General features: G+C 72.4%; 49 protein-coding genes and 1 pseudogene (1 of these 50 cut by a window edge). 7 read left to right on the forward strand and 43 right to left on the reverse strand.

Going from position 1 to position 56,782, the window contains the following annotated elements:
• Positions 1–338: 338 nt before the first annotated feature.
• From ACIQ87_RS35955 to ACIQ87_RS35995, 9 genes are all read right to left on the reverse strand, one after another.
• Positions 339–1,862 (reverse strand): CoA-acylating methylmalonate-semialdehyde dehydrogenase, encoded by a 1,524-nt coding sequence (locus ACIQ87_RS35955; RefSeq protein WP_402415437.1) that lies wholly within the window; start codon positions 1,860–1,862, stop codon positions 339–341.
• A gap of 220 nt (positions 1,863–2,082) precedes the next feature.
• Positions 2,083–2,856, reverse strand: coding sequence for a nucleotidyl transferase AbiEii/AbiGii toxin family protein (locus ACIQ87_RS35960; RefSeq protein WP_402415440.1), 774 nt, complete (start codon positions 2,854–2,856; stop codon positions 2,083–2,085).
• A 134-nt stretch (positions 2,857–2,990) separates the two neighbouring features.
• Positions 2,991–3,422, reverse strand: coding sequence for a hypothetical protein (locus tag ACIQ87_RS35965; protein WP_402415442.1), 432 nt, complete (start codon positions 3,420–3,422; stop codon positions 2,991–2,993).
• A gap of 133 nt (positions 3,423–3,555) precedes the next feature.
• A complete protein-coding gene (locus ACIQ87_RS35970) occupies positions 3,556–4,950 on the reverse strand; it encodes an NAD(P)/FAD-dependent oxidoreductase (protein WP_402415445.1) in 1,395 nt (464 codons plus the stop codon).
• A gap of 63 nt (positions 4,951–5,013) precedes the next feature.
• Positions 5,014–5,817 carry an ABC transporter permease gene (locus tag ACIQ87_RS35975; protein WP_224280157.1) on the reverse strand — a complete coding sequence of 268 codons (804 nt, stop codon included), beginning with the start codon at positions 5,815–5,817 and terminating at the stop codon, positions 5,014–5,016.
• A complete protein-coding gene (locus ACIQ87_RS35980; protein WP_402415448.1) occupies positions 5,817–6,761 on the reverse strand; it encodes an ABC transporter permease in 945 nt (314 codons plus the stop codon). The genes ACIQ87_RS35975 and ACIQ87_RS35980 overlap by 1 nt, the downstream gene beginning before the upstream one ends.
• Entirely contained in the window at positions 6,758–7,900 is a 1,143-nt protein-coding gene (locus ACIQ87_RS35985) for an ABC transporter ATP-binding protein (protein WP_402415451.1), read from the reverse strand. Before ACIQ87_RS35985 ends, ACIQ87_RS35980 begins: the two co-directional genes overlap by 4 nt.
• Positions 7,901–7,941: 41 nt before the next feature.
• Positions 7,942–9,192, reverse strand: a complete 1,251-nt coding sequence (locus tag ACIQ87_RS35990) for a spermidine/putrescine ABC transporter substrate-binding protein (RefSeq protein ID WP_402415453.1) — start codon at positions 9,190–9,192, stop codon at positions 7,942–7,944.
• A 54-nt stretch (positions 9,193–9,246) separates the two neighbouring features.
• Positions 9,247–10,758, reverse strand: a complete 1,512-nt coding sequence (locus ACIQ87_RS35995; protein ID WP_402415456.1) for a gamma-aminobutyraldehyde dehydrogenase — start codon at positions 10,756–10,758, stop codon at positions 9,247–9,249.
• A 252-nt stretch (positions 10,759–11,010) separates the two neighbouring features.
• On the opposite strand from ACIQ87_RS35995, the gene ACIQ87_RS36000 reads away from it, so the two are divergent.
• The gene (locus ACIQ87_RS36000; protein ID WP_402415457.1) at positions 11,011–12,663 is read left to right on the forward strand and encodes a PucR family transcriptional regulator; all 1,653 of its coding nucleotides are present in this window, start codon (positions 11,011–11,013) and stop codon (positions 12,661–12,663) included.
• 6 nt (positions 12,664–12,669) lie between these two features.
• Here the strand turns inward: ACIQ87_RS36000 and ACIQ87_RS36005 are convergent, their stop codons facing one another.
• The 3 genes from ACIQ87_RS36005 to ACIQ87_RS36015 form a co-directional block, all read right to left on the reverse strand.
• The gene (locus tag ACIQ87_RS36005; RefSeq protein ID WP_402415459.1) at positions 12,670–13,872 is read right to left on the reverse strand and encodes a spermidine/putrescine ABC transporter substrate-binding protein; all 1,203 of its coding nucleotides are present in this window, start codon (positions 13,870–13,872) and stop codon (positions 12,670–12,672) included.
• Between the two features lie 77 nt (positions 13,873–13,949).
• Positions 13,950–15,308, reverse strand: coding sequence for an aspartate aminotransferase family protein (locus ACIQ87_RS36010; protein WP_402415462.1), 1,359 nt, complete (start codon positions 15,306–15,308; stop codon positions 13,950–13,952).
• 215 nt (positions 15,309–15,523) lie between these two features.
• Positions 15,524–16,969, reverse strand: a complete 1,446-nt coding sequence (locus tag ACIQ87_RS36015; RefSeq protein ID WP_402415467.1) for a gamma-aminobutyraldehyde dehydrogenase — start codon at positions 16,967–16,969, stop codon at positions 15,524–15,526.
• A gap of 297 nt (positions 16,970–17,266) precedes the next feature.
• Here ACIQ87_RS36015 and ACIQ87_RS36020 point away from each other — a divergent pair, with 297 nt between their 5' ends.
• From ACIQ87_RS36020 to ACIQ87_RS36035, 4 genes are all read left to right on the forward strand, one after another.
• Positions 17,267–17,740, forward strand: coding sequence for an Lrp/AsnC family transcriptional regulator (locus ACIQ87_RS36020; protein WP_030243538.1), 474 nt, complete (start codon positions 17,267–17,269; stop codon positions 17,738–17,740).
• Positions 17,737–19,131: an aspartate aminotransferase family protein gene (locus tag ACIQ87_RS36025; protein ID WP_196946910.1), complete on the forward strand. Its 1,395-nt coding sequence runs from the start codon at positions 17,737–17,739 to the stop codon at positions 19,129–19,131. The genes ACIQ87_RS36020 and ACIQ87_RS36025 overlap by 4 nt, the downstream gene beginning before the upstream one ends.
• Positions 19,132–19,356: 225 nt before the next feature.
• Entirely contained in the window at positions 19,357–20,112 is a 756-nt protein-coding gene (locus ACIQ87_RS36030) for an ABC transporter ATP-binding protein (RefSeq protein ID WP_402415470.1), read from the forward strand.
• 69 nt (positions 20,113–20,181) lie between these two features.
• On the forward strand, positions 20,182–21,333 hold the full coding sequence (locus tag ACIQ87_RS36035) for a hypothetical protein (protein ID WP_402415473.1): 1,152 nt from the start codon (positions 20,182–20,184) through the stop codon (positions 21,331–21,333).
• Between the two features lie 35 nt (positions 21,334–21,368).
• Here ACIQ87_RS36035 and rlmN read toward each other — a convergent pair whose 3' ends face one another.
• The 6 genes from rlmN to rpsB form a co-directional block, all read right to left on the reverse strand.
• The gene (rlmN, locus tag ACIQ87_RS36040; protein ID WP_402415475.1) at positions 21,369–22,469 is read right to left on the reverse strand and encodes a 23S rRNA (adenine(2503)-C(2))-methyltransferase RlmN; all 1,101 of its coding nucleotides are present in this window, start codon (positions 22,467–22,469) and stop codon (positions 21,369–21,371) included.
• Positions 22,470–22,559: 90 nt separating this feature from the next.
• Positions 22,560–23,795: a phosphatidate cytidylyltransferase gene (locus ACIQ87_RS36045; RefSeq protein WP_402415535.1), complete on the reverse strand. Its 1,236-nt coding sequence runs from the start codon at positions 23,793–23,795 to the stop codon at positions 22,560–22,562.
• 281 nt (positions 23,796–24,076) lie between these two features.
• Positions 24,077–24,634, reverse strand: a complete 558-nt coding sequence (gene frr, locus ACIQ87_RS36050; protein ID WP_360348875.1) for a ribosome recycling factor — start codon at positions 24,632–24,634, stop codon at positions 24,077–24,079.
• Positions 24,635–24,732: 98 nt separating this feature from the next.
• Positions 24,733–25,497 (reverse strand): UMP kinase, encoded by a 765-nt coding sequence (gene pyrH / locus ACIQ87_RS36055; RefSeq protein ID WP_329929692.1) that lies wholly within the window; start codon positions 25,495–25,497, stop codon positions 24,733–24,735.
• A 261-nt stretch (positions 25,498–25,758) separates the two neighbouring features.
• Positions 25,759–26,598, reverse strand: a complete 840-nt coding sequence (gene tsf, locus ACIQ87_RS36060; protein WP_402415479.1) for a translation elongation factor Ts — start codon at positions 26,596–26,598, stop codon at positions 25,759–25,761.
• 129 nt (positions 26,599–26,727) lie between these two features.
• Positions 26,728–27,612 (reverse strand): 30S ribosomal protein S2, encoded by an 885-nt coding sequence (gene rpsB, locus ACIQ87_RS36065; RefSeq protein ID WP_402415482.1) that lies wholly within the window; start codon positions 27,610–27,612, stop codon positions 26,728–26,730.
• 664 nt (positions 27,613–28,276) lie between these two features.
• Between rpsB and ACIQ87_RS36070 the strand changes: the two genes are divergently transcribed.
• Complete coding sequence (locus ACIQ87_RS36070; protein ID WP_402415485.1) at positions 28,277–28,924, forward strand: murein hydrolase activator EnvC family protein; 648 nt, start codon at positions 28,277–28,279, stop codon at positions 28,922–28,924.
• A 154-nt stretch (positions 28,925–29,078) separates the two neighbouring features.
• On the opposite strand, the gene ACIQ87_RS36075 is transcribed toward ACIQ87_RS36070, so the two are convergent.
• The 18 genes and pseudogenes from ACIQ87_RS36075 to proS form a co-directional block, all read right to left on the reverse strand.
• On the reverse strand, positions 29,079–29,663 hold the full coding sequence (locus ACIQ87_RS36075) for a TetR/AcrR family transcriptional regulator (protein WP_402415538.1): 585 nt from the start codon (positions 29,661–29,663) through the stop codon (positions 29,079–29,081).
• Positions 29,664–29,802: 139 nt separating this feature from the next.
• Positions 29,803–30,552 (reverse strand): annotated as a pseudogene (gene whiG / locus ACIQ87_RS36080) (RNA polymerase sigma factor WhiG); the annotation flags it as partial.
• A 640-nt stretch (positions 30,553–31,192) separates the two neighbouring features.
• Positions 31,193–32,401 (reverse strand): DNA-processing protein DprA, encoded by a 1,209-nt coding sequence (gene dprA / locus ACIQ87_RS36085; RefSeq protein WP_402415487.1) that lies wholly within the window; start codon positions 32,399–32,401, stop codon positions 31,193–31,195.
• Entirely contained in the window at positions 32,398–34,113 is a 1,716-nt protein-coding gene (locus ACIQ87_RS36090) for a YifB family Mg chelatase-like AAA ATPase (RefSeq protein WP_402415488.1), read from the reverse strand. Before ACIQ87_RS36090 ends, dprA begins: the two co-directional genes overlap by 4 nt.
• A 1-nt stretch (position 34,114) precedes the next feature.
• The gene (locus ACIQ87_RS36095) at positions 34,115–34,636 is read right to left on the reverse strand and encodes a YraN family protein (RefSeq protein ID WP_402415491.1); all 522 of its coding nucleotides are present in this window, start codon (positions 34,634–34,636) and stop codon (positions 34,115–34,117) included.
• A gap of 168 nt (positions 34,637–34,804) precedes the next feature.
• Entirely contained in the window at positions 34,805–35,131 is a 327-nt protein-coding gene (locus ACIQ87_RS36100; protein WP_030056781.1) for a DUF2469 domain-containing protein, read from the reverse strand.
• Between the two features lie 55 nt (positions 35,132–35,186).
• Positions 35,187–35,660: an NUDIX hydrolase gene (locus ACIQ87_RS36105; protein ID WP_402415494.1), complete on the reverse strand. Its 474-nt coding sequence runs from the start codon at positions 35,658–35,660 to the stop codon at positions 35,187–35,189.
• Between the two features lie 112 nt (positions 35,661–35,772).
• The gene (gene lepB, locus ACIQ87_RS36110) at positions 35,773–36,525 is read right to left on the reverse strand and encodes a signal peptidase I (protein ID WP_402415497.1); all 753 of its coding nucleotides are present in this window, start codon (positions 36,523–36,525) and stop codon (positions 35,773–35,775) included.
• Between the two features lie 160 nt (positions 36,526–36,685).
• Complete coding sequence (lepB, locus tag ACIQ87_RS36115) at positions 36,686–37,693, reverse strand: signal peptidase I (protein ID WP_402415501.1); 1,008 nt, start codon at positions 37,691–37,693, stop codon at positions 36,686–36,688.
• 243 nt (positions 37,694–37,936) lie between these two features.
• Positions 37,937–38,716, reverse strand: a complete 780-nt coding sequence (gene lepB, locus ACIQ87_RS36120) for a signal peptidase I (protein WP_402415504.1) — start codon at positions 38,714–38,716, stop codon at positions 37,937–37,939.
• 208 nt (positions 38,717–38,924) lie between these two features.
• Positions 38,925–39,872, reverse strand: coding sequence for a signal peptidase I (gene lepB / locus ACIQ87_RS36125; RefSeq protein ID WP_402415507.1), 948 nt, complete (start codon positions 39,870–39,872; stop codon positions 38,925–38,927).
• Between the two features lie 78 nt (positions 39,873–39,950).
• The gene (gene rplS / locus ACIQ87_RS36130) at positions 39,951–40,301 is read right to left on the reverse strand and encodes a 50S ribosomal protein L19 (protein WP_030306736.1); all 351 of its coding nucleotides are present in this window, start codon (positions 40,299–40,301) and stop codon (positions 39,951–39,953) included.
• A 153-nt stretch (positions 40,302–40,454) separates the two neighbouring features.
• Positions 40,455–41,273, reverse strand: a complete 819-nt coding sequence (trmD, locus tag ACIQ87_RS36135) for a tRNA (guanosine(37)-N1)-methyltransferase TrmD (RefSeq protein ID WP_402415540.1) — start codon at positions 41,271–41,273, stop codon at positions 40,455–40,457.
• Between the two features lie 131 nt (positions 41,274–41,404).
• The gene (gene rimM, locus ACIQ87_RS36140; RefSeq protein WP_402415510.1) at positions 41,405–42,013 is read right to left on the reverse strand and encodes a ribosome maturation factor RimM; all 609 of its coding nucleotides are present in this window, start codon (positions 42,011–42,013) and stop codon (positions 41,405–41,407) included.
• 182 nt (positions 42,014–42,195) lie between these two features.
• A complete protein-coding gene (locus ACIQ87_RS36145) occupies positions 42,196–42,435 on the reverse strand; it encodes an RNA-binding protein (RefSeq protein WP_030056773.1) in 240 nt (79 codons plus the stop codon).
• Positions 42,436–42,437: 2 nt separating this feature from the next.
• Positions 42,438–42,866, reverse strand: coding sequence for a 30S ribosomal protein S16 (rpsP, locus tag ACIQ87_RS36150; protein WP_045700219.1), 429 nt, complete (start codon positions 42,864–42,866; stop codon positions 42,438–42,440).
• Between the two features lie 354 nt (positions 42,867–43,220).
• Positions 43,221–43,799 carry a hypothetical protein gene (locus ACIQ87_RS36155; protein ID WP_359822362.1) on the reverse strand — a complete coding sequence of 193 codons (579 nt, stop codon included), beginning with the start codon at positions 43,797–43,799 and terminating at the stop codon, positions 43,221–43,223.
• 493 nt (positions 43,800–44,292) lie between these two features.
• On the reverse strand, positions 44,293–45,705 hold the full coding sequence (proS, locus tag ACIQ87_RS36160; RefSeq protein ID WP_402415513.1) for a proline--tRNA ligase: 1,413 nt from the start codon (positions 45,703–45,705) through the stop codon (positions 44,293–44,295).
• Between the two features lie 189 nt (positions 45,706–45,894).
• On the opposite strand from proS, the gene ACIQ87_RS36165 reads away from it, so the two are divergent.
• On the forward strand, positions 45,895–46,719 hold the full coding sequence (locus tag ACIQ87_RS36165) for a class I SAM-dependent methyltransferase (RefSeq protein ID WP_402415516.1): 825 nt from the start codon (positions 45,895–45,897) through the stop codon (positions 46,717–46,719).
• A gap of 169 nt (positions 46,720–46,888) precedes the next feature.
• Here the strand turns inward: ACIQ87_RS36165 and ftsH are convergent, their stop codons facing one another.
• The 7 genes from ftsH to ACIQ87_RS36200 all read right to left on the reverse strand — a co-directional run.
• Positions 46,889–48,940, reverse strand: a complete 2,052-nt coding sequence (gene ftsH / locus ACIQ87_RS36170; protein WP_402415519.1) for an ATP-dependent zinc metalloprotease FtsH — start codon at positions 48,938–48,940, stop codon at positions 46,889–46,891.
• 92 nt (positions 48,941–49,032) lie between these two features.
• A complete protein-coding gene (locus ACIQ87_RS36175) occupies positions 49,033–49,557 on the reverse strand; it encodes a GNAT family N-acetyltransferase (RefSeq protein WP_402415522.1) in 525 nt (174 codons plus the stop codon).
• Between the two features lie 76 nt (positions 49,558–49,633).
• Positions 49,634–51,199 (reverse strand): signal recognition particle protein, encoded by a 1,566-nt coding sequence (gene ffh, locus ACIQ87_RS36180; protein WP_402415543.1) that lies wholly within the window; start codon positions 51,197–51,199, stop codon positions 49,634–49,636.
• 203 nt (positions 51,200–51,402) lie between these two features.
• Complete coding sequence (locus ACIQ87_RS36185) at positions 51,403–53,868, reverse strand: [protein-PII] uridylyltransferase (RefSeq protein WP_402415524.1); 2,466 nt, start codon at positions 53,866–53,868, stop codon at positions 51,403–51,405.
• Between the two features lie 157 nt (positions 53,869–54,025).
• Positions 54,026–54,364: a P-II family nitrogen regulator gene (locus ACIQ87_RS36190; RefSeq protein ID WP_392883814.1), complete on the reverse strand. Its 339-nt coding sequence runs from the start codon at positions 54,362–54,364 to the stop codon at positions 54,026–54,028.
• Positions 54,361–55,749: an ammonium transporter gene (locus tag ACIQ87_RS36195; protein WP_402415527.1), complete on the reverse strand. Its 1,389-nt coding sequence runs from the start codon at positions 55,747–55,749 to the stop codon at positions 54,361–54,363. Before ACIQ87_RS36195 ends, ACIQ87_RS36190 begins: the two co-directional genes overlap by 4 nt.
• A 317-nt stretch (positions 55,750–56,066) precedes the next feature.
• Positions 56,067–56,782: the end of a hypothetical protein gene (locus tag ACIQ87_RS36200; RefSeq protein WP_402415530.1), read on the reverse strand. 739 nt of this gene lie beyond the right edge of the window; the window shows 716 of its 1,455 coding nt (coding positions 740–1,455); its start codon lies beyond the right edge, outside the window; the stop codon is at positions 56,067–56,069.

The raw sequence follows: 56,782 nt of genomic DNA on the forward strand, positions 1-56,782 counted from the left end.
TCCAACTCGCCGGTGTCTTCCGGGGCTTGACGCCCTGTCCGACGTTTCAAACTCTAGCCGATCCCCGCTCCGAAAAGCGAATCCGACCGCAACCCGATAAAACGAGCACACCGAATAAGCACCAAGCCGTCACGCGAAAAAGCGAAACGACCGGCACGAACCGGAAGTGGTGTTTCAGAGGATTGGCTGCCCCGGGACCGTCCGCGCGGTGCGTGTCCGGTGCTCCCTGCCAGGCAGCTCGAAGAACTGTACGCGCTTCCGCGCCCGGATGCAAACGTCGTGCAAAGACGGCCGGCCGGACCCCTGGGAGAGGGGTCCGGCCGGTGGAGCCGTGCGGATCAGCTGTTGGTGGGGAAGCCCAGGTTGATGCCGCCGTGCGACGGGTCCAGCCAGCGCTGGGTCACGGCCTTGCCCCGGGTGAAGAACTGGACGCCGTCCTGGCCGTACGCGTGGGCGTCGCCGAACAGGGAGGCCTTCCAGCCGCCGAAGGAGTAGTAGGCGACCGGGACCGGGATCGGCACGTTGATGCCGACCATGCCGACCTCCACCTCGAACTGGAAGCGCCGGGCCGCGCCGCCGTCGTTGGTGAAGAGGGCGGTGCCGTTGCCGTACGGGTTGGCGTTGATCAGCGCCAGGCCCTCCTCGTACGAGGCGACGCGCACGACCGAGAGGACCGGGCCGAAGATCTCGTCGTTGTAGACGGACATGCCGGGCTTCACGTGGTCGAACAGCGTGGGGCCGAGCCAGAAGCCGTCGGCCGTCGGGGAGCCGTTCTTGTCCTCGGCGGTGACCGGGTGCTTGCGGCCGTCCACCGCGAGCTCGGCGCCGTCGGCGACCCCGGACTCCACGTAGGAGGTGACCTTGTCCCGGTGCTGGCCGGTGACCAGCGGGCCCATCTCGGAGTCGCCGTTGCAGCCCGGGCCGACCTTCAGGGTGGCGATCCGCTGCTTGATCTTGTCGACCAGCTCGTCGCCGATCGGGTCGACCGCGACCAGCACGGACACCGCCATGCAGCGCTCGCCGGCCGCGCCGAAGCCGGCGTTGACGGCGGCGTCGGCGGCGAGGTCGAGGTCCGCGTCCGGCAGGACCAGCATGTGGTTCTTGGCGCCGCCCAGGGCCTGCACACGCTTGCCGTAGCGGGTGCCGGTCTCGTAGACGTAGCGGGCGATCGGGGTGGAGCCGACGAAGCTGACGGACTTGACGTCCGGGTGCTCCAGCAGGCGGTCGACGGCCACCTTGTCGCCGTGCACGACGTTGAAGACGCCGTCCGGCAGGCCGGCCTCCTTCCACAGCTCGGCGAGGAAGTTGGCGGCGGACGGGTCCTTCTCCGAGGGCTTCACCACGACGGTGTTACCGGCCGCGATGGCGATCGGGAAGAACCACATCGGCACCATGGCCGGGAAGTTGAACGGCGAGATGATCGCGACCGGGCCGAGCGGCTGGCGGATCGAGTAGACGTCGACGCCGGTCGAGGCCTGCTCGGTGAACCCGCCCTTGATCAGCTGCGGGATGCCGCAGGCGTACTCCACGACCTCCAGGCCGCGGGCGATCTCGCCCAGCGCGTCGGAGTGCACCTTGCCGTGCTCCGCCACGATGATCGAGGCCAGCTCGTCGCGGCGGGCGTTCAGCAGCTCGCGGAAGGCGAAGAGCACCGTCGTCCGCTTCGCGATCGAGGCGGTGCGCCACTCGGTGAAGGCCGCGGCGGCGGCGGCCACCGCCTGGTCGACCTCGGCGATCTCGGCGAAGTCGACCTGTCCGGCGACCTGGCCGGTGGCCGGGTCGAAGATCTCACCGCGACGGGGGGCCGCACCGGCGGTGGCGACCGGCTTGCCGCCGATCCAGTGAATGATGTGCTTGCTCAAGGTCCGTCTGCCTCCGAAGTCCCGGGCGGCGTCCTGCCACCGGTCCGGTCTGGCGCCGCCGCGGGTGGGCCGGGCGACGGAAATCACGGGGCTACCGCGCTCGTCTCCCAGTCTGGTGGCCGCTCCGGCTCGGCTCAACGAACAGGCTGACGGGGATCGTGGATTCAGCCTTACAGGTCGTCCGGTCGCTCGGCCGAACGAGTGGACTCACGCCGGGGCCTCAGGACTCCCCGTCCTCCGGCTCCTCCAGGTACGGGTCGTGCAGCCCGTCCGCCGCCTCCCGGGTCTCCAGCAGGTCCAGCCGCAGGTCCTGCGCCCAGGCCAGCGCCCACCGCTTGAGCTCGTCCACCTCCCCGGCCGGGACGCCCCGGGCGCGGAACCGCCCGTCCGCCGCCTCGGCGAGCGTCTCCAGCCGTTCGGCGAGCGCCGTGGGCTGGAAGTCCGGGTCCAACTCCACCGCCAGCGCGAGCAGTTCACCTTCCCGGTAGCAGCGGGTGAGGGCGTGCACGTCGATCAGGTCGCGCGGCATGCCCCGGTCCACGAGCAGCACGGTGGTCAGCGCGGCCGCGTCCTCCAGGGCGACGACCGGCAGCACCAGTGGCGGCTCGTCCGGACCGGGCGCACCGAAGTCGAGCCGGACCGGGCGATGGCCCAGCGGCTCCTTGCGCAGTTCCACCGAGTGCGACCGCCCGCCGAGCGCCAGCCGGACGGTGAGCTGCTCCAGCCGCGGCGTGCCCGGCCGCTCGACGGCCCCGCCGCCGACCGCCCGGTACGCCTCGCCCAGCGCGGCGGCAGCCTCCGGCAGGTCGGCGCCTCCGGTCGCCAGGGTCAGCCCGTCCTGCGGGCAGGCCGCGACGCCGTGGGCGCGCAGCGCGTGCCCACCGGCCAGAACGAGGCCGTACCGGTCGCAGACGGATGCGGCCGGCGCGGCCAGGCGCAGCTGGGCGGCTCCCGGGCGGAGAGGCGCGTCGACGGCGTGCGGGACGGTGGTCACGCCTCCAGTCTGACGCGGCCGCCCGCTCCGCGCGCCGCCACTGTCGGGCACCCGGGCACGCCCGGGCACCCCTCGGTCGCCCCGCGCGCGACCACCCGGCGCGCGCCCGGGAGTGCCCCCGGACGCCCCGCGACTCACCAGCCGCTGAGGCTCGCCGCCGCCTCGTGCAGGGCGAGCTCCAGCAGCACCGGGTCGTTGAGCCGCCCGGAGCCGTCGGGCGGGACCAGCCAGCGCACGCCCCGGCTGCTGCGCTCGGGGTGCGGCACGACGATCCAGGTGCCCTCCCCGGCGCCGCGCACGCCGGTGCCGATCCAGCGGGCCGCGGTGCCGACGGGCACCAGGAAGCTGAGGTGCTCGCCCCCGAAGTCGGTGAGGACCGGGCCGCGGGTGCGCGGGTCCAGGACCTCCAGGGCCGGGCGACCGAGCCGCCCGGGGACGGAGAGGACGTCCCAGCGCCGGCCGGCCGGCAACAGCACCAGGCCGAGCCCGGTGCGCTCCCACTGTTCCCGGAAGGATTCCGGGTCCGGTGCCACCTGGGCGAGCCAGTGCAGTCCGGTGGTCTCCATGTCGTGTCCCCGCTTCTCGCCGTTCGTACTGTTCGGAGACGGCGGGAGGAACGAGACCCGCCGTCACCAGGGAGAGGCGGACGGCGGGTCCCGATTACACGACTGGGGGCACCCGACTACGGGTGCGGGCGCTTCAGCTGTCGAAGCCCAGCCCCATCCGGTCGAGGGTGCGCAGCCAGAGGTTGCGGTGGCCGCCGTTGCGGTCCGCCCGCTCCAGCGACCGGGTGGTGATCTCGATCCCGGCCCAGCGCACCGGCTCGGGCGGGAACGGCAGCGGCTTGCTGCGCACCATGTCCAGCGAGGTGCGCTCGGTGCGCTCGCCGGCGAGCAGGTCGAGCATCACCTCGGCGCCGAAGCGGGTCGCGCCGACGCCGAGCCCGGTGTAGCCGACCGCGTACGCGACCTTGCCCCGGTAGCCGGTGTCGAAGAACGCCGAGAACCGGCTGCAGGTGTCGATCGCGCCGCCCCAGGCGTTGGTGAAGCGCAGGCCCTCCAGCTGCGGGAAGCAGCGGAAGAAGTGGTTCGCCAGGGTGCGGAAGGTCTCCGGCCGCTGGTCGTACTCGTGCCGGACGTGGCCGCCGAAGTGGTAGACCGCGTCGTAGCCGCCCCAGAGGATCCGGTTGTCGGCGGAGAGCCGGAAGTAGTGGAACTTGTTGGCGCTGTCGCCGAGGCCCTGCCGCCCGCGCCAGCCGATCGAGGCGAGCTGCTCCTCACTGAGCGGCTCGGTCATCAGCGCGTAGTCGTACACCGGGACGACGTACGGGCGGACCCGCTTGAGCAGTGACGGGAAGACGTTGGTGCCGAGCGCGACCTTGCGGGCGAAGACCCGGCCGTACGGGGTGCGGACGGCCATGCCGCTGCCGTGCTCCCGCAGGTCGGTGGCCCGGGTGTGCTCGAAGATCCGCACGCCCTGGCCGAGGCAGGCGTCCTTGAGGCCCCAGGCGAGCTTGGCGGGGTGGACCATCGCCACGCCCTCCTTGTCCCAGAGCCCGCCGAGGAAGGTCGGCGAGTTCACCTCGGCGCGCAGCTGGTCGGCGTCCAGGACGGTGATGTCGAGGCCGTACCGGGCGACCGCCTCGGCGACCTCGTGGAGCTCCTCGACCTGGTGGGGCTGGGTGGCGACGTCGATCTCGCCGGTGCGCTCCCACTCGGCGTCGATGCCGTAGCGCTTGAGGGTGGCCTCGATGCCGTCGAGGTTGGCGGCACCGAGGCGTTCCAGCTGGGCCAGTTCGGACGGCCAGCGGTCCAGGCCGTTGCCGAAGCCGTGGGTGAGGCTGGCCGCACAGAACCCGCCGTTGCGCCCGGACGCGGCCCACCCGACCTCGTTGCCCTCGACCAGCACGACGTCCAGCGAGGGGTCGCGCTCCTTGGCGATGAGGGCGGTCCACAGGCCGGAGTAGCCGCCGCCGACGACCAGCAGGTCGCAGGTGGTGTCGCCGACCAGGGCGGGCAGCGCCGCCGGCCGGCCGGGATCCTCCAGCCAGAAGGGGGTGGGCCTGGCGTCACTGAGTGCGCGGGCGGAGTCCATGCATTATCAGCCACTTTCTACGAATAGGTGATGGTTGTACGGGCCACCGTTGTCGACCGTACGTCAGGCGGTGGCCTTCCGACGGTTGCCCAGCCACTGGCCGACGACGGTCAGCACGACGGCGGCGAGGAACATCGCGGTGCCGATGACGTTCACCTGCACCGGGATGCCGCGCTGCGAGGCGCCCCAGACGAACATCGGGAAGGTGACCGTGGTCGGCCCCGAGTTGAACTGGGTGATGATGAAGTCGTCGAAGGAGAGCGCGAAGCTGAGCAGCGCGCCCGCCGCGATGCCGGGCGCCGCCAGCGGCAGGGTGACCCTCAGGAAGGTCTGGGTGGGGGTCGCGTAGAGGTCCTGGGCGGCCTGTTCGAGCCTCGGGTCCATGCTCATCACGCGCGCCTTGACCGCCGTCACCACGAAGCTGAGGCAGAACATGATGTGCGCGATGAGGATGGTGGTGAAGCCGAACGGGATGCGCATGTTGAGGAAGAGCGTCCCGAGCGAGGCGGCCATGACCACCTCGGGCATGGCCATCGGAAGGAAGATCATCGCGGTGGTGGCCGAGCGGCCGCGGAAGCGGTAGCGGGCCAGCGCGAAGGCGACCATGGTGCCGAGCACGGTGGCGCCGATGGTGGCGAGCACCGCGATCTGCAGGCTGAGCGAGAGCGACTGGCACATGTCGGCGACGCCGCAGGGGTTGGTCCAGGCGTCGGTGGAGAACTCGTTCCACTCGTAGTTGAACTTGCCCACCGGCTTGTTGAACGAGAAGGCCAGCACGACCAGGTTGGGCAGCACCAGGTAGGCGAGGGCCAGCAGGCCGGCCAGCACCACCAGGTGGGCGCGGATCCACTTGAACATCCGGGACATCAGACCAGATCCTCCGTCCCGGCCTTGCGCATGTAGACCGTCACCATGCCCAGGATCAGGGCCATCAGGATGAAGCTCAGCGCGGCCGCCGTGGGGTAGTCGAGCACGTTCAGGAACTGCTTCTGGATGCCGTTGCCGACCATCTGCTCGCTCGGCGAGCCCAGCAGCTGGGCGTTGATGTAGTCGCCGGAGGCCGGGATGAAGGTCAGCAGGGTGCCCGCGACCACGCCCGGCAGCGAGATCGGGAAGGTGACCTTGCGGAAGGTGGTGAACGGCCGGGCGTAGAGGTCGCCGGCCGCCTCGTGCAGGCGCGGGTCGATCCGCTCCAGCGAGGTGTACAGCGGAAGGATCATGAACGGCAGGAAGTTGTAGGTCAGGCCGCAGACCACCGCGAGCGGCGTGGCCAGCACCCGGTCGCCGTCGGTGAGGCCGAGCAGGTTGGTGACGTCCAGGACGTGCAGCGCGTTCAGCGCGCCGACCACCGGGCCGCCGTCGGACAGGATGGTCTTCCAGGCCAGGGTGCGGATCAGGAAGCTGGTGAAGAACGGCGCGATGACCAGGATCAGGATGACGTTGCGCCAGCGCTTGCTCGCCTTGAAGGCGATCGTGTACGCGAGCGGGTAGCCGACGGCCAGGCAGAGCACGGTGGCGACGGCCGCGTAGGAGAACGAGCGCAGGAAGTGCCACTTGTACTCGACCAGGGCGTCCCAGTAGGTCGAGAAGTGCCAGGTGACCTTGAAGCCCTCTTCGAGCGAGCCCGTCTGCAGCGAGGTCGAGCCCTGGTAGAGCATCGGGACGGCGAAGAAGATCACCAGCCAGGCGATGCCGGGCAGCAGCAGCCAGTACGGGGTGAGCTTGCGCCTGGGCTTCGCCCCCGGTTCCGTCCGGGGGCCGCCGTCGGGGGGTATCGCCTGGGACGGCGCGGCCGGGGCGGTGGCGGTCATGCGGCCTCCTCCGCGGTGCCCGCGTCGATCGCCTGCGCGGCGTCCAGGGCGAAGGAGTGCGCGGGGTTCCAGTGCAGCCGGACGGCGGCGCCGGGGACGATCCGGGCGTCGCGCTCCATGTTCTGCTCGAAGACGGTGACCTCCTGGCCGCCGTCGGTGCGCACCACGTACTGGGTGGAGACGCCGATGAAGCTGGAGTCGAGCACGGTGCCGGTCAGCCGGTTGCGGCCGTCGGCGACCTGCTCGGAGGCGTGGGTGATGGTGATCTTCTCCGGGCGCACGCCCAGGTGGACGCGCTTGGCGTCGGTGGCGCAGCGTGCCTTCGGCACCGTGAGGCGGGCGCCGGCCGCGCTGAGCAGCAGGTCGCCGCCCTCGCTTCCGGTGACCTCGGCGGGCAGCAGGTTGGACTGGCCGAGGAAGTTGGCCACGAAGGTGGTGGCGGGGTTCTCGTACAGCTCGGCGGGGGCGCCCAGCTGCTCGACCCGGCCGCCGTTCATCACCGCGATGGTGTCGGCCATGGTCATGGCCTCCTCCTGGTCGTGGGTGACGTGCACGAAGGTGATGCCGACCTCGGTCTGGATCCGCTTGAGTTCCAGCTGCATCTGGCGGCGGAGCTTGAGGTCGAGCGCACCGAGCGGCTCGTCCAGGAGCAGCACCTGGGGGTGGTTGATCAGTGCGCGGGCGACCGCGACGCGCTGCTGCTGGCCGCCGGAGAGCTGGTGCGGCTTGCGCCGGGCGTACTGGCCGAGTTCGACCAGCTCCAGCATCTCGTCGACCTGCTTCTTGACGTCCTTCCGGCCTCGCCGGCGCAGGCCGAAGGCGACGTTCTCGAAGATGTCCAGGTGCGGGAAGAGCGCGTAGCTCTGGAAGACGGTGTTCACCGGACGCTTGTACGGGGGCAGGGCGGTGACGTCCTGGCCGCCGATCAGCACGGTGCCGCTGGTGGGCTCCTCCAGGCCGGCGATCATGCGCAGGGTGGTGGTCTTGCCGCAGCCGGAGGCGCCGAGCAGGGCGAAGAAGGAGCCCTGCGGGACGGTCAGGTCGAGCGGGTGGACGGCGGTGAAGGAGCCGTAGGTCTTGCCGATGCCGGTGAGCCGGACGTCGCCGCCGGCGGCCGCGTCGCGCTGCTGGTCTGTCATGGGGTGGTGTCTTCCTGGGTCTCTCTGCCGGGAGTCGGGGGTCAGGCGCCGATGAGCTTGGAGAACTTCTGCTCGAAGTCGCTCTCCTCGCTCTCGGAGAGCGTGCGGAACACGTGGGCCTTGACCGCCATCTCGGGGGTGGGTACGACCAGCGGGTTGGCCGCGGTCTCCGGGGCGATGCCGGCGAGCTCGTCCTTCATCCCGGTGACGGCGGAGACGAAGCCGATGCCCGCGACCAGCTGCGCCGCGATCTTCGGCTGATAGTAGAAGTCGATCAGCTTCTCCGCGTTCGTCTTGTGCCGGGCCTTGGCCGGGACCAGCATGTTGTCGGTCGAGGCGATGTAGCCCTTCTCCGGGATGACGAACTCGATGTCCGGGTTGTCGGCCCGCAGTTGGATCAGGTCGCCGCCCCAGGCGATGCAGGCCGCGATGTCGCCGGCGGACAGCTCCTGGCCGTAGTCGTTGCCGGTGAACCGGCGGATCTGCTTGCTGTCGACGGCCTTCTGCAGCCGGGCGACCGCGCCGTCGTAGTCGTCGGCGGTGAACTTCGCGGTGTCCTTGCCCTGGTCCAGCAGGACCATCCCGATGCTGTCGCGCATCTCGGAGAGGAAGGTGACCCGGCCCTTGAGGTCGGGGTCGTCCAGCAGCTGGGAGACGCTGGTGACCTGCTTCCCCTTGGTCGCCTTCCGGTTGTACGCGACGACGGTCTGGATGCCGGCCCACGGGTAGGAGTAGAGGCGGCCCGGGTCCCAGTCGGGGGCGCGGAAGCGCGCGTCGATGTTGGTGATCGCGGTGGTGACGTTCGCCGGGTCGAGCTTCTGCGCCCAGCCGAGCCGGATCAGCCGGGCGGCCATCCAGTCGGTGAGCACCATCAGGTCGCGGCCCGTGTCCTGGCCGGAGGCGAGCTGCGGCTTGACCTTCCCGAAGAACTCGACGTTGTCGTTGACGTCCTCGTTGTACTTGACCCTGATGCCGGTGGCCTCGGTGAAGGCGTCCAGGGTGCCGTGCTTCTCCTTGTCCTTCTCGTCCGTGTCGATGTACAGCGGCCAGTTGGAGAAGGCGACCTCCTTCTGCGTCTCGGAGAGGTCCTTGGCGGCGTTCGCGGTCGAGTCGCCGGTCGCCCGCGGGGCCGCCGGGATGCCGCAGGCCGCCAGGGTGCCCGCTCCGGCGGTCAGCGCGGCGGCGCGCAGCAGGGTGCGGCGGCCGAGCGCGGCCCGGCCGCTGGTCAGGCTGCGTTCCCAGGCCCTTCGGACCGGTTCGGGCAGACCGTCGGTGAGCTCGTTGAACGCCATGGAACGGGCCTCCTGGGGGAGATGGGGTGTGGGGGCACCCGCTTGGGCCGGGGGTTATCTGTCTCCGAAGACGGTGCGGTGCCAGTCCTTGCGGGCCACCGCGGTGGTGTCGAACATGACGTGCTTCACCTGGGTGTACTCGTCCAGCGAGTACTGGGACATGTCCTTGCCGTAGCCGGACGCCTTGTAGCCGCCGTGCGGCATCTCGCTGATGATCGGGATGTGGTCGTTGACCCAGACGCAGCCGGCCGCGATCTCCCGGGTGGCGCGCAGCGAGCGGTGCACGTTGCTCGTCCAGGCGGAGGCGGCCAGGCCGTACGGGGTGTCGTTGGCCAGCCGCAGGCCCTCGTCGTCGCCGTCGAAGGGCAGCACGACCAGCACCGGGCCGAAGATCTCGCCCTGCACGACCTCGCTGTCCTGGGCCGCACCGGTGATCAGGGTGGGCAGGTGGTACGCGCCGCGGGTGAGGTCGGTGCCGTCATGGCCCTTGTCCGCGGGCCGGCCGCCGGTGACCACGGTGGCGTACGAGCGGGCGCGCTCCACGAAGCCGGCCACCCGGTCCCGGTGGGCGTAGGACACCAGCGGGCCGAGGTCGGTGTGCGGGTTCAGCGGGTCGCCGACCCGGATCGCCGCGTACAGCTCGGCGACCCCGGCCACGAAGGCGTCGTACAGCGGGCGCTGGACGTAGGCGCGGGTGGCGGCGGTGCAGTCCTGGCCGCCGTTGATCAGCGAGGCGGCGACCGCTCCGTGCACGGCGGCGTCCAGGTCGGCGTCGTCGAAGACCACGAACGGGGCCTTGCCGCCGAGTTCCAGGTGGGTGCGCTTGACGCCCGCGGTGGCGATCTCGGCGACCCGCCGGCCGACGCCGGTGGAGCCGGTGAAGGAGACCATCGCGACGTCCGGGTGCCCGACCAGGTGCTCGCCGGCGGTGCGCCCGGCGCCGGTGACCACGTTGACCACACCGTCCGGGATGCCCGCGGCGGTGCAGGCCCGGGCGAACATCACCGAGGTCAGCGGGGTCAGCTCGGCCGGCTTGAGCACGATGGTGTTGCCCGCGGCGATCGCCGGCAGGATCTTCCAGGCGGCCATCTGCAGCGGGTAGTTCCACGGCGAGATCGAGCCGACCACGCCGACCGCCTCGCGCCGCACGTACGAGGTGTGGTCGCCGGAGTACTCGCCGGCGGCCTTGCCCTCCAGGTTGCGGGCGGCACCGGCGAAGAAGGCGGCGTTGTCGATCGTGCCGGGCACGTCGAACTCGGTGGCCAGCTTGACCGGCTTGCCGGTCTGCGCCGTCTCCACCCGGGCCAGGTCGTCGGCCGCCCCCGCCAGGACGGCGGCCAGCCTGGTGAGCGCCTCGGAACGCGCGCCGGGGGTGGCCGAGGACCAGCCGGGCAGGGCGGCCTTCGCGGCGGCGACGGCGGTGTCCACGTCCTCGGCGGTGGCCAGCGCGACCTGCTCGACGACGCTGCCGTCGGCGGGGTTGACGACCTGGAAGCGTTCGCCGCTCCCCCGGGTCTGGCGGCCCGCGATGTACTGCGAGCCCGGGCCGAAGTCGGTCAGGTCCATCTGGTTCCTCCAAGTGCCGTGGTTCGACCGCTGCGGGGGCACGCGTCCGCGCCGGGGGTCTGCGGTCCCGCTGACCTTGCCTGCTGGGAGGTTGACGTGACAAGGGTCACTTCGACAGTCTCGGCGCGAAGGGCCTTACAGGGTGCAAGGGTGCGGGCAGGGCAACAGGTCGTCTGGGGGATGGATGATTTACCTGACACCCTGATCGCCCGGAGCGCCCGCTCCGTCCCCCACGGCCTCCGGAGGCCCGCGATGCTCCCCACCGTCGCCCGAATCCTCGACCTGGACGTGATGCGGCGCGGCCTGCCCCAGGTGGTGGCCGGCGCCGACCACCTGGAACGGCCGGTCCGCTGGGTCCACGTCAGCGAGCTGCCCGACGTCGCCGGGATGCTCCGCGGCGGCGAGCTGGTGCTGACCACCGGCATCGCCCTGCCGGAGGACCGCGAGGGCCTGGCCCGCTACGTCCGCGAGCTGGACGAGGTCGGGGTGGCCGGCCTGGTCGTCGAGTTCGGGCGGCGATACTTCGACTCGCTCCCCCGCGCCCTGGTCAACGCCGCCGAGCAGCGCGGACTGCCGCTGGTCACGCTCCGCCGCGAACTGCGCTTCGTCGCCGTCACCGAGGCCGTGCACGCCCTGGTGGTCAACGCCCAGCTGGAGCAGCTGAGGGTCTCCGAGTCGGTCCACCAGGTCTTCAACGAGCTGGTGGTGGAGGGTGCCGAGCCGCCCGAGGTGATCCGCCAGGTGGCGCGGATGGCCGGCGCCCCGGTCGTCCTGGAGAACCTGGCCCACCAGGTGCTCGCCCACGACGCCGCCGGACGCCCCGAGGCCGAGGTGCTGGAGGACTGGGAGCGCCGCTCGCGCGGGGTGCGCCCGGCCGGGCGCACCGGCCATGACCCGCGCAGCGGCTGGCTGGTCACCACCGTCGGCGCCCGCGGCCAGGACTGGGGCCGTCTCGTACTGGTGCAGGAACCCGGCCCGCTGCCCGGGAGCGAGCCCCACCCGCACACCATGCTGCTGGAGCGCGGCGCCTCCGCACTGGCGCTCAACCGGCTGGTGGTGCGCGACCGGGAGAGCCTGGAGCGGCAGACCCACCGCACCCTGTTGTCCGGCATCCTCACCCACGCGCTGACCGTCTCCGAGGCGGCCCTGCGCGCCCAGGCCCTCGGCGTCCCGCTGGAGGGCCGCCGACTGGTCGGCGTGGTGCTGCGACAGCGGCGCGGGCCGATCCCGGCCGCGCTGGAGGCCCAGGCCCGGCTGCGCGACTTCACCGAGCTGGCCGCCGGCGCGGTCCGGGCCTGCCGGCTGACCGCGCTGGTCGGCGCGCTCGACGACGAGGCCGTCGGCCTGCTGATCGCCCTCGGCACCCAGCAGGACGAGCACGCCGCGCTGGACTCCCTCTCGGCCGCGCTGCGCCGGATGTCGGCCGAGGCCGGACGGGAGGGCGGTGACCCGGCCGGCCCGGTGGTCGCGGTCGGCTCCTCGGTCGGCTCGGTGCGCGACGCCCGGCGCACCCTGCTGGAGGCCACCCAGGTCGCCGACGCCGCCCTGCACGACGCACCCGGCGGCCGCAGTTCCTCCTACTACCGCCTGCCGGACGTCCGGCTGCGCGGCCTGCTCCACCTGCTGCGCGACGACGCCCGGCTGCAGACGTACGTGGAACGGGAGTTGGGCCCGCTGCTGGCCCACGACGCCGAGCACAACGGCCAGTTGGTGCAGATGCTGCGGATCTACCTGGAGCAGGGCCGGAACAAGTCGGCCGCGGCGGACGCCGCGCACCTGTCCCGGCCGTCCTTCTACGACCGGCTGCACAAGGTCGAGCGGATCCTCGGTGTGGACCTCGACCAGGTGGAGTCCTGCCTCTCCCTGCACGTGGCCCTGCTCGCCCTGGACGCGGTGCGCCGGTAGGACGGGTCACACCCCGGTGATGCGGCCCCAGACCTTGTGCAGCTCGGGCCGCTCGGCCGAGGCGACGTCGCGCATGGTGTGCAGCCGGGCGCGCATCTCCTCGGTCGGGAAGACCAGCGGGTTCTCGGCGAGTTCGGCCTTCTCCTTGTCGCCGCTGTCCGCCAGCACCTCGCGGGCGGCCGGCACCGGGCAGATGTACTGGACGAACGCGGCGAGTTCGGCCGCCACCTCGGGCTGGTAGTAGTAGTCGATCAGCAGCTCGGCGTTGCGCTTGTGGGCGGCCCGGTTGGGGATCATCAGGCTCTCCGCCCACAGCTCGCCGCCCTCCTCCGGCACCACGAACTCGATGTCCGGGTTCTCGGCGGTGAGCTGGACGGCGTCGCCCGAGTAGGCCTGGCAGGCGAGCGCCGCGCCGGAGGCGAGGTCGCTGGTGTAGTCGTTGCCGGTGAAGCGCCGGACGTGGCCGCTGTCGACCGCCTTCTGCACCAGGTCCATCGCCCTGCGCGCGTCGTCGTCGCCGAACTTCGCGATGTCCGCCCCCTGGGAGAGCATCAGCAGTCCGAGCGCCTCGTCCAGCCCGGCGAACAGCGTGACCCGGCCCTTGAGGTCGGGCGCCCACAGGTCGGCGGTGGACCTGATCTCGCGGCCGAGCGCCTTGCGGTTGTAGGCGATGCCGGTGATCCCGGACTGCCACGGCACGCTGCGCCTGCGCCCGGGGTCGAAGGCCGGGTCGGCGAGCTGGGGGTCCAGGTTGGCCGTGACGTTGGGCAGGTTGTCCCGGTCCATGGCCTGCACCCAGCCCAGCGAGACGTACCGCCCGGCCATCCAGTCGCTGATCACCATCAGGTCCCGGCCGGGGGCGGCGCCCTGGGTGAGCACCGGGCTGATCTTGCCGAAGAACTCGTCGTTGTCGTTGATGTCCTCGGTGTAGGTGACCTCGATCCCGGACTTCTCACTGAACGCGTCCAGGGTCGGGCGGCCGCCCGCGTCGTCGGTGTCGATGTACTGCGTCCAGTTGGAGAAGGCGAGCCGCTTGTCGCTCTCCGAGCGGTCGGGGGCCGAGCGGCGGTCCTCGGCCACGTACGCGGACGGGATGCCGCAGCCGGTCAGCGTGCCGGCGCCGAGCAGCGCGGCACCGCCGAGCACGGAACGCCGTCGGACGGCGCGGGAGTTGACGGGACGGCGGGTCGGGGTGGTGCGGCTGGGCATGAGCGGCCTTCCGGAGCGTGGGACGGCCCCGGGCACGCGCGTGCTCGGGGCCGTCCTGGTAGGTACGTCTGGGTACGTCAGACAGTGTGCGCGTCGGTGAGCGACAGCACCTCGTCCAGGACCGCGAGGCCGGTCTTGGCCTCCTCCTCGGTGACGGTGCACGGCGGGACGACGTGGAAGCGGTTCATGTTGACGAACGGCCAGAGCCCGCGCTGCTTGCAGGCGGCGGCCAGCTCGGCCATCGGCGCGTTGTCGGCGCCGGCCGCGTTGTAGGGCACCAGCGGCTCGCGGGTCTCCCGGTCCTTCACCAGGTCGAGCGCCCAGAACACGCCGAGGCCGCGGACCTCGCCGACCGACGGGTGCCGCTCGGCCAGCTCGCGCAGGCCGGGGCCGAGGACCGTCTCGCCGATGTGCCTGGCGTTCTCGACGATGCCCTCCTCCGCCATGGTGTTGATGGTCGCCACCGCGGAGGCGCAGGCCAGCGGGTGACCGGAGTAGGTGAGCCCGCCGGGGAAGGCCCGCTCGGCGAAGGTGGCCGCGATCTCGGCGCTGATCGCCACGCCGCCCAGCGGCACGTAGCCCGAGTTCACGCCCTTGGCGAAGGTGAGCAGGTCCGGGGTGACGCCCCAGTGGTCGGCGGCGAACCACTCGCCGGTGCGGCCGAAGCCGGCCATCACCTCGTCCAGGATGAACACGATCCCGTAGCGGTCGCAGATCTCCCGCACCCCGGCCAGGTAGCCCGCCGGCGGGACCAGGATGCCCGCGGTGCCGACCACCGTCTCCAGGATGACCGCCGCGACGGTGCCGGGCCCCTCGAACGCGATCACCTGCTCCAGGTGCTCCAGCGCGCGCTCGCACTCCTGCGCCTCGTTCTCGGCGTGGAAGTTGGAGCGGTAGGTATACGGCCCCCAGAAGTGCACCACCCCGGAGACGCCGCTCTCGTTGGGCCAGCGCCGCGGGTCGCCGGTGAGGGCGATCGCGTTGGCGGTGGCGCCGTGGTACGAGCGGTAGGTGGACAGCACCTTCTGCCGGCCGGTGTGCAGCCGGGCCAGCCGGATGGCGTTCTCGTTGGCCTCGGCACCGCCGTTGGTGAAGAAGATCTTGTCCAGGTCGCCGGGGGTGCGCTCGGCGATCAGCCGGGCGGCCTCGCTGCGCGACTCGACCGCGAAGCCGGGGGCGATGGTGCAGAGCTTCGCCGCCTGCTCCTGGATCGCGGCGACCACCTTCGGGTGCTGGTGGCCGATGTTGGTGTTGACCAGCTGCGAGGAGAAGTCGAGGTAGCGGTTGCCGTCGTAGTCCCAGAAGTACGAGCCCTCGGCGCCGGCCACCGCGAGGGGGTCGATCAGCGCCTGGGCGGACCACGAGTGGAAGACGTGCGCGCGGTCGGCGGCCTTGACGGCCTGGCCGGCGGCTGAGTCAGCGGTGGGGATGCTCATGCCGGTAAGGCTAGGGCGGCCCGTCCCCGAAGGGCAGTTCCATCGTGTCAGCCGGTCGCGCCAACCGTCGACAGGATGCAAAGGCGGTGGGCCCGGGTCGAGAAGACCCGGGCCCACCGTCACATCAACCGATCACCAGATCGCGGTCATCCTGCGCTCGACGGCCACGACCCGCTCAGATCGTGGTCATCCTGCGCTCGACGGCCACGACCCGCTCAGATCGCGGTCATGACGTGCTTCACGCGGGTGTAGTCCTCGAAGCCGTACGCCGACAGGTCCTTGCCGTAGCCGGACTTCTTGAAGCCACCGTGCGGCATCTCGGCGACCAGCGGGATGTGGGTGTTGATCCAGACGCAGCCGAAGTCCAGGCGGCGCGACATCCGCATGGCGCGGGCGTGGTCCTTGGTCCACACCGAGGAGGCCAGCGCGAACTCGACGCCGTTGGCGTACGCGACGGCCTGGTCCTCGTCGGTGAACTTCTGCACGGTGATGACCGGGCCGAAGACCTCGTTCTGGATGATCTCGTCGTCCTGGTTCAGGCCGGAGACGACGGTCGGGGCGTAGAAGTAGCCCTGGTCGCCGACCCGGTGGCCACCGGCCTCGACCTTGGCGTGGGCGGGCAGCCGCTCGATGAAGCCGGAGACCTGCTTCAGCTGGTTGGCGTTGTTCAGCGGGCCGTACAGCACGTCCTCGTCGTCCACGCCGCCGGTCTTGGTCTCGGCCGCGGCCTTGGCCAGCGCCTCGACGAAGGCGTCGTGGATCGACTCGTGCACCAGCACGCGGGTGGCGGCGGTGCAGTCCTGGCCGGCGTTGAAGTAGCCCGCCATCGAGATGCCCTCGACGGCCTCGGCGATGTCGGCGTCCTCGAAGACCACGACCGGGGCCTTGCCGCCCAGCTCCAGGTGGACGCGCTTGACGTCCTTGGAGGCGGACTCGGCGACCGAGATGCCGGCGCGCACCGAACCGGTGATGGAGGCCATCGCCGGGGTCTTGTGCTCGACCATCAGCTTGCCGGTCTCGCGGTCACCGCAGATGACGTTGAAGACGCCGGCCGGCAGCTCCAGCTCCTTGAGCACGCCGCCGATGATCTCGGCCAGCAGCACGGTGGAGGCCGGGGTGGTGTCCGAGGGCTTCAGCACGACGGTGTTGCCCGCGGCGATGGCCGGGGCGAACTTCCAGACGGCCATCATCATCGGGTAGTTCCACGGCGCGACCTGGGCACAGACGCCGACCGGCTCGCGGCGGATGATCGAGGTCATCCCGTCCATGTACTCGCCCGCGGCCTTGCCCTCCAGCATGCGGGCGGCACCGGCGAAGAACCGGATCTGGTCCACCATCGGGCCGATCTCCTCGGAGAGGGTCAGCGCGCGGGGCTTGCCGGTGTTGCGCACCTCGGTGTCGACGATCTCGTCGGCACGGGCCTCGACCGCGTCGGCGATCTTCAGCAGCAGCTTCTGCCGGGTGCTCGGGGTGGCATCGCGCCAGATCGGGAAGGCGGCGTCAGCGGAGGCCATGGCGGCGTCGACGTCAGCGGCACCGGACAGCGGCGACGTCGCGTACACCTCGCCGGTGGTCGGGTCGACGATGTCGAGCGTGCGGCCGTCGGCCGCGTCGACGAACTCACCGTTGATGTAGTTGCGCAGCGTGCGAAGGTCGCTCACGGATCTCTCCTCGGTCTGGGCCTGCGGCGTTGCAGATTCCGGCGCAATGGTACGTCGGCGGATCCGGCGTACGAAGGGTCCCGAGTGGCCGCGCCCGGAGCGACGCGGTCCACTGGTGGCGGTACGTGCGCCGGCCCTCGGGGCGCGCGCGTACCGTGCCAGGGTAGCCGCACGACTGCCGGTATCGACAGACCGACTGCGCTTCAGCAATGAAATCCGCACGTGTTTTCCAAGATCACGACGAAATCAGCAGCTTCCACGCTTGCGAACGCGCGAGCGATCAGGCACAGTGGCCGCGTGGCCAACCGCGACCGGAACGCCAGCGTTCCCCTCGACGCCGCCTCCAAGGCGATCATCGAGCAGCTCCAGGAGGACGGGCGCCGCCCGTACGCCGCCATCGGCAAGGCCGTCGGCCTGTCCGAGGCTGCCGTGCGGCAGCGCGTCCAGAAGCTGCTCGACCAGGGCGTGATGCAGATCGTCGCCGTCACGGACCCGCTCACCGTCGGCTTCACCCGCCAGGCGATGGTCGGCATCCGGGTCGAGGGTGACATCGAGCCCGTCGCCGACGCGTTGGCCGCCCTCGACGAGGTCGACTACGTGGTCTGCACCGCAGGCTCGTTCGACCTCCTGGCCGAACTGGTCTGCGAGGACGACGAGCACCTGCTCGAACTGATCAACAAGCGCATCCGCGCCCTTCCCGGCGTGCGGAGCACCGAGAGCTTCGTTTACCTGAAGCTCCGGAAACAGACCTACACCTGGGGCACCCGATGACAGCCGACCCGGCGCAGAAGGACCTTTCCAAGACCGCCTACGACCACCTGTGGATGCACTTCACCCGCATGTCGTCGTACGAGAACTCCCCCGTGCCGACGATCGTCAAGGGCGAGGGCACCTACGTCTGGGACGACAAGGGACGCAAGTACCTCGACGGCCTCGCCGGCCTGTTCGTCGTCCAGGCCGGCCACGGCCGTGAGGAGCTCGCCGAGGCCGCCGCCAAGCAGGCCAAGGAGCTCGCCTTCTTCCCGGTGTGGAGCTACGCCCACCCGAAGGCCGTCGAGCTGGCCGAGCGCCTGGCCAACTACGCCCCGGGCGACCTGAACAAGGTCTTCTTCTCCACCGGTGGCGGCGAGGCCGTCGAGACCGCCTGGAAGCTCGCCAAGCAGTACTTCAAGCTGACCGGCAAGCCGACCAAGTACAAGGTCATCTCGCGCGCCGTCGCCTACCACGGCACCCCGCAGGGCGCCCTGTCCATCACCGGCCTGCCGGGCCTGAAGGCCCCGTTCGAGCCGCTGGTGCCGGGCACCCACAAGGCCCCGAACACCAACATCTACCGCGCCCCGGCCTTCCTCGAGGGCCCCGACGGCACGGTCGACCCCGAGGCCTACGGCCGCTGGTGCGCCGACGAGATCGAGGTGGCCATCCTCAACGAGGGCGCCGAGACCGTCGCCGCCGTCTTCGTCGAGCCGGTGCAGAACGCTGGTGGCTGCTTCCCGCCGCCGCCCGGGTACTTCCAGCGCCTGCGCGAGATCTGCGACCGCCACGACGTGCTGCTGGTCTCGGACGAGGTCATCTGCGCCTTCGGCCGCCTGGGCACCATGTTCGGCGCCGACAAGTTCGGCTACCAGCCCGACATGATCACCTGCGCCAAGGGCATGACCTCGGGCTACTCCCCGATCGGCGCCACGATCATCTCGGACCGCCTCGCCGAGCCGTTCTACAAGGGCGACAACACCTTCCTGCACGGCTACACCTTCGGTGGCCACCCGGTCTCCTCCGCGGTGGCGCTGGCCAACCTCGACATCTTCGAGCGCGAGGGCCTGAACCAGCACGTGCTCGACAACGAGGCCGCGTTCCTGGGCACCCTGGACAAGCTGCGCGACCTGCCGATCGTCGGCGACGTCCGCGGCAACGGGTACTTCTACGGCATCGAGCTCGTGAAGGACAAGGTCACCAAGGAGTCGTTCAACGACGAAGAGGTCGAGCGCGTCCTCTACGGCTTCCTGTCGAAGGCCCTCTTCGACAACGGCCTGTACTGCCGCGCCGACGACCGTGGCGACCCGGTCATCCAGCTGGCCCCGCCGCTGATCTCCGACCAGTCGACCTTCGACGAGATCGAGCAGATCCTGCGGACCAGCCTCACCGACGCGTGGGCGAAGATCTGATCCCCTGAGCCTTCTTCCCCACCCTCCGCCGAAGGGCGGCCCCGCTCCCCGCGAGGCCGCCCTTCGGCGTCTCTCCCCCCGGTGCAACATCACAGTCGTACGACCAAACATGCCTGAATGCGGGTGATATGCCCGTGATGGACCAGTGCGCCGCAACCGCGACACGCCCCGGTCGTTCTAATCTGACGACTGTCATATCCCTGCGGCCACCCAGGATGGATCCTCATGTCAGCGGCACCGCCTGACAACGACGTGCTGTGGGCCCGAGGGATCGTCAAGTCCCATGACGGCACCCCCGCCCTGCGCGGCATCTCGATCGGCGTCCGCGAGGGCGAGGTGCTCGCCGTCACCGGCCCGCGCGGCTCCGGCAAGAGCACCCTGCTCGGCTGCCTCTCCGCCCAGCTCCCGGTCGACGAGGGCGAGGTCTGGTTCAACAGCTCCCCCGTGCACACCCTCCAGCGGGCCGGCCGCGAACGGCTGCGCCGCGACCGCTTCGGCTTCGTCGGCTCCGAGCCCCACCTGGTGCCCGAACTGACCGCCCGGGAGAACGTCGCCCTGCCGCTGCTGCTCGCCGGGGCCGGCAACAAGGCCGCCTACACCGCCGCCGACGAGTGGCTGGAGCGCCTCGACGTCGGCGACTGCGCCCGGCTGCGCCCCGAGCGGCTGATCCAGAGCCGCCGCCAGCGGGTCGCCGTCGCCCGCGCCCTGGCCCCGCTGCCGCCCGTCGTCTTCGCCGACGACCCGACCGCCCCGCTGCACCGCGAGGCCGCCGAGCAGGTCATGCGGATACTGACCAGCGCGGCCAGGTCCCACCAGCTCACCCTCGTCCTGGCCACCCACGACGCCGAACTCGTCCGGTTCGCGGACCGCGCCGTCGCCCTGGTCGACGGACGGCTCACCGCCCCCGTCGCCCCCGTCCCCCGCGGCTCCGCCGCCCCCGGAGCCGCCGCAGCGCCCGCCGTCACGGCCACCCGCCGCTGACGACGCCGAGCCGCCGAAGCCGAGCTGCCGAAGCCGAGCCGCTGAAGCCGAGCTGCTGAAAGAGTCGACGTGTTCTATCTCCGTCTGGCCCGGGGCTACCGGGTGCCCGACCTCGGCCGCTGGCTGCTCACCGCCCTGGCCGCCGCCGTGGTCGCCGCCTTCCTGTTGCGCTCCCTCGGCCGGGCGATGAGCGACCCGATCGACGGCGGTGACCCGCTGGCCCGGCTGCTGTGGTGCCTGCCCCCGCTCGCCGCCGTCGCCTGGTTCGCGGCCGTCGCCGCCCGCGCGGTGCCCGCCCGACGGCCCGAGCGGATCGCCGGCCTCACCGCCGCCGGGGTCGGCTCCCGCCGGATCCGGACGCTGATCGCCGGCGAGGTCGCGCTCGCCTGCACCCTCGGCAGCCTGCTCACCCTGCTGCTCTTCCTGGTGCTGCGCAACGACATCGCCGGCCCCGGGCTCGCCCCCGACCTCGGCATGGGCGTGCCGCTGCCGGCCGCCGCGCCGGTCGTCCTGCTCGCCCTGGTCCCGCTCACCGCCGGCACCGCCGCCGCCCTCGCGGTGCCCGTCATCGAGACCCTGCCCGGCGGCCGCACCCAGGCCCCGACCGGCTTCGGCGTCTGGCGGATCGCCCTGGCGACCGGGCTGGTCGTGATCGGCGCCGCGCTCGAACTCATCGCCCTGCGGCCCGGCGCCGCCGTCGACGGCCGCCCGATCGACCTGCCCGCCGGACTCGGCGCCACCAGCACCGCCGCCCTCGGCGGCTGGGCGGCCGGCGCGCTCGGCCTCGCCCTGCTCACCGGTCCGCTGCTGGCCTGGGCCGGGCGGCTGCTCGCGGTCGGACGGCCCACCCCGCTGCGACTGCTGGCCGGGCGCGGCCTCACCGCCCAGGCCCGCCGGCTCGGCACGCCGCTGGCCGTGCTCACCCTCGCCGTGGCGCTGGTGCTCACCACCATCCGCTACTGGATCGGCACGCCGGGCAGCGCCGACGCGCTGCCCGCGGTCGAGGCCTGCCTGGTGCTCGGCTGCGCGGCCGCCGCGGTGGTCACCCGGCTCGCCGAGGTCCGCACCGACCGCCGGGAGGTCACCGACGCGCTGCTGCGCCTCGGCACCTCTCCCCGGCTGCTGTTCGGCGCGGTCGCGCTGCGCACCCTCGCGGTGGGCAGCACGCTGCTGCTGACCGGCGGGGCGACCGCCGCACTGGCGGCCGCCGGGCTCCGGTAGGGGCCCTGCCCCGGTCGTCCCCGCGGAGCGGGGCGTCAGCCCGCCGCGGCGAGCTGACCGCAGGCGCCGTCGATCTCCTGGCCGCGGGTGTCGCGGACGGTCGTCGGCACGCCGTGCGACTGGAGCCGGCGGACGAACTCGCGCTCGTCCTCGGGCCGGGAGGCCGTCCACTTGGAGCCGGGGGTCGGGTTCAGCGGGATCAGGTTGACGTGCACCCGGCGGTTCTTGATCAGCCGGCCGAGCAGGTCGGCCCGCCACGCCTGGTCGTTGATGTCCTTGATCAGCGCGTACTCGATGGAGATCCGGCGGCCGGACTTCTCCGCGTAGTTCCACGCCGCGTCCAGCACCTCGTCGACCTTCCACCGGGTGTTCACCGGCACCAGCTCGTCGCGCAGCTCGTCGTCCGGGGCGTGCAGCGACAGCGCCAGACGGCAGCTGAGGCCCTCGTCCGCGAACCGGTGCATCGCCGGGACGAGTCCGACGGTGGAGACCGTGATGCCGCGCTGGGACAGGCCGAAGCCGTCCGGCGCCGGGTCGGTCAGCCGGCGGATCGCGGCCAGCACCCGGTTGTAGTTGGCCAGCGGCTCGCCCATGCCCATGAAGACCACGTTGGACAGCCGCGCCTCGCCGCCGGGGATCTCCCCCGACTTGAGCGCGCGCATCCCGGCCGCGATCTGCTCGACGATCTCGGCCGTGGACAGGTTGCGGGTCAGCCCCGCCTGGCCGGTGGCGCAGAACGGGCAGTTCATGCCGCAGCCGGCCTGCGAGCTGATGCACATGGTGACCCGGTCCGGGTAACGCATCAGCACGGACTCCACGAGCGTGCCGTCGAAGAGCTTCCAGAGCGTCTTGCGGGTGGTGTCGTCGTCGCAGGAGACGTGCCGGACCACCGACATCAGCTCGGGCAGCAGGCTCTCGGTCAGCTTCTCCCGGCTGGCGGCGGGGATGTCCGTCCAGCTCGCCGGGTCGTTCGACATCCGGCCGAAGTAGTGGTTGGAGAGCTGCTTGGCGCGGAACGGCTGCTCGCCCAGCTCGGCGACGGCCTCCTTGCGCTCGGCGGGGCTCAGGTCGGCGAGGTGTCGCGGGGGCTTGGCGCCGCGCGGCGCGACAAAGGTGAGTTCTCCGGGCTTAGGCATGGTTGTTCCAGTGTCGCAGACGCGCGAGGGCCCCGGACGCCGGGCGTCCGGGGCCCCTGCTCGTACGTCTCGTACGGCTCGACCGCGCGGTCAGCTGCCGACGAAGGCCGCCAGCAGCAGCCAGACCACCGGGGCGGTCGGCAGGAGCGAGTCCAGCCGGTCCATGATGCCGCCGTGGCCGGGCAGCAGCGTGCCCATGTCCTTGATCCCGAGGTCGCGCTTGATCATCGACTCGCCCAGGTCGCCCAGGGTCGCGGTGACCGCCGCGCAGCCGCCCAGGATCAGGCCCTGCCACCAGCTGCCGCCGTCGATGATCAGTTCCATCAGCAGCGCGCCCGCCAGCATCGACAGGGCGATGCCGCCGGCCAGGCCCTCGCGGGTCTTGCCCGGGCTGATCGTCGGGGCCAGCTTGGTCTTACCGAACTTGTAGCCCACCGCGTAGGCGCCGGTGTCGCTGCAGATCGTCACGATCAGGAAGAGCACGATCCGCTGGGGGCCGTCGTCGGCCGCCAGCATCATCGCCACGAAGGTGGCCAGGAACGGCACGTAGAAGGCCGTGAACACGCCTGCCGTTATGTCCCGCAGGTAGTCCTCCGGCGGCTCGGTCATCCGCCAGAGCATCACCGCCAGCCCGGTCAGCGCGAGCGAGGCGGCGGCCCACTGGATGCCGGCCCAGTAGCCGGTGGCGACCATGGCGAGGCCACCCACGACCAGCGGGACCAGCGGCGCCTTGATCTGCTTGCGCTCGGCCAGCCGACTGGTCAGCTCCCAGACGCCGACCGCGACCGCGGCCATCACGACGACCAGGAACAGAGCCTTCACCACGAACAGCGAGGCGACGATCACCGCGCCGAGGCCGACGCCCACGCCTATGGCGGCCTGGAGGTTACGGCCGCCGCGCTGCTTGCGCGGCTGCGGCTGCGGCTGCGGCTGCGGGGCGGGCTGGGCGGCCACGGGTGTCTCCTGCCCTGGGTGGGACGACGGCACGAAGTGGGGCTGCCCGGCCGCCAGGTGGTTCGCCGGCGGCGCGGGATGCACCGGTGCCCCCGGGTGCGGCAGGGTGCCGTGGCCGGGGGCGGGGGTGGCGTCGCCGGATATCGCGCGCAGCACGACCGTCTCGGTCACGCCGGGCGGCGCCGACTCGGACTGCTGGTCCCGGAACAGCGGGCCGCTCAGCCGGCCGGACTCCCGGGCCTGCCCCTCGCCGGGCTCGGCCGGTCCGCCGGGGGCGGGCCGACCGTGGGCCGCGGGCCTGTCGTGGGCGGCCGCCCGACCGGGGTCGGGCATGCCGGGCGGCGGGCCGGGATCGGCCGGTACGGGAGGCATGACCTGAGTCTCCTCCGCATCGCCGCCCCAGTACACCGGAGGCTGCTGCGGCTGATCCGAACGGAGGCCCGGGGCCCCGTGGGCGGCACCCGGCGCGCCCGGGGGCACGGCGTGGCCGCCCGGGTGCCCGGGGTGTCCCTGGGCCGGCGGCGGCTGCACGCCGTACCCCGGCGCCGGGTGGGCCGGGGTACGGGCGTCCCGCGGGTGCGGCGCCGGGCGGTAGGGCTGGAACTGCTGGTCGGACGGGCCCCAGTAGCCGGGGGCGTCAGGGGCGTCGTTCATCAGACCTCGAGCAGCTCGGCTTCCTTGTGCTTCAGCAGCTCGTCGATCTGGGCCACGTACTTGGCCGTCGTGTCGTCGAGCTCCTTCTCGGAACGGCGGCCGTCGTCCTCGCCGACCTCGCCGTCCTTCACCAGCTTGTCGATGGCGTCCTTGGCCTTGCGGCGCACCGAACGGATCGAGACCTTGGCGTCCTCGCCCTTGGTACGGGCGATCTTGATGAACTCCCGGCGGCGCTCCTCGGTCAGCTCGGGCAGCACCACGCGGATGATCGAGCCGTCGTTGGACGGGTTGACGCCCAGGTCGGAGTCGCGGATCGCCTGCTCGATGGCCTTCAGCGCGGTCTTGTCGAACGGCGAGACGACCGCCATCCGCGGCTCCGGCACCGAGAACGAGGCCAGCTGGTTGATCGGGGTCTTGGCGCCGTAGTACTCCGCGACGATCTTGGCGAACATCGCCGGGTGCGCACGGCCGGTGCGGATGGCCGCGAAGTCGTCCTTGGCGTGCAGGACGGCCTTCTCCATCTTCTCCTCGGCCTCGAGGAGGGTCTCTTCGATCACTGTGGTCTCCCTGTCCGGTTCATCTGCTGTTGTTCCGACCGGTGTCGGCGCGCCGACCGGTCACGGTGTCGGCGCCGACCGGTACGGCTGGTCGCTGCTCAGGCCCGGACAGAATCCTGGCTGATGAGTGTGCCGATCTTCTCACTCTTCACCGCGCGCGCGATATTGCCCTCCGCCAGCAGTTCGAAGACCAGCATCGGAAGGTTGTTGTCCTTGCACAGCGTGATCGCGGTGAGGTCGGCGACCTTGAGGTCGCGCGCGATGACCTCGGAGTACTCCAGCGCGTCGAACTTGACCGCGTCCGGGTTGGTCCGCGGGTCGGAGTCGTAGACGCCGTCCACGCCGTTCTTGCCCATCAGCAGGACGTCGGCGTGGATCTCCAGGGCGCGCTGCACGGCCGTGGTGTCGGTCGAGAAGTACGGCATGCCCATACCGGCGCCGAAAATCACCACGCGGCCCTTCTCCAGGTGCCGGACGGCCCGCAGCGGCAGGTACGGCTCGGCGACCTGGCCCATGGTGATGGCGGTCTGGACCCGGGTCTCGATGCCCTCCTTGACCAGGAAGTCCTGCAGCGCGAGGCAGTTCATCACGGTGCCGAGCATGCCCATGTAGTCGGAGCGCGCCCGGTCCATGCCACGGACCTGGAGCTCGGCACCCCGGAAGAAGTTGCCGCCGCCGATGACCACCGCGACCTCGGTACCGGCGCGGACGACCGTGGCGATCTCGCGGGCGATCGCGTGCACGACGTCCGGGTCGACGCCGAGCCCGCCGCCACCGGCGAAGGCTTCACCGGACAGCTTGAGCAGCACCCGGCGGCGCGAGCCGTCCCTGGGGTCCTGCGCGGTCTCCTGCGTCTCCTGCATGGACTTCTCCTTTTTGCACCTACTGGTCACAGACGCGGGTGTGCGGATGCCCGGCCTGCGCGTACACGCGAGGAGGCCACTGCCGCGGGAACCGGTTCGGTGTCCTGCACGGCAATGGCCTCCTCGTCGTTCATGGTGCCGACGCGAGCCCGCCCTTCGGCGGTAGGCGCGGGGTGAGCCCGTTCGGCGTTCCGCCCGCCCCGGTCAGCGGGCGGGGGCGGTTCCCAGCCTAAGGGGGCCGGGGACCAGGTGGAACGTGGCTCAGGCGCCGACGCGGAAGCGGGCGAAGCGCTTCAGGGCGACGCCGTTCTCCTCGAGGACCTTGGCGACGGACTTCTTGTTGTCCTTCGCGAAGGCCTGCTCCAGGACGGAGTTCTCCTTCACGAAGCCGGTGACGCGACCCTCGACGATCTTCGGCAGGGCGGCCTCGGGCTTGCCCTCCTCGCGGGCGGTGGCCTCGGCGACGCGACGCTCGTTCTCGAGCGCCTCGGCCGGGATCTCCTCGCGGGACAGGTACTTCGGGGCGAAGGCGGCGATGTGCTGCGCGACGTCCTTGGCGACCTCGGCGTTCTCCTTGTCCAGCTCGACCAGGACGCCGACGGCCGGCGGCAGGTCGGGGCTGGTCTTGTGCAGGTAGACCGCGACGAAGCCGTCACCGTCGAACTGGGCGAAGCGACGGAAGACGATCTTCTCGCCCAGGGTCGCGTTGGCCTCGTCCACGAACTGCTGGACGGTCTTGCCGGCCTCGATCTCGGAAGCCAGGGCGGCGTCCAGGTCGGCCGGGGCGGTCTTGGCGACGTGGGCGGTGATCGCGTCGGCGACCTCGACGAACTTGTCACCCTTGGCGACGAAGTCGGTCTCGCAGTTCAGCTCGACCAGAACGCCGGACTTCTTGTCCTCGGCGATCAGCGCGGCGACGGCGCCGTTGGAGGCGTCACGGCCCTCGCGCTTGGCAACGCCCTTCTGGCCCTTGATTCGCAGGAGCTCGACGGCCTTCTCGACGTTGCCCTCGGCCTCGTCCAGGGCCTTCTTGCAGTCCATCATGCCGGCGCCGGTGAGCTCACGGAGCTTCTTGACGTCCGCGGCGGTGAAGTTCGCCATGGTGTGAATCTCTTCTCGCGTCTCGCGTGTCTGCGTGGAGTGGCGCCGGGACCGATGGTGCGGTCCCGGCGCGGGAGAGAGGGGCACCTGCCGGCTTCGTACCGGCGGGTGCCCCTCGCCCTTGGTACGTCAGGCCTGCTCGGCCGGCGCCTCGGTGGCGGGAGCCTCGGTGGCCGGAGCCTCGGCGGCGGGGGCCTCGGTGGCGGGAGCCTCGGCGGCGGGGGCCTCCTCGGCCTTCTTCTCGCCCTCGATGAGGTCCTTCTCCCAGGCGGCCAGCGGCTGGTCGGCACCCGGCTCGGCCTTGGCGTCGCCCTTGGCGACACCGGCGCGGGACTTCAGGCCCTCGGCCACGGCGTCGGCGATCACGCGGGTCAGCAGGGTGACGGAGCGGATCGCGTCGTCGTTGCCCGGGATCTTGTAGTCGACCTCGTCCGGGTCACAGTTGGTGTCGAGGATGGCGACGACCGGGATGTTGAGCTTCCGGGCCTCGCCGACCGCGATGTGCTCCTTCTTGGTGTCCACGATCCAGACGGCGCTGGGAACGCGCTGCATGTCGCGGATACCGCCGAGGGTCTTCTCCAGCTTGTCGTGCTCGCGCTGGAGGACCAGGAGCTCCTTCTTGGTGAGGCCGGAGCCGGCCACGTCCGAGAAGTCCAGCTCGCCGAGCTCCTTCAGGCGCTGGAGGCGCTTGTAGACGGTCGAGAAGTTGGTCAGCATGCCGCCGAGCCAGCGCTGGTTCACGTAGGGCATGCCCACGCGGGTGGCCTGCTCGGCGATGGCCTCCTGGGCCTGCTTCTTCGTGCCGACGAAGAGGACGCTGCCGCCGTGGGCAACGGTCTCCTTGATGAACTCGAAGGCGCGGTCGATGTAGTTCAGCGACTGCAGGAGGTCGATGATGTAGATGCCGTTGCGCTCGGTGATGATGAAGCGCTTCATCTTCGGGTTCCAGCGGCGGGTCTGGTGACCGAAGTGGACGCCGCTCTCCAGCAGCTCCCGCATCGTGACGACGGCCATTGCCGTGCTCCTTGGTGTTACGGCCCGGCGGCGGCACTGCCTTGCAGCGATCGCCCACAGCCGGGTCAGGCTCGGTTTGTCCGTGGCGGCCAGGTGACAGCCACGCCTGACGCCCCGAACGTGCCGAGCCGCTCCACCCTGGCGGCCCGGGGGCCGGTCGGGCTCGGCGGACCGAGCGGCACTCGCACCTGGCGGGGCTGCGGACGAACCGCGTCCGACCGCCGGTGGCGGGGCGTGCGAAGTCGACCCGGCGGACCGGGTCGCGTGTGAAGTGTACGGGAAGCGCCGAGGCGCGAGCGACTCCACGAGTGCCCGGGGACCCGCCGAGGACCTGGGAGGAGCCCGGGGAACGGCCGGGGAGGGCGGGTTCCGATGGGGCTGCGGTCGCGTTCCCGTGGGGCTGCGACGGGGGCGGGGAGGGTCGTGCGACGGACTCGGGGCGGACGCTCGGGCGGACGTCGGGGCTCGGACGCGGGGCGGATGCGGGGGTGGGCGCGGGCCGGTCGGCCGCCTGCCCCCGGTCCGTCGCCGGTATGCCGTTTGTACACCGGATGGCGGAGTCCGTACACCCGTCGGAGTGATGGCGCGCGGGCACGGGGGTGGTTTGTCCACAGGAATCCGGATGTGGGTGGTGCGGGAGCGGCGCGACGGCGAGCCTGCGGGCATGACTGGTCGCGGATGGTTCGGCGGGGTGGTGGTGGCGGTGGTGCTCGCGCTCGTGCTCGCGCTCGTGCTCGCGCTGCCGGGAGCTGCGGAGGCTACCGGGGTTTCGGGGGCTGTGCGGGCTACCGGGATTTCGAGGGAGCCCGAGGCCGTCGGCGCCCCGGGCTCGGGCGTCCCGCGCGTGGGCGTGGGCGTGGGCGGGGGCGGGCGGAGTGGTGCCCGGGCCTGGCCGGTGGGCGGGCCCGGCGCGGTGCTGGGCCGGTTCGAGCCGCCGGCGAAGGTCTGGGCCGCCGGGCACCGGGGAGTGGACCTCGCCGCGGCGCCGGGGGCGGAGGTTCGGGCGGCGGCTCCCGGAGTGGTCGCCTTCTCCGGGCTGGTGGCGGGACGGCCGGTGGTGACCGTCTCCCATCCCGGCTCGGGCTCTCCCGCGCTCCGGACCACCTACCTGCCCGTCACCGGCACCGTCCCGGTCGGCACCACGGTGGCCGCCGGGCAGACGATCGGACTGCTCGCTCCGGACGGGCGGCACTGCGCCGAGCGCGACTGCCTGCACTGGGGGCTGCTGCGCGGAGACCGTTACCTCGACCCGCTGGCCCTGTTCGGCGCGGGCACGGCGCGGCTGCTGCCACTGAAGGGCGGGGACGGGTAGGGCGTCCTGCCGCACACCCCGTCGGCGAAGGGCGCGAGTGTGGGGCGCCGGCGAGGGTGAGGGCAAGGACGAGGACGGAGCCGGGAGCCGCGGGCGGAGCCGGGCCGCGGGCGGAGCCGAGAGCCGGGCCGCGGGCGGAACCGGTCGGATCGGCTCAGGGCCGGGCGAGCCCGTGCAGCACCATCGCGACCGCGGCCTCGGCGATCTCCTCGGGGCTCTCGACGGCACAGCCGGTGCGGCCTCCTGCCGCGGCCTGCTCGGCCCTGCGGGTCGCCGCCTCCACGACGCCCTGCACCAGGGCCGCGGCGAGCCGGGGCTGCTCGTGGCCGAGGTCCTCCAGGGTCCGGCCGACCAGACCGGCCAGCCTGCCGTGCGCCGACCTGATCCGTTCCCGCGCGGCCTCGTCGAGCTCCAGCGCCGAGATCGCCACCACCGCCCGGTGCCGGGGGTCGGCGGCGAGCGCCAGCTGGCCCCGGACATAGGCCTCGATCCGCTCGACGGCGGTGTCGCAGCTCTCCATCCCGGCCTCGATCTCGGCCGCCCAGAGCGGGAGGTCCACCTCGCAGAGTGCCTCGACCACGGCGGCGCGGGAGCGGAAGTACTCGTAGACCGAGGAGCGCGCCAGCCCGGTGCGCGCCGCGAGCGCGGGGAAGGTCAGGGCCTCCATGCCACCCTCGGCAAGCAGGACGCGGGCAGCATCGAGGAGGGCTGCCCGCTGGAGCTGGCGATGCTCGGCCACCGTGGCCGCTCGGATCTTCGGCACGCTCCCACTCTACGGAGCCCTACCTCCGACCGATACGGCGCCGCGCATCAGGAGGCGGCGCGGGCCCGGCGACCGGCCACCCGTGACCGACGGCGGACGCCCGACTGCCGACGCCCTATCGGATGTCCGACAGCTTGGCGCGCAGCTGGAGGACGGACTTGGTGTGGATCTGGCTCACCCGACTCTCCGTCACCCCCAGTACCTGTCCGATCTCGGCGAGGGTGAGGCCCTCGTAGTAGTAGAGCGTCACCACCGTCTTCTCCCGCTCGGGGAGGGTGTTGACCGCCTGGGCCAGCAGCCGGCGCAGCTCGCGGTCCTCGGCCACCTCGACCGGGTTGTCGGCGCCGTGGTCCTCCAGGGTGTCCATCAGGCTCAGCCGGTCGCCGCCCTCCCCCACCGGGTGGAGCAGCTCGTCCAGCGCCACCACGTTGGCCAGCGACAGCTGGCTGAAGATGGCGTGCAGGTCCTCGATCGCGATGCCCATCTCGGCCGCGACCTCGGGATCGTGCGGCGTCCGGCGCAGCCGGGCCTCCAGCGTCGCGTACGTCCGCTCGACGGCCTTCGCCTTCTGTCGCACCGAACGCGGGATCCAGTCCAGGGCCCGCAGCTCGTCGATGATCGCGCCGCGGATGCGGCTGATCGCGTAGGTCTCGAACTTGATGGCGCGATCGATGTCGAACTTCTCGATCGCGTCGATCAGCCCGAAGACCCCGGAGGAGACGAAGTCCGCCTGTTCGACGTTGGAGGGCAGCCCGACCCCGACCCGGCCGGCCACGTACTTGACGAGTGGTGAGTAGTGCAGGATCAGCTGCTCGCGCAGCCGCTGGTCCCCGGTCTCCTTGTAGGAGCGCCAGAGCTCTTCGAGCGCGGTGCGACCCTGGGCTGCGGCCTCCCGGGCGTCCTGCCCCTGATCGCCGCCCTCCGCCCGCTCCCGACGGAGCGGGGACACCGGCGAGGCGAACACCTGGACGGAAGCGGACCGGACCGTCGCACTGCCGGGCGGCCGGGGCGCACCGGCCACGGCCGCGCCGGGGGGTGCGCCGGCGGGCGCCCCGACGGACGCGCCGGCGGGACCGGTCGCGTCGGCGCCTTGGACCGGCTCTGCACCTCGGGCCGCATCCGCAGGCTGGGGCACCACCGTCGGCCGGCCGCCCTGGCGCGACAGGCCTCCCATCGTCCCCGCCGACTTGGACGGGAAGTCGGGCACGGGGCGCCGCTCGGTCCGCGGCCCCCCCGAGGACCGAGCGCCACCGGTCACTCTGTGTCCGGGAATGTGTGTGGGCATGCGTTGGTCTGCGCCGTTCTGCCGAGTCATGTGCTGATAGGGAAGGCATGTGGAGCGTAGCGTGACCGACTCGCTGCGAAGCGCTACCGCCACTCGGTCGTCCCCCGATCCGGTGGCCGTCGCACACCGGATCGAGACTGCGAACAGGAGAGCCGGAGCGAAAGGCAGCCGGACGGCCGACATGCGGTCCCTCGACGCGGACGTGTCTCCGTTCCGACACTCACCTCCTCCGCACCACGCGCCAGTGCGCGCCGTGCCGCTCCACGTAGCCGAGCGAGCCCAACTCGTAGAGCCGTTGGAGGACTTCGTCCGGTGGCAGGCCCGACTGCCGGGCCAGCCGCTCGACCGGCGCACCCTCCGCCGTCGCGGGTACGGCTTCCAGCACCCGGGCCACCGCCGGTTCCAGCAGGTCGCGCGGGAGCACCGGGCCGCTGCGCTGCGGCGCCAGGTCCTCCCCGATCGCCCCGATCAGCTCCGTGATCTCGGCCGCGTCGGTGACCAGGGTGGCAGCGCCGCTGCGGATCAGGGCGTGCACGCCGGCGGAGAGCTCCGAAGTCACCGGGCCCGCGACACCCATGGTGTGGCGGTTGAGGTCCCGCGCCCGTCTGGCCGTGCTCAGGGCTCCGCTGCGCACCGCCGCTTCGACCACCACCGTTCCCCGGGTGAGCGCCGCGATGACCCTGTTGCGGAGGACGAAGCGGAAGCGGTTCGGATGCTCCCCGGGCGGCAGTTCACTGACCAGCAGGCCCTGGACGCCGATCCGCCGGATCAGTTCGGCATTGCCCTTGGGATAGGCGACGTCGACACCGCAGGCGAGCACGGCGGCGGTCATCCCGCCGACCGCGAGCGCCCCTCGGTGCGCGGCGGCGTCGATCCCGTAGGCGGCTCCGGAGACCACCACCCAACCTCGTTCGGCCAGTTGGGCCGAGAGCTCCCCCGCGACGTGGGCGCCGTAGGCGGTACAGGCGCGGGAGCCCACCAGCGCGACGGACCGGAGTGCGAGCAGCCGCAGCGAGCCGGTGCCCGTCACCCAGAGTCCGATCGGACGTCCGTCACCCAGGTCGTCGAGCTGGCTGGGCCACTCCGTGTCCCCCGGAATGATGAACCGTCCGCCGACGTCGCATACCCGTTTCAGGTCCATCCGCGGGTCCAGGCCGGGGAGCCGCGCCTGGTACCCGGCCAGCCGGGTGGCGTCCAGCGCGGGGTGGTCGGGCACCGTCCCGTCCCGGATCGCCTTCACCACGTCGACGGCTGGGAGTTGGCCGAGCCACCGGCCGACCACCGCGTCCCCCGGTTCGCTGAGCCGGCCCAGCAGCACCCGGGCGAGGCGCTCGGGCTCCGGCTCGACGTTGGCCGCGGCACCGGCCCCGGCCCCGGCCCTGGCCTCGGCCGCGCCGGGAATTCGCGGTTGCCTGAGCAACTGGTTCATGCCTCACCCTCCTGGTTCCGCGGATCTCCGTCATGCGCCCCCGGCTTCGCGGGCCGGCCCTCTTCCGGGCTGCCGCGCCGCGCCGGGATTCCGCCGAGCCGGCCGAAGACCCGCTCGGTCAGCGGCAGTCCGTGCTCCACCCCGGTGCGCAGGACGAGGGCGGTGCGCACGTCCCGCTGGTCCGGCCGGTCGCGTCCGGCGAGGTCAGCGACCGTCCAGGCGACCCGGAGCACCCGGTCCAGGCCCCGGGCGGTCAGCAGCCCCCGCTCCAACTGCCGCGCGGCGTCGTTGAGCGCGCCTCCCGCGAGCTGCCAGCGGGTGCGCAGCTCGTGGCCCGGCACCTCCGCGTTCGTCCGCCATGGGGTGTTCGCCAGCCGGGCCGCCGCCCGCTCCCGCGCGGCCAGCACCCGGGCCGCGACGGTCTCGGTGGTCTCCGCCGTGGCGTCCCGCTCCATCAGCTCGACCCGCGTCACCGGGGCCACCTGGACCTGGAGGTCGACCCGGTCCAGCAGCGGCCCGGACAACCGCCCCTGGTAGCGGCTGACCATGGCCGGGGTGCACTCGCAGCCCTCGCCCCGCCGCGAGTACCGACCGCACGGACAGGGGTTGGCCGCCAGGCAGAGCAGGAAGCGCGCCGGGAGCCGCAGCGATCCGGCCGAGCGGGCGATCACCACCTCGCCCGCCTCCAGCGGCTGGCGCAGCGCGTCGAGCACCCGGACCGGGAACTCCGGCGCCTCGTCCAGGAAGAGCACGCCCCGGTGCGCCAGCGAGACCGCGCCGGGTCTCGGCAGACCGCTGCCGCCGCCGACGATGGCCGGCATCGTCGTGGAGTGGTGCGGGGCGCAGTAGGGCGCGGTGTCGATCAGTGGACGCCCGACCGGGAGCAGCCCCGCCACCGAGTGGACGGCGGTGACCTCCAACGCCTCCTTCTGGGTCAGCGGCGGGAGCAGCGCGGGCAACCGCTCCGCCAGCATCGTCTTGCCCGCGCCCGGTGGGCCCTTCAAGTAGAGGTGGTGTCCTCCGGCGGCGGCGATCTCCAGGGCCCGCCGGGCCTCGTACTGGCCGGCCACGTCGGCCATGTCGAGCCGGGCCGCCCGGTCGTCGGGCAGGCCCCGCACTCCCGCGCAGGGCAGCATCAGGCCGGCCATCAGCGGATCCGGCCGGCCTCCGATCGGATCGGGCGGCTCCTCCGGTGCCGCCACGCCGGTCAGGTTGGCGACGAGCTGGCGCAGACTGCGGACGCCGATCACCGTCACCCCGGGGACGAGTGAGGCTTCGGGCGCGGTCTGCTCGGCGACCACGACCCGCTCGTACCCGGCGTCGGCGGCGGCCAGCACCGAGGGCAGCACCCCTCTGACCGGCCGCACCCGACCGTCCAGCCCCAGCTCGCCGATGATCAGCAGGTCGGCGATGGCGGAGGGGTCGAGCCGTTCGGCGGCGGCCAGCACGGCGCAGGCCACGGCGAGGTCGAAGCCGCTGCCGCTCTTGGGCACCGAGGCGGGGCTGAGTCCGACCGTCAGTTTGCGCTGGGGCCAGGCCTCGCCGCTGTTCACGACCGCGGCCCGGACCCGGTCGCGGGCTTCGGTGAGCGCCTTGTCGGGCAGGCCGACCAGGGTGAACGCGGCCACCCCGGGCTCCAGATCGGCCTGGACCTCGACGATCACTCCGTCGACGCCGACCAGCGCGACGGAACAGGTACGGGCGAAGGCCATCTCAGACCACCCCCCGCAGGTGGTCGACCAGGGCCGCACCCCGCGCCCGGTTGACCACCGCGACCAGGTCGATCCGCACCCCGCCCGGTGGGGCGGGCGGCCACTGCGGATCGGTGGGCCCCGGGTCGTAGCCGGGCCCGGCCAGCTCGGCGAAGTGACCGGGCCAGCGCTCGGCCATCCAGCGCTCGGCCAGGCGTTGCAGCCGGGCGGCCTTGGCCCGGTCGATGGCCTCGGTGGGCTGCTGGAAACCCCGCTCGGAGCGGGTCTTCACCTCGCAGACCGCCACGGTGTCGCCGTCGAGGGCGACGATGTCCAGCTCGCCCTCGACGCAGCGCCAGTTGAGGTCCAGGATGCGGAGCCCGGCCTCCGCGAGCCGGCGGGCGGCGACCCGCTCCCCGTAGCGGCCGAGCCCGTTCTTGGTGGTGCGGTCCGGGACCGCCCGCGGGGCCTTCCCGGTTGCGGCCGTGTCCGGTACGGCCTGGTCCTGCTGGTGCTGCTGGTCCTGCACGACGGTGTGCTGCATGGTGACCACCTCCGCCGAGGAGGCTGCACCAACGCGCACGACGAGGCCCGGGAATTCCCGTTCCCTGTGGATAACTCGGGCCTGTGGACAACTTTTGTCACCCGCAGGGGTGAGAAGCCCCGTTCCCGCGAAATTCGACTGGACAACGCGGGACGGAGTCGTTCAACGTCAGTTCCCGAAGCCGGACTCGTCCGAGGGCAGCTCCAGGTCGCTCTTCGCGAGTTCCTCGATGTTCACGTCCTTGAAGGTCAGCACCCGGACCTTGCGGACGAACCGGGCCGGCCGGTACATGTCCCAGACCCACGCATCCGCCATCGACACCTCGAAGAACACCTCGCCCTGGACCGAGTGCACCTGCAACTCGTAGTCGTTGGTGAGGTAGAACCGTCGCTCGGTCTCGATCACGTACTTGAACAGGCCGACGACGTCCCGGTACTCCCGGTAGAGCTTGAGCTCCATCTCGGTCTCGTACTTCTCGAGATCTTCGGCACTCATCCAGGCGTCCCCTCAACTTGTCACGTCCACCCATTGTGGACCACCGCACCCACGGTCAGAGCCGTACCGGTTCCACCGGCGGGCCCTCGGCCAGCAACCGCTCCAGGAAATCCGCCAGACCGACCGGATAGACCGTCTCGGCGGTTCCCCTCAGTTCGTCGACCGTCCACCAGCGGGCCGCGAGCAGCTGGGCGTGCTCGTCCGCGCCCGTGCCCGAGTGGTCCAGCCCCGTCTCCGCGGTCCGGGCCAGGTGGAACCACTGTTCCTGCTCGTAACGCTGTCCCCGAAAGGAGAACGACACCGTGCCGTACGCCACCAAGGGCCCCAGGTCCACGCCCCGCAGGCCGGTCTCCTCGGCGAGCTCCCGCTCGGCGGCCTCGCGCACGTCCTCGCCCGCCTCCAAGCCGCCCCCGGGCGTGAACCACCACGTCTCCTCCGGGACGGCCGGGTCGGCCCCCAGGAAGAGGAGGATGCGGTCCTGCCCGTCGAGCAGCAGGATCCGCGCCGCCCTGCGACGCCGTGCTGTCATGGCAGCGCTCCACGCTCCTTCCGTTCGCATCGGTGGCGTTACCGATCCTGCCACCCGACGCGGCCGTCCGGGGCGATGTTCGGCAGAGCGGCCCACCGGGCGACGACCCCGCTCAGGAGCTGCGCCCCCGGAACCGGCGGGCCAGGCCGGCCACCCCGCCCACCGCCGAGGTCACGAGGATCAGCGCCGCGCCCGCGAGGGTCGCGTAGAAGAGGGGTTCCAGCGGGCCGGGCCGCGCGGCCTTCGGGCCCGTGAAGCCGTCGAAGTCGGCGGCCCGGTCGAGCAGGCCCATCCGGCCGAACGGCAGCACGGTGGCCTCGACCCTGGCCTCGACGGCGTCGGCCGGGACGGTCCCGCCGTCGACCTCCAGGTGGGTGCGGGAGTCGAGCGAGCCCACCCGGTTGTCGCCGAGCAGGAACAGCCGGCCCTGGGGCACCGTCACGCTGAACGTGGCGCCCTGGTGGCCCTGGGTCGCGAGGTAGGGCTCGTCCACCGGCTGCCCGTTGACCGTCAGCCGGTAGTCGGCCCCGGTGGTGGCGACGGTGTCCCCGCCGACCGCGACCACCCGCTTGACCATGAGCTCGCCGCCCCAGGCCTGGTCCCTGAACACCACCACGTCGCCGCGCCCGATGTCGCCGCCGCCGACCTTGCGGGCGAGCACGGTGTCACCGGCACGCAGTGTCGGGTGCATCGAGGCGGTGGGAATGCTGTACGGCCGGTAGTCGATCGCGATCAGGGCGAAGCCCCCGATCATCAGCACCAGTCCGAGCGCCAGCGCGACGCCCTGCAGCACCGCGGCGGGCCGGCGGCGCGCACGGGCGGGCGCGGTCGGGTGGTCGGCCGTCTGCTCCACGACACTGCTCATCGACACCGTCCACCTCTGGCCGACCGGAGAACACCACTGGCACGCCGGAGGCACGGGCGGAAAAGCCGACGGGCCGTGGCACGTCCGAGCAGATTACTCGTCGGTACCACGGCCCGCGCAAGAGCCGGAGCCAACCCGGTGGGTCGGGATCCGGTGGAACTCAGGACTCCCGGCGGCGCTCCGCCCGGCCCCGCACCCGACGCACCAGCGGGAGCAGGGCGACGGCCCCCACCGCACCGGCCACGGGCGGCGCCATCGGCGCGGCCGCCGCCAGGCCCTTCTGGTCGAAGGTGTCCGGCACCGGCAGCGTCGACCAGTGGCTGACCGGCCAGGCCACCACGAAGGCACGCCCGATCACGTTGTCCACCGGGACGGTGCCGCCGCCCGGCTGGTCCATGTGGAAGCGGGAGTCCAGCGAGTTGGCGCGGTGGTCGCCCATCACCCAGATCCGGTCCTTGGGCACCTTGACCGGGCCGAACGGGTGGTCACCACACGGGGTGTTGCCCTGGTAGACGTACGGCTCGTTGAGCGCGACGCCGTTGACCTTCACCGGCCCGTCGCCCTCGCACTCGACGGTGTCCCCGCCGACCGCGATGACCCGCTTGATCAGGTCCTTCTCGTTGGCGGAGGGCATCAGGCCGACGAAGCTGAGCACGTCCTGGACACCGCGGACGAAGGAGTTGCTGCTCTGCTGGGTCGGCTCGTCGTTCAGCCAGCCGCCCGGGTCGTGGAACACCACGACCTCGCCGCGCTCGGGTTCAGCCCCGAACCACGGGGTCAGCTTGTCCACCAGGACACGGTCGCCGACCTGCAGCGTGTTCTGCATCGATTCCGACGGAATGGAGAACGCCTGGACGAAGAAGGTCTTGATCACCAGCGCGAGGATCAGCGCGATGCCGATCAGGATCGGCAGTTCCTTCCAGAACGAGCGCGGCTTGCGCGGCTTGGCCGGAGCCTCCGCCTCCGACCCGTCCGCCGGCTCGGCACCCGCGTGCGGGGAGTCCGGGGCGTCCTCCGGCCCGGAGCCGCCCTGACCGTCCGCGGTCTGCGCCGCCGCGGACTCGGCCGAGGCCGAGGAGGCCGCGGACTCGGCGGACCGGTCCGCCCGACGGCCCGAGCCCTCGGGCTCTCCGGCGCCTGATCGGGCGCCGATCACCAAATCCCCCACAACGTCTCCTCCCTGCTGTGCGGACGCCCGTGCGCCCGCGTTCAGAGTGCCGCACAGCGGGCACCACGCTCACCACGACCGTGAACGCCTCAGGGCTTGCCCACGGCGGACGTCCCTGACACCAGCACAGCCTCGGCCGACGGCCCGGACCACTCCCGGCCGCACCTGCACTTCTCTATCACTCCAAGGCATCCCGCTCGCGGTCCCACACGCGAGGCCCGTCCGGTCGACGGCCGGCGCGGCTCACTCCGGAGGCCGCCCGGAGCGACGAACGACGAGCGGAAGGATGCCCAACACACCCATAACGAGCGGGGGTTCCACAGGAACCGGCCCAACGCCCACCGGTTCCGCGGCAGTTCCGCCGGCCTGCGGCATCCGGGCGAGAGAGGAGAGTGAACTCGGCGTATCGAGTTGATGGAAGCGGTCCAGCGGCCAGGCGACCACGAACGCGCGACCGACCACGCCGCTCAGCGGGATCGTCCCCTGTCCCGGATTTCCCATGTGGAAACGGGAGTCGGCGGAGACGTCCCGGTGGTCGCCCATGACCCACAACCGCCCCTCCGGCACCTGGATCCTGAAGGTCTGCCGGGACGGCGGGTTACCGGGCGCGAGGTAGGGCTCCTCCACCGGACGGCCGTTGACGGTGAGGCGCCCCCGGGCGTCGCAGCACTCGACGGTGTCCCCGCCGACGCCGATCACCCGCTTGATCAGGTCCTGCTCGTCGTCGGAGGGCAGCAGCCCGACGAAGGTCAGCACCCGCTTGGCCGCGCCCAGCACCGGGCCGTCCCCGGACGGCTCGCGGTCGTGCTCCAGCCAACCGCCCGGGTCCTTGAACACCACGATGTCGCCGCGTTGCGGCTCACTGCCGAACCAGGGGGTCAGCTTGTCCACCAGTACCCGGTCCCCGATCAGGATGGTCTGCTCCATCGAGCCGGAGGGGATCACGAACACCTGGACCAGGAAGCTCTTCATCACCAGTGCCACCAGCAGGGCGACCAGGATGATCAGCGGCGCCTCGCGCACCAGCGAGCGCCTGCGCCGGCGGGCCGTCTTGCGGGCACTGCGCCGGCGCTCGGCCCGACCGCGCGCCGGCGCGGCCCCGATCGGCCCACGGCCCGCCGCCGCGTCCTCCCCCGATCCCCCGGCCGTCGATCCCCCGGCCGTCGACCCGTCGGCCGTCGATCCCCCGTCCCCCGTTCCCCCGGCCGCGGAGCGGTCGGCGAGCCGCCCCCTACCTCTGGTCCCCATGACCGCCCGCCCCCGCAGTCACGGCGAAGGCCGCGGGCCGGTCCAGGCCGGTCCAGCGCGAGAACGGGTAGACCACCCAGTCCGCGCGCCCGATCACCTTCTTCTCGGGCACGAAGCCGCCACCGGGCTCGCCGAGGTGGTCGCGGGAGTCCCGGGAGGCGCTGCGGTGGTCACCCATCACCCAGAGCTTGCCGGCCGGCACGACGACGTCGAAGGCCACGCTCGACGGGGCGTCGCCCGGGGAGAGGTAGGAGGTCTCGTCGATCGGCACGCCGTTGACGGTGATCGGCGCGCCCGGGCCGGTGCTGGTCACCCGGTCCCCGCCGACCCCGATCACGCGCTTGACGTAGACGGTGTCCCCGGCCGGGGCCAGTCCGAGGTCCTGGGCGAGGGAGTGCAGGCCGTCCCGGAAACCGGACGGCGCGGCCGACCCACGCAGGAAGGAGCCCGTCCCGTCGAAGACCACGACGTCGCCCCGCTGGGGGTGGCCGCCGAAGGCGTAGGCGAGCTGGTTCGCGACCAGCCGGTCGCCCGGGCGCAGGGTCTCCTCCATCGACCCGGAGGGCACCGAGAACGGGCGCGCGACGAAGGCGTTCACCAGCAGCAGGGCCGCCAGGCAGATCCCGACCAACAGCAGCAGGTCCCGCGAGCGCGAGTGCCCTGGCTCCTCCGCCTGCTCCGGGTCGTCGTCACCGGAGCCACCACCGCCGCCGCGACCATCACTGCCATCAGCGCCATCAGCGCCATCGGCACTGCCGGCACCATCGGCGCCCCCGCCGCCGGGGGCACTGCCGCCGGAGCCGTCGGCCCGCTCCCGCCCCTCGGCGTGCTCCGGCCCGCCCCCGGAAACGACCGCGGACCGCGACGGCGAGTCCGCACCGGTGGGTGCGGGACTGCCGTCGCGGTCCGCGGATGGTTCGTGCGTGCTCATCGGGGGGTGAGCTTACCTTGCGGCCGTTCGGCCCCCTCGGAGCGTTCCGATCCCCCGGCGAGGCCGGGGGCCGGTGGATCAGCGGTCGCGCTTCTCCTTGATCTTCGCGGCCTTGCCGCGGAGGTCACGCAGGTAGTACAGCTTGGCGCGGCGAACCGCACCGCGGGTCACGACCTCGATCTTCTCGACGACCGGGGTGTGCACCGGGAAGGTGCGCTCCACGCCGACGTTGAAGCTGACCTTGCGAACGGTGAAGGTCTCACCGATACCGGCGCCGTGGCGGCGGATGACGACGCCCTGGAAGACCTGGACACGGGAGCGGTTGCCCTCGATGACCCGGACGTGAACCTTCAGGGTGTCACCGGCGCGGAAGGCCGGAATGTCGCTACGCAGCGAGGCCGCGTCGACAGCAGCGAGCTTGTTGCTCATGTTGCTCTCCATCGCAGGCGCCACGGGCCGCCCACGGAAATCGTCACAATGGGGTTTGCTGTGGGCCGCATCGGCTGACGACGATCCCCCCGTGGCGGGGGCGCCGGTCCACGTGCCCCCTACGAAAGGGAACCAGCGACAGACAGCAGCGGCCTATTCTTCCACATCACCGGCCGCGGACCGAAATCGGCCGAGCCCCTCGTCCCAGACCAGGCCGAGGATGGTCAGCGCCTCCCGTTCCTTCTTGTCGAAGGCGCCGTACTGCCAGCGCTCGACCAGGTCGGGGCGGTTCGCCAGGGTCCGGGCGAAGGCCTGCTCGCGGCGCCAGCGGGCGATCTTGCCGTGGTTGCCGCTGAGCAGCACGTCCGGGACCGTCCGGCCGCGCCACTCGGCGGGCTTGGTGTAGACCGGGCCCTCCAGCAGGTCGGCCATCGCGCCCGGCGCGAAGGAGTCGTCGCGGTGGGACTCGGCGTTGCCGAGAACGCCGGGCAGCAGCCGGGCGATCGCCTCGACCATCACCAGCACGGCGACCTCGCCGCCGGCCAGCACGTAGTCACCGATCGAGGCCTCGACCACCGGCATCCGGGTGGCCGCCTCCTCGATCACCCGACGGTCGATGCCCTCGTACCGGGCGGGCGTGAAGGCCAGCCAGGGACGGCCGGCCAGCTCCTGGGCGAGCTCCTGGGTGAACGGGCGCCCGCTCGGGGTCGGCACGACCAGCGTGGGCACCTGCCCCTCGGGGCCGGCGGCGACCACCGCGTCCAGCGCCTCGCCCCACGGCTCGGGCTTCATCACCATGCCGGGGCCGCCGCCGTACGGGCTGTCGTCGACCGTGCGGTGCACGTCATGGGTCCACCCGCGCAGGTCGTGGACGTGCACGTCCAGCTGGCCGCGCGCGCGGGCCTTGCCGACCAGCGAGATGTCCAGCGGCTCCAGGTACTCGGGGAAGATCGTGACGACGTCGATCCTCATACCGCTCTGCACCGCGCCGGAGACGGCAGCGTCGGACACCACGGTGCCGGACACGGCAGCACCGGACAGGGCAGCACCGGACACGGCACTGCCGACCGCCTCGTCCCCCGACCCGGCACGCTCCTCGACGGTCACTCCGACTCCTCCGCGTCCTCGGAGCCCTCGGAGCCCTCGGAGCCCTCGGCGCGCCCGGCACCCTCGGCCGAGGAGGTCCCCGCGACCTCGGCCTGCTCCGGGTCGATCAGCCCGGCCGGCGGGGTGATCACGGCACGCTGGTTCTCCAGGTCGACGGTCGGCACGATCTGGCTGACGAAGGGCACCAGCACCTCCGTCCCGTCGGCCTTCTTCACCGTGAGCAGGTCCTGGTAGGGCAGGTGGACGACCTCGGTCAGCTCACCGACCAGGGTGCCGTCGAGCAGCACCACGTCCAGGCCGATCAGCTGGTGGTCGTAGTACTCCTCCGGGTCCTCGGGGCTCTCCTCCGGGTCGACCTCGGAGATGAGCAGGGTGCCGCGGAGGGCCTCGGCCGCGTTGCGGTCCTTGACGCCGGCGAAGCGCAGCAGCAGCCGGCCGCTGTGCACCCGGCCGGACTCGACGGTCAGCGGTCCGACCGACGCGGGGTCGGTGAGCACGACGGCACCGGGGCCGAGCCGGAGTTCCGGCTCGTCGGTGCGGACCTCGACACTGACGTCCCCCCTGATGCCGTGGGCACGGCCGATCCTGCCGACGACGAGCTGCACGGTGATCGTTCTCCTGGAGTTCCTGAGCCGAAACGAAAGCGACGGGCTGCGAAGCGGTGCCGCGCAGCAATGCCGCGAAGCGGTGATGCGACGGAAAAGCGGATGGAAATGCGAAAGGCCGACCGGGACGACATGCGTCCCGGTCGGCCTCACAAGCCCTGACGGCTGAACGAGCAGCAGCGTCAGCGAATGTTGTCCACGTCGACCAGGTCGACCCGGACGTTGCGACCGCCGAGGGCGCCGACCACGGTGCGCAGCGCGCGCGCCGTACGGCCACCCCGGCCGATCACCTTGCCGAGGTCATCGGGGTGCACCCGCACCTCGATGGTGTTACCCCGACGCAGGTTGCGCGAGCGCACCTGCACCTCGTCGGGGTGCTCGACGATGCCCTTCACCAGGTGGTCGAGGGCGTCCTCGATCACGATCAGGCCTCGGCGGCGGCGTCGGCCTCGGCCTCGGCCTTGTCCGACTTCTTGGCCTTCGGGGTGATGGCGACGCCGGTGGTGGCGTCCTCGAAGCCGGCGACGGCCTTGGCGAACAGGTGCGAGAAGTCCTCGACCTTCGGCTCGGCGACCTTCAGCGGCGCCGGAGCCGGCAGGCCCTTGAACTTCTGCCAGTCGCCGGTCAGCTTCAGGATGGCGAGCACCGGCTCGGTCGGCTGGGCGCCGACGGACAGCCAGTACTGGGCGCGGTCGCTGTCGACCTCGATCTTCGAGGGGTTGTAGGTCGGCTGGTAGATGCCGATCTCCTCGATCGCGCGGCCGTCACGCTTGGTGCGGGCGTCGGCGACGACGATGCGGTAGTGCGGGGAGCGAATCTTGCCGAGACGCTTCAGCTTGATCTTGACTGCCACGGGAGTGGATTCTCCTGGTGTTGACGTGGGTGAGCGGGCTCGCCAGCGCGTGGGGTTGCGCGGCGGACCGTTCAGGGGACACGCCAGCCGTAGGAGAGAGGGGTCCTGCTCGGCTGCCGAGTACTCAGCTGTCCATTCTGCCACATCGGCGAGAACCGCCTGTACGCGGGCCGGGCACCCGGTCAGGGCTCGACCGGGAGCCCCCGCTCCCGGTCCGGCCCGAAGACGTCACCACTGTCCTGCTGTACCGCTCACTTCCGCGGTGCTCACTTCACCGCAGTGCGGCTCGCTGCCGCACTCCGGCGTTCCGACCGGACCGCTGCCCGCACAGCAGCCCGCCGGGGCGTCGACCGCTCAGGCGATCTTGAACGGCTGCTGGCACGCACCACAGACGATGGACGCCTGCGCGAGCACCGACGGGACGACCCGGACGTTGCGCCCGCAGCCGCAGACCGCCTTGACCCGCACACCGCCTCCGGAGGAGCCGTGCCGGGCCGCCGGGCCGCGGAAGGCGCGCGTCGCACCGTCGCCGGCCACCGCCTCCTGGTGCGCCCCGAGGGCACGGTCCAGGCGCTCGATGGTGTCGGCGTACCGCTCCTGGGTCTCCTTGAGCATGGTCACCTGGGAGAAGCCGCTGCTCGCGTGCGGCTCGACCGGATGTGCCAGGCCCAGCTCGGAAGCGAGCATCAGGAAGCGCCGGTTGTGGTAGCGGCCGGCTCGCGAGGTGTCCCGGATGTCCCGGGCCGCGGCCAGACCGTGGGCAGCCTCGTGGAGGAGGCGCTCGAAACCGAGCCGCGTCCCACAGGCCGAGGAGGACTCCCCGATCAGCGCCTCGGGCGAGGCGAGGTCGGGAAGGTCCTGGTGGTAGGCCTGGATGTCGCTCCAGGCGGCGGCCAGTTCGGCCGCGAGAACGAGGGGCTGTGTCGTGCTCACGCTAGACCAACGATGGAGTGCGAGCCGATGTTCCGCATGTTCCCGTTCCCGGGGAATTCACAGGGAACTCCCAGGAATGCGAGGCCGCGCGCGAATTGCGCGTTCCGGATCTGACGCAAGACCAACCCCCTGCCGGTTTCGGCCCGCCGCAACGCCGGCGGGCCTGGTGAATTCCGTCCGGGAGGCGGGCTGTCGCCACCCAGGACGTACGGCCCGTGGGCCTGCCGGATTGACAGGGCCACGGGCCGTACACCGTACCGCTATTCCGTTAATACCGGGAGTTGACCGGCCAGTAGGGATGTCCACCGCGCGGACCCACCGGAACAGTTACCGGATTCTTACCCATCCGCATTCCGGGCAAATGTCGCCGCTGCCGGTCAATACCCGCGGAGGACGGGCGTCCGGCGGACATCGAGGCGACATCCGCCGTCCACCGAACACCGTCCACCGGAGGTCATCCGTCGAACACCGTCCGCCGGACACCGAACGGCTGTCAGTACGCCCGGGCGACGAGCGCGACGTTGCCTTCCTGGTCGTCCGCCTGCGGCACCGAGCCGTCGGCGGCGACGATGCAGCGGACCGTGACGCCCTGCTCGGCCAGCTTGGCCTCGCCCTCCGCGCCGAGGTCGGCCCAGGAGATCCGGCCCCAGCCGGTCGCGGCCGCCTCGATGGCCTCGTCGATGGTCTTGACGTCGACCGTGCGGGACTCGCGGCGCTCGCGGGACTGGCGCAGCAGCAGCGCCTGGTCCTCCTCCAGCACGCCCGGGAGCAGCGTGGCCAGGGCGTCGATGGAGACCGGCTCCTTGCCGCCCGGGATGCGGCGGGCCAGCATCGCGGTGCCGTTCTCCAGGTCGCGCGGGCCGACCTCGATGCGCAGCGGGACGCCCTTGAGCTCCCAGTCGACGGCGCGGCGGCCGAACGGGGTGTCGGTGCGGTCGTCGACCACGACCCGGATGCCGGCGGCCTCCAGCTGGGCGCCGATCTCGCGGACCTTGGCGATGACCGCGTCGTCGCCCTTGATCGCGAGCACGACGGCCTGGACGGCGGCCAGGCGCGGGGGCACCCGCAGGCCGTTGTCGTCGCCGTGGGACATGATCAGGCCGCCGACCATGCGGGTCGAGACGCCCCAGGAGGTCTGCCAGACGTGCTCGCGCTCGGCGCCCTGCAGCTGGTAGGTGGTGTTGAACGCCTTGGCGAAGTTCTGGCCCAGCTCGTGGCTGGTGCCCATCTGGAGGGCCTTGCCGTCACCCATCATGCCCTCGAGGGTGAGGGTGTTGATGGCGCCGGCGAAGCGCTCCTTGGCGGTCTTGCGGCCGAGCACGACGTCGATGCCGAGCACGTTGGTCATGAAGTCGCCGTAGACCTGGGTGTGGATCATCGACGCGTAGTCACGGGCGTCCTCGTAGGTGGCGTGGGCGGTGTGGCCCTCCTGCCAGAGGAACTCGGTGGTGCGCAGGAAGACGCGCGGACGCAGCTCCCAGCGGACCACGTTGGCCCACTGGTTGATCAGCAGCGGCAGGTCGCGGTGGCTCTGCACCCACTTCGAGAAGTACTCGTTGATGATCGTCTCGGAGGTCGGCCGGACGACGACCGGCTCCTCCAGCTGCTTGCCGCCGCCGTGGGTGACCACCGCGAGCTCGGGGGCGAAGCCCTCGACGTGCTCGGCCTCCTTGGTCAGGTAGGACTGCGGGATGAACATCGGGAAGTAGGCGTTCTGCGCGCCGGCCTTCTTGATCCGCGCGTCCATCTCCTGCTGCATCCGCTCCCACAGGCCGTAGCCGTACGGTCGGATGACCATGGTGCCGCGCACCGGACCGTTGTCGGCCAGCTCGGCCTTGTTGATGAGGTCCTGGTACCAGCGCGGGAAGTCTTCCGCCTGAGGGGTGAGAACGGGTGCCTTAGCCATGGGGCGAATGGTACGGGGCCCGGGGCCCCGGTTTCGAATCGGTATCACCGGACGGGGGCGCACCACCGTGACACGCGCGCACCACCCTGCACCCCTCTGGACGCCGGGCCCGACCCGCTGTTCGCTGGTGTGGGGCGGGACTTTGGGGGAGCCGTAGCAGCACACCGAAGGACCGGATGGGAGACCGCCATGGCTTCAGCGCGGACGACCGGCACGACCGCACGACCGACGGGCGCACGCCCGCACCACCCGCGGGCCGGGGCGGCGCGCCCCACGCGGGCGCGCGACTGGGCGGAGATCCAGGAGCGCATGCTGGTGCCGCTCTACGAGGCGGTCTACGACCGGCTGGAGGTCGGCCCGGCGAGCAGCGTGCTGGGCCTGGGCTGCCGCTCCGGGCTGGCCCTGCTGCTCGCGGCCGGCCGGGGCGCCCAGGTCGCCGGGCAGGAGCCGCGGGACGAGCTGCGCGAGCTGGCCCGCGCCCGTCGGCTGCGGGTGTGCGCGGGGGCCCGGACACCATCCGCCGTCCCCCACCCGGCCCATTCGCTGGTGACGGTTTTCGAGCAGCTGCCCGGCGCCGCCGAGCCCGGCCCGGTGGTGGCCGAGGCCGCCCGGCTCACCCTCCCCGGCGGGCACGTGGTGCTGGCCGCCTGGGGGCCGCCGGAGCGCTGCGAGAGCGCCCCGGTGCTGGACGTGGCCCGGCGGATGGCGGGCCGGACCACCGCGCGCGACCCGTTCGAGCTGAGCGCGCCCGGCGCCCTGGAGGACCTGCTCGCCCCGGCCGGTCTGCGTCCGGCCGGCAGCGGCCGGGTGAGCTGCCCCTTCGCCTACGCCGACCTCGACAGCGCGGTGCGCGGACTGCTCTCCACCGGCCTGTTCGAGCCGGCCGAGGAGTTCTCCGGCGCCTCGCTGGTGGCCAAGGAGCTGGAGGAGGTGCTCCAGCCGTACCTGCGCGCCGACGGCTCGGTGCGGATGGAGAACCTGTTCCGCTACCTGGTCGCCGAACGGCCGCGCTAGGCAGAGCGGGGATCGCCGGGCAGAGCGGGGAAAGGGCCGAGGACCGCGGCGGGGAAAGGGCCGAGGACCGCGGCGGGGAAAGGCACGAGGACAGCGGCGGGGAAAGGCACGAGGAGACACGAAAATCGGGGGCGCCCGCCACCATGGCGCGCGCCCCCGATTCCCGGCTTCACGCCCGGTCGATCGACTTCCCGTCCGGCCCATCGGAGCCGTCCGGCCCATCGGAGCCGTCGGGCCCACCGGAGCCACCGGAGCCACCGGCCCCGTCAGCGCCACCGGACCCACCGGGCCCCTCGGCCCCTCCGGAGCCCTCCGCCGACGCCCCCCGCGGCACTCCCGCCGCCCGGTACGCCTCCGCCTCGTCCAGCGTCTCCGCCTCCAGCAGCGCGGCCGCCAGCGCGTCCAGCCGGTGCCGCTGCTCGGTCAGGATCCGCAGCGCGTCGTCGTAGCACTCGGAGACGATCCGCCGGGCCTCCTCGTCCACCGCGTCCAGGGTGGTCGGCGCGGCGGAGAGCCCGTACGCGCCCTGCGGGTCGGAGGGCACCGCGGTGAGCCGGCCGACCCGCTCGCTCATCCCCCAGCGCCCGGCCATCCCGCGGGCGATGTTGGTGACCTGCTCCAGGTCGCTCTCCGCGCCGGTGGTGATCACCCCGTAGACCACCTGCTCGGCCGCCATGCCGCCGAGCGCGCCGATGATCCGGCCGCGCAGGTAGGGCTCGGTGTACGAGTAGCGGTCGTCCTCCGGGGTGGAGAGGGTGACGCCGAGCGCCCGGCCGCGCGGCACGATGGTGATCTTGCGGACCGGGTCCGCGCCGGGCTGGAGCATGCCCAGCAGCGCGTGCCCGCTCTCGTGGTACGCCGTCCGCTCGCGTTCCTCCTGCGGCATCACCAGCGGCCGCACCGCACCGAGCTGGACCTTCTCCAGGGCGTCCGAGAGGTCCCGCCCGTTGACCGCGTCCTGCTTGCGCTTGACGGCCAGCAGCGCGGCCTCGTTGACCAGGTTGGCGAGCTCGGCGCCGGTCATCCCCGGCGTGACCTTGGCCAACTGGTTGAGGTCGGTGTCGCCGGCCAGCGGGACGCTGCGGCTGTGGATGCGCAGGATCGCCGCCCGGCCCTCCCGGTCGGGCGGGCTGACGGTGATCCGCCGGTCGAAGCGGCCGGGGCGCAGCAGCGCCGGGTCGAGCACGTCCGCCCGGTTGGTCGCGGCGATCACGATGACGCCCTCGGAGCCGGTGAAGCCGTCCATCTCGGTGAGGATCTGGTTGAGCGTCTGCTCGCGCTCGTCGTGCCCGCCCATGCCGCCGCCGGCGCCGCGCTGGCGGCCGATGGTGTCGATCTCGTCGATGAAGATGATCGCCGGGGCGACCTTGCGGGCCTCGGCGAACAGCTCGCGGACCCGGCTGGCGCCGACGCCGACGATCATCTCGATGAATTCGGAGGCGGAGGCGGAGAAGAACGGCACGTTCGCCTCGCCGGCCACCGCCCGGGCCAGCAGGGTCTTGCCGGTGCCGGGCGGGCCGCTCAGCAGCACGCCGCGCGGCATCTTGGCGCCGAGCCTGCGGTACTGATCGGGGTTCTTCAAGTAGTCGACGACCTCCGTGAGTTCGGCCTCGACCTCGTCGATGCCGGCCACGTCGGCGAAGGTGGTGCGCTTGCCCTGCTCGGCGGTGACCGGCTTGGGCGGGGCCTTGCGGCCGAGCGGTCCGCCGCCGAGTCCGCCGGCCATCCGGCGGGCGAGCATCACCCAGATGAAGATCAGCAGCAGCATCGGGGCGAGCGAGAGCAGCAGGTTGGTGAGGAAGCTGCGCTGCTGGACCGGCGAGGTGGCGGTGACCTCGACGCCCTGCTGCTGCAGGGTCGTCCAGAGGTTGTCGCCCGCGAAGGAGGGCCGTTGGGTGTCGAACTCGGTGTAGTCGCCCTTGCCGCCGTCCGGCTTGGGCTGGGCGGTCTTGAGGGTGCCCTCGATCGCGTCGCCCTTGGCGTAGATCTTGGTGATGTTGCCCTTGTTCAGCTGGTTGTTGAACTCGGTGTACGAGATCGTGGTGGAACCGGCGGGGCCGAAGAAGGACAACAGCAGGTCGGAGATCAGGAACACCACGAGGGCGGTGAGGGCGAGCCCCACCCAGCCGCCGGGCATCCGGCGCTTGGGCGGCGGGGGCGGGGCGCCCTCCGAGCGCCAGGGCTGGTCGGGAGTCTGACGTGGCGGCACGGGTTCGGTCACCCATCGGACAATACGGACAGGTGCTCGGGCGAGCCAATCGCAACGCCGCGCCCGAGCCGCCGTACGGCCGCGCCGACCGCTCCCACCAGCGGTTATGCCGTCGCGCCCGGCCACTCCTCGGCGGTCAGCGCGAACCGCTCGTGGTCGCGCCAGTCCTCCTGGAGGAACAGCATCCGCGGGGAGAAGCCCTCGTGTCGGAAGCCCAGCCGCTTGGCCATCGCGATCGAGCGCTCGTTGTCCGGCTGGACGTTGATCTCCAGCCGGTGCAGCCCCAGTCCGTCGGACGACCGCGGGGCGAAGCAGCGGTCCAGGACCAGTCGCATGCCCTCGGTCATCCGCCCGGTGCCGTTGAACGGCAGGTACGAGTCGTAGCCGAGCGTGGCGTTGCAGAACCGGCTCATCACGATGTTGGCGACGTTCACCTTGCCGACCAGTCCGCCGGTCTCCCGGTCGAGGATCAGGAAGGTCCGCAGCCCGGAGCCCTGGCGCTTCAGCAGGTCGGGCAGTCCGTCCGGCTCGACCGGGTTCCACCGGCCGATGTGTTCGGCGGACCGCCGGACCGCGTCGGCGTAAACGGCCGTGTCCTCGGCCCTCGGGGCCCTGATCATCACTCGCATGCCCCCATCATCGGACACGCGATCGGCCCGCCGCCCGGAAACACCGGACGACGGGCCGATCAGAAGCGATCAAGGACTACAGCATGTCCTTGAACTCCTTGGGCAGCTCGAAGTCGGCCGGGCCCTTGCCCGCGCCGAGGCCGAACGCGCCGCCGTCCGCCGGACCCTGGCCGGCGCCCGGGCCGAGCGCGCGGCGCTCGGCGGCCGCGGCCTCCTCCTGCGCGCGCTTCAGCGGGTTGCCGCTCTTGCGCTTGCCCTTGGCCTGCGGGGCCTTCTTGCCGGACTTCTTCGCGCTGCCGCCCATGCCGGGGATGCCCGGCATGCCCGGCATCCCCTTGCCGGAGGCCATCGCGGACATCATCTTGCGGGCCTCGAAGAACCGCTCGACCAGGTTCTTCACCTCGCCGACCTGGACACCGGAACCCTTGGCGATGCGGGCCCGGCGGGAGCCGTTGATCAGCTCCGGCTCGGCGCGCTCGGCCGGGGTCATCGACTTGATGATCGCGCCGACCCGGTTGACGTCCTTGTCGTCGATGTTGTTGATCTGGTCCCGGATCTGGCCCATGCCCGGCAGCATGCCGAGCAGCTTGGAGATCGAGCCCATCTTCTGGACCTGCTCCAGCTGGGACAGGAAGTCGTCCAGGGTGAACTGCTTCGGGCCGCCGCGCAGCTTGGCGGCGATCTTCTCCGCCTCGGCCTGCGAGAAGGTCTGCTCGGCCTTCTCGATCAGCGAGAGGACGTCACCCATGCCGAGGATGCGCGAGGCCATCCGGTCCGGGTGGAAGGCGTCGAAGTCGTCGACCTTCTCGCCGTTGGAGGCGAACATGATCTGCCGGCCGGTGACGTGCGCGACCGACAGGGCGGCACCGCCGCGGGCGTCGCCGTCGAGCTTGGAGAGCACCACGCCGGTGAAGTCGACGCCGTCGAGGAAGGCCTGCGCGGTGGTGACCGCGTCCTGGCCGATCATCGCGTCGACGACGAACAGGACCTCGTCCGGGTTCACCGCGGCGCGGATGTCGGCGGCCTGCTGCATCAGCTCGGCGTCGATGCCCAGGCGGCCGGCGGTGTCGACGACGACGACGTCGTACTGCTTCTGCTTGGCGTACTCGATCGAGTCCTTGGCCACCTGCACCGGGTCGCCGACGCCGTTGCCCGGCTGCGGGCCGTAGAAGGCCACGCCGGCGCGCTCGGCGACCACCTGGAGCTGGTTGACCGCGTTGGGGCGCTGGAGGTCGCAGGCGACCAGCAGCGGGGTGTGTTTCTGCTTCTTCAGCCAGTGGCCGAGCTTGCCCGCGAGGGTGGTCTTACCGGCACCCTGGAGACCGGCGAGCATGATCACCGTCGGGCCGCTCTTGGCGAACCGCACCCGGCGGGTCTCGCCGCCGAGGATCGCGATGAGCTCCTCGTTGACGATCTTGATGATCTGCTGCGCCGGGTTCAGCGCGCCGGAGACCTCGGCACCGAGCGCCCGCTCCTTGACCTGCTTGATGAAGGCCCGGACGACCGGCAGCGCGACGTCCGCCTCCAGCAGCGCGATGCGGATCTCGCGGGCGGTGGCGTCGATGTCCGCCTCGCTCAGGCGGCCCTTGCCCCGGAGGTTCTTGAACGTCGCTGCGAGGCGATCGGAAAGGGTGTCGAACACGTCGTCGCGGGTCCTCTGCGGCATCGGTATCGGTACGGTCGTCGCCCCCCAGGGTATCCGGCCGCCCCGGGTACGGTCTCCACCCCCGGTCGGAACGCCTCACCGCACCCCGGCAGACCTCGCCGTCCGGTCTCCCGCCCGGTCTCCCGCCCGGCCTTCCGCTCGGCCTTCCGCTCCGGGGCCCGCCACGCCACGCCGAGCGCTCAGCCCAGCGCGGCCCGGACCGCCGCCGCCACCTCGCCGGCCCGCCGGGCGGTCAGCGGCCGGCCGGCCCCGTCGGTCAGGTAGAACGAGTCGACGGCCTCCGCGCCCAGCGTGGAGACGTGCGCGGTGCGCACCCGCACGCCCGCCCCGTCCAGCGCCCGGCCGATCCGGTGCAGCAGCCCGGGGGCGTCGTGGGCGCGGACCTCCAGCACGGTCGCGGTCGCCGAGGCCACCGCGGGCGCCACCGCGACCAGCGGCGGCGGGGTGGGGATGCCCCGGCGGCGCGGGGCCGCGGCGTCCCGCTCGGCGAGCCGGCGGGCGACGTCCAGCGAGCCGTCCAGTGCCCGGCGCAGGTCGGCCCGCAGCCGGGCCGCCTCCGGCAGCTCGCCGTACTGGGCCGCCACCCGCCAGGACAGCAGCAGCACCGGCCCGGCGCCCACCGGGTCCAGCTCGCGCAGCCCGGCCGAGCGGACGGCCAGCCGGTGCAGCGCGAGCACCCCGGCGGCGGTGCCGAGCAGCCCGGGACGGTCCGGGACCGCCAGGTCCAGCTCGACGCCCATCGGCTCGGCGCCCGGCCGCGCCCCCTCGGACCGGGCCCGCAGCGACAGCGCGGGCTGCCCCGTCCTGGCGGCCTCCACCACGAGCCGCTCCTGCTCGGCGGTCGGCGCCGGCTCCACCGGCGGGGCGCCCGCCCCGGCCAGCCGGTCCGCCACCCGGGCCACCAGGCCGTCCACCAGCGAGGCCCGCCAGGCGCTCCACGCGGCGGGGCCGGTGGCCAGCGCGTCCGCCTCGGTGAGCGCGCGCAGCAGCTCCAGCTCGGCCCGGGTGGTGACCACCTTGGCGATCGCCTCGACGGTCGCCGGGTCGTCCGGGTCACGCCGGGTCGCGGTGTCCACCAGGGTCAGGTGGTGGCGGACCAGCACCGCCAGCGTCTCGGTGTCCTCGGGGCCGAAGCCCATCCGGGGGCCGAGGTCGCGGACGATCACCTCGCCGGCCTCGCTGTGGTCCCCCGGCCAGCCCTTGCCGATGTCGTGCAGCAGCGCGGCGACCAGCAGCAGGTCCGGCCGGGCCACCCGGCGGGTCATCGCGGCGGCCCGCACCGCCGTCTCCACCAGGTGCCGGTCCACCGTCCAGCGGTGCACGGCGTTGCGCTGCGGACGGCAGCGCACCCGCTCCCAGTCCGGCAGCAGCCGCCGGACCAGCCCCTCCGCCTCCAGCGCCTCCCACACCGGGACAGCCGCCTCCCCCGCGCCCAGCAGGGTGACCAGCTGCTCGCGCGCCTCGTCCGGCCAGGGCACCGGCAGCGGGCGGCACTCGGCGGCCAGCTGGCGCACCGTGGCGTACGAGACGGTCAGTCCGTTCTGCGCGGCGGCGGCCGCGGCGCGCAGCGGCAGCACCGGGTCGGCGGCCGGCCGGGCGCCCTGGGCGAGCACCGCCTCGCCGTCCTGCTCGACCACGCCCTCGGCGAGCGGCCGCCGCTCGACCGCGCCCCGGGCCCGCCCTCCGGCGCCGCGGACCTGCCCTCCGGCGCCGTGGCCGACGAACGGGATGCCGGGACGGCGCACCCGCCGGCCGCGGCCGGCGCGGGCCGCCAGCACCCGGTCCACCGCCCGCCAGGTGACGTCGCCCGCGTACGCGATGGTGCGGGCCGCCTCGTAGACCCGGCGCAGCAGGGTGTCGGCGTCCAACACCCCGAGCCGCTCGGCGACCTGGTCCTGGTCCTGGAGGCTCAGCCGGTCGGTGGCCCGGCCGGTGGCCAGGTGCAGGGCGTCGCGCACGTCGGCCAGCCGCTGCGCGGCGGCGTCCAGGCCGTCCCGGGGCGCGTCGGCCAGCCAGGTGGCGGCGATCGCGTCCAGCACCACGACGTCGCGCAGTCCGCCGCGGGCCTCCTTGAGGTCGGGTTCCAGCAGGAAGGCCAGCTCACCCTGCCGTTCGGCCCGCGCGCGGGCCAGCTCGCGCAGCTCGGGCAGGCGTGCGGGGGCGCTCGCGCGCCAGTCGGTGAGCACCGCGGAGCGCAGCGCGTCGGTGAGCGCCCGGTCCCCGGCGAGGTGGCGGGCGTCCAGCAGGCCGAGCTGGGCCTTGAGGTCGGCGGCGGCGACCGAGCGGGCCTCGGCCACGGTGCGCACCGCGTGGTCGAGCCGGGCGCCCGCGTCCCAGACCGGGTACCAGATCCGCTCGGGCAGCTCCCGGGCGATCGGGCCGGAGTGCAGCAGCAGGACGTCCAGGTCGCTGCGCGGGGAGAGCTCGCCGCGCCCGTACCCGCCGACCGCGACCAGCGCGACGCCGGGCGGGGCGCCGGCGGCGGCGAGCAGCCCGGTCAGCCAGTCGTCGGTGAGCCGGGCGAGCGCCCGCCGGCGGGGGCGGCCGACCGGACCGGGGCCGGCGAGCAGCGCGGCCCGGGCGGCGGCGTGCCCCGCCGGGTCACAGGGGTCGACGGGGTCGGAGGGGCTGGTCTCGGTGGTCATGCGCGGAGTCCCGTCCGTCGTGCTGGTGGAGCGTCGCACCGGTGAGCCCCGTACCGCCGCTCCGACCCGGGGGCGGGCCGTTCGGCCGACCGGGGGACGCCGGTGCGCCGTCGGGCGGACCCTCCCCTGGTGGAGGGCCCGCCGGTGCGCGGTCGGGCTACAGGGCGTCCGGCCCGCGCTCGCCGGTGCGGACCCGTACGGCGGTGTCGACCGGGACGCTCCACACCTTGCCGTCGCCGATCTTCCCGGTCCTGGCGGCGTTCACCAGGACCTCGATCAGGTCCTCGGCGTCCTCGTCCTCGGTCAGGACCTCGATCCTGACCTTCGGCACCAGGTCCACGGTGTACTCGGCCCCCCGGTACACCTCGGTGTGGCCGCGCTGGCGGCCGTAGCCGCTGGCCTCGGTGACGGTCAGGCCGTGCACCCCGAAGGCCTGCAGGGCGGCCTTCACCTCGTCCAGTCGGTACGGCTTGATCACGGCGGTGATGAGCTTCATCGGGCGTCGACCTCGGTCTTCTTCTCGGCGGGCTTCAGCGCGGGCTCCGGGTCGGGCTCCGCGGCGGCGGACCGTTCGGCGACGGGCTTCGCGGCAGCGACGGCCAGGCCCGGCAGGGCCCGGGCCAGGCCCGCCCCCACGGCGCTGAAATCGTAGGCGGACTCGGCGTGTTCGGCCCGGTCGATGCCGGCCACCTCGACGTCCGCGGCGACCCGGAAGCCGATCAGCCGGTCCACCGCCTTGGCCAGCAGCCAGGACAGCACGAAGGAGTACGCCGCGACCACCGCCACGCCCATCGCCTGCTTGCCGAGCTGCCCGATCCCACCCCCGTAGAACAGGCCCTTGACGCCCTGGCCGACCCCGCCGGTGGCGAACAGGCCGACCAGCAGCGAGCCGACCGCGCCGCCGACCGCGTGCACGCCCACCACGTCGAGCGAGTCGTCGAAGCCCCAGCGGTACTTCAGCGAGACGGCGGCGCAGCAGACCGCGCCCGCGACCAGCCCGATCGCCACCGCGCCCAGCGGGCTGACCGAGCCGCAGGCCGGGGTGATCGCGACCAGCCCGGCCACCGCTCCCGAGGCGGCACCCAACGTGGTGAACGCGCCGTGCCTGAACCTCTCGTAGACCAGCCAGCCGACCAGCGCCGCGCCGGTGGCGACCTGGGTGTTGACCATCGCCATCGCGGCGACGCCGTTGGCGGCCAGTGCCGAGCCCGCGTTGAAGCCGAACCAGCCGAACCAGAGCAGTCCGGAGCCGAGCATCACCAGCGGCAGGCTGTGCGGACGCATCGGGTCCTTCCCGAAGCCGATCCGCTTGCCCAGCACCAGGCAGAGGGCGAGGCCGGCGACGCCCGCGTTGATGTGCACGGCGGTCCCGCCGGCGAAGTCGATCACGCCGCTGCGGTCGCCCAGCCAGCCGCCGTGGCCGCCGTCGAAGAAGAACACCCAGTGCGCGACCGGGAAGTAGACGACGGTCACCCAGAGCGCGATGAACAGCCCCCAGGCGGCGAATCTCGCCCGGTCCGCCACGGCGCCGCTGATCAGCGCCGGGGTGATGACCGCGAACATCAGCTGGAAGAGCGCGAAGGCGGTGACCGGGATGGAGCCGGTCAGCTGGTCGAGGCCGAGGCCGCGCATTCCGAGGTGGTCCAGGTCTCCGATCAGACCGGCGAAGGAGTCGGACCCGAAGCTGAGCGAGTAGCCGTAGAGGACCCACAGCACGCTGACGATGCCGAGCGAGAGGAAGCTCATCGCCAGCATGTTCAGCGTGCTCTTGGCCCTGACCATCCCCCCGTAGAAGAAGGCCAGCCCCGGGGTCATCAGCATGACCAGGGCGGCACTGATGAGTACGAAGGCGGTGTCGCCCGCGCTGAAGCCGTCCGGCATCGGCGTCTCCTCTGCGTCCAGGCCGATCCGTCCCCGGGGATCCGTCCCGTGGTGCCACCCGGGGCGTCGGCGTCGGGACGAGCGTGTCGAAGGCGGGTTTCGGCCGGTGTGGCCGGTTGTTTCACCGCCGTGACACGTGCGACGCGCGGGTTACGGCTGCGTGAACCGCGGCCCCGCCCGGCCTGAACCACCGCACGGACGGCCCTGACCACCGCGCGGACGGCCGCACCGCCGGACTCCGGACATGCCACCGACCGCGGCGGCGGCGGCCGCCACGGTCGGTGGAGCTTCCCTCGGAAGGCCCTCAGCGGGACCGGTCAGACCACCGAGACGAACTCCGGGATGTCCTGGACCACCCGCTCCTTGAGCCGGCTCACCGCGTCCACGCCCTTGAACCGGGCCGCCGCGGCCTCCGTGGTCTTGCGCACCCGGGAGTTCAGCCGCTCCGAGCGCACCTTGGTGGCGATGTCCACCGCCTGCTCGGCCATCACCGCCGCCTGCTCGGCCTCCTTCTGCAGCAGGTGGACGCTGGCCATGCCGATCAGGTTGAAGGCGTACGAGCGCACGTGGTCGGCGTCCTGGCGGAACAGGTCGACCGCGGTCTCCATCACCGGCGCGGACATCGAGGCGTAGAGCTCGGCGTTGTCCGAGTGGTACGCGAGGTCGCGGAAGGAGTGCGCGTTCTCGGCGTTCAGCTCGGCCGGCGAGAAGAACTTCAGCCAGTCCGGATCCTGGTCCCCCTCGCGGATGTCGGTGAAGGTGTCCTCGGACAGCCGGACCGCCCGGGCGCAGCGGTTGACCTCGCCGATGGTGGCGTAGGCGCGCGCCTCCATCGCGTACAGCAGGGACTGCTGGCGCGCGGTGGCGGTGTCGCGGCTGCCGTACTGGGCCAGGTGGATGAGCTCCAGGGCGTCCTCGCCCCGGTTGAGGTGGATCATCTGGCGGCTCATGTCGGTGAGGATCAGCGCGCCGAACGGGCGGTCGCCCGCCTCCTTCGCCGCGTGCAGGGCGAGCACGTAGTACTTCTGCGCGC

Origin of the sequence: Kitasatospora sp. NPDC096204 (assembly GCF_044763205.1) — a bacterium.
Lineage (GTDB): Bacteria > Actinomycetota > Actinomycetes > Streptomycetales > Streptomycetaceae > Kitasatospora.

What these genes read in the sequence shown, in the direction of transcription:
- ACIQ87_RS36000 (WP_402415457.1), top strand. Translation starts at nt 11,011, where the DNA reads ATGCTCCCCACCGTCGCCCGAATCCTCGACCTGGACGTGATGCGGCGC.
- ACIQ87_RS36025 (WP_196946910.1), top strand. Translation starts at nt 17,737, where the DNA reads ATGACAGCCGACCCGGCGCAGAAGGACCTTTCCAAGACCGCCTACGAC.
- ACIQ87_RS36190 (WP_392883814.1), bottom strand. Translation starts at nt 54,364, where the DNA reads ATGAAGCTCATCACCGCCGTGATCAAGCCGTACCGACTGGACGAGGTG.
- pyrH (WP_329929692.1), bottom strand. Translation starts at nt 25,497, where the DNA reads ATGCAGGAGACGCAGGAGACCGCGCAGGACCCCAGGGACGGCTCGCGC.
- ACIQ87_RS36005 (WP_402415459.1), bottom strand. Translation starts at nt 13,872, where the DNA reads ATGCCCAGCCGCACCACCCCGACCCGCCGTCCCGTCAACTCCCGCGCC.
- ACIQ87_RS35995 (WP_402415456.1), bottom strand. Translation starts at nt 10,758, where the DNA reads ATGGACCTGACCGACTTCGGCCCGGGCTCGCAGTACATCGCGGGCCGC.
- ACIQ87_RS36070 (WP_402415485.1), top strand. Translation starts at nt 28,277, where the DNA reads ATGACTGGTCGCGGATGGTTCGGCGGGGTGGTGGTGGCGGTGGTGCTC.
- rpsB (WP_402415482.1), bottom strand. Translation starts at nt 27,612, where the DNA reads ATGGCCGTCGTCACGATGCGGGAGCTGCTGGAGAGCGGCGTCCACTTC.
- tsf (WP_402415479.1), bottom strand. Translation starts at nt 26,598, where the DNA reads ATGGCGAACTTCACCGCCGCGGACGTCAAGAAGCTCCGTGAGCTCACC.
- ACIQ87_RS35975 (WP_224280157.1), bottom strand. Translation starts at nt 5,817, where the DNA reads ATGTCCCGGATGTTCAAGTGGATCCGCGCCCACCTGGTGGTGCTGGCC.
- lepB (WP_402415507.1), bottom strand. Translation starts at nt 39,872, where the DNA reads ATGAGCACGCACGAACCATCCGCGGACCGCGACGGCAGTCCCGCACCC.
- ACIQ87_RS36175 (WP_402415522.1), bottom strand. Translation starts at nt 49,557, where the DNA reads ATGCGAGTGATGATCAGGGCCCCGAGGGCCGAGGACACGGCCGTTTAC.
- ACIQ87_RS36105 (WP_402415494.1), bottom strand. Translation starts at nt 35,660, where the DNA reads ATGACAGCACGGCGTCGCAGGGCGGCGCGGATCCTGCTGCTCGACGGG.
- rplS (WP_030306736.1), bottom strand. Translation starts at nt 40,301, where the DNA reads ATGAGCAACAAGCTCGCTGCTGTCGACGCGGCCTCGCTGCGTAGCGAC.
- ACIQ87_RS36090 (WP_402415488.1), bottom strand. Translation starts at nt 34,113, where the DNA reads ATGGCCTTCGCCCGTACCTGTTCCGTCGCGCTGGTCGGCGTCGACGGA.
- ACIQ87_RS36185 (WP_402415524.1), bottom strand. Translation starts at nt 53,868, where the DNA reads ATGACCACCGAGACCAGCCCCTCCGACCCCGTCGACCCCTGTGACCCG.
- rlmN (WP_402415475.1), bottom strand. Translation starts at nt 22,469, where the DNA reads ATGCCTAAGCCCGGAGAACTCACCTTTGTCGCGCCGCGCGGCGCCAAG.
- ACIQ87_RS36095 (WP_402415491.1), bottom strand. Translation starts at nt 34,636, where the DNA reads ATGCAGCACACCGTCGTGCAGGACCAGCAGCACCAGCAGGACCAGGCC.
- ACIQ87_RS36165 (WP_402415516.1), top strand. Translation starts at nt 45,895, where the DNA reads ATGGCTTCAGCGCGGACGACCGGCACGACCGCACGACCGACGGGCGCA.
- proS (WP_402415513.1), bottom strand. Translation starts at nt 45,705, where the DNA reads ATGGCTAAGGCACCCGTTCTCACCCCTCAGGCGGAAGACTTCCCGCGC.
- ACIQ87_RS35965 (WP_402415442.1), bottom strand. Translation starts at nt 3,422, where the DNA reads ATGGAGACCACCGGACTGCACTGGCTCGCCCAGGTGGCACCGGACCCG.
- dprA (WP_402415487.1), bottom strand. Translation starts at nt 32,401, where the DNA reads ATGAACCAGTTGCTCAGGCAACCGCGAATTCCCGGCGCGGCCGAGGCC.
- ACIQ87_RS36030 (WP_402415470.1), top strand. Translation starts at nt 19,357, where the DNA reads ATGTCAGCGGCACCGCCTGACAACGACGTGCTGTGGGCCCGAGGGATC.
- ACIQ87_RS36045 (WP_402415535.1), bottom strand. Translation starts at nt 23,795, where the DNA reads ATGCCTCCCGTACCGGCCGATCCCGGCCCGCCGCCCGGCATGCCCGAC.
- ACIQ87_RS35990 (WP_402415453.1), bottom strand. Translation starts at nt 9,192, where the DNA reads ATGGCGTTCAACGAGCTCACCGACGGTCTGCCCGAACCGGTCCGAAGG.
- ACIQ87_RS36010 (WP_402415462.1), bottom strand. Translation starts at nt 15,308, where the DNA reads ATGAGCATCCCCACCGCTGACTCAGCCGCCGGCCAGGCCGTCAAGGCC.
- ACIQ87_RS36195 (WP_402415527.1), bottom strand. Translation starts at nt 55,749, where the DNA reads ATGCCGGACGGCTTCAGCGCGGGCGACACCGCCTTCGTACTCATCAGT.
- ACIQ87_RS35985 (WP_402415451.1), bottom strand. Translation starts at nt 7,900, where the DNA reads ATGACAGACCAGCAGCGCGACGCGGCCGCCGGCGGCGACGTCCGGCTC.
- ACIQ87_RS35980 (WP_402415448.1), bottom strand. Translation starts at nt 6,761, where the DNA reads ATGACCGCCACCGCCCCGGCCGCGCCGTCCCAGGCGATACCCCCCGAC.
- trmD (WP_402415540.1), bottom strand. Translation starts at nt 41,273, where the DNA reads ATGAGGATCGACGTCGTCACGATCTTCCCCGAGTACCTGGAGCCGCTG.
- ACIQ87_RS36100 (WP_030056781.1), bottom strand. Translation starts at nt 35,131, where the DNA reads ATGAGTGCCGAAGATCTCGAGAAGTACGAGACCGAGATGGAGCTCAAG.
- lepB (WP_402415497.1), bottom strand. Translation starts at nt 36,525, where the DNA reads ATGAGCAGTGTCGTGGAGCAGACGGCCGACCACCCGACCGCGCCCGCC.
- ACIQ87_RS35970 (WP_402415445.1), bottom strand. Translation starts at nt 4,950, where the DNA reads ATGGACTCCGCCCGCGCACTCAGTGACGCCAGGCCCACCCCCTTCTGG.